53 protein-coding genes (2 of these 53 only partly in view) are annotated in these 57,671 nt (G+C 68.9%); 29 read left to right on the top strand and 24 right to left on the bottom strand.

Features of this window, described 5'->3' with window-relative positions:
- Nucleotides 1-708, top strand: the 3' portion of a protein-coding gene (locus tag IE260_RS07015; protein WP_189869593.1) for a hypothetical protein. 165 nt of this gene lie to the left of the window's left edge; only the last 708 of its 873 coding nucleotides appear in the window; its start codon lies off the left edge, out of view; its stop codon occupies nt 706-708.
- An 84-nt stretch (nt 709-792) separates the two neighbouring features.
- Here the strand turns inward: IE260_RS07015 and IE260_RS07010 are convergent, their stop codons facing one another.
- Both IE260_RS07010 and thiC read right to left on the bottom strand, forming a co-directional pair.
- Nucleotides 793-2,220, bottom strand: a complete 1,428-nt coding sequence (locus IE260_RS07010) for a VWA domain-containing protein (protein ID WP_189869592.1) — start codon at nt 2,218-2,220, stop codon at nt 793-795.
- 79 nt (nt 2,221-2,299) lie between these two features.
- Complete coding sequence (gene thiC, locus IE260_RS07005) at nt 2,300-4,096, bottom strand: phosphomethylpyrimidine synthase ThiC (protein ID WP_229880474.1); 1,797 nt, start codon at nt 4,094-4,096, stop codon at nt 2,300-2,302.
- Nucleotides 4,097-4,349: 253 nt separating this feature from the next.
- On the opposite strand from thiC, the gene IE260_RS07000 reads away from it, so the two are divergent.
- Nucleotides 4,350-5,879, top strand: a complete 1,530-nt coding sequence (locus IE260_RS07000; protein ID WP_189869591.1) for a YibE/F family protein — start codon at nt 4,350-4,352, stop codon at nt 5,877-5,879.
- 111 nt (nt 5,880-5,990) lie between these two features.
- Here the strand turns inward: IE260_RS07000 and IE260_RS06995 are convergent, their stop codons facing one another.
- The 4 genes from IE260_RS06995 to IE260_RS06980 form a co-directional block, all read right to left on the bottom strand.
- A complete protein-coding gene (locus IE260_RS06995; protein WP_189869590.1) occupies nt 5,991-6,428 on the bottom strand; it encodes an SsgA family sporulation/cell division regulator in 438 nt (145 codons plus the stop codon).
- A gap of 99 nt (nt 6,429-6,527) precedes the next feature.
- The gene (locus IE260_RS06990) at nt 6,528-7,253 is read right to left on the bottom strand and encodes an IclR family transcriptional regulator (protein ID WP_308434644.1); all 726 of its coding nucleotides are present in this window, start codon (nt 7,251-7,253) and stop codon (nt 6,528-6,530) included.
- Between the two features lie 301 nt (nt 7,254-7,554).
- Nucleotides 7,555-7,767, bottom strand: coding sequence for a DUF5326 family protein (locus IE260_RS06985; protein WP_020271174.1), 213 nt, complete (start codon nt 7,765-7,767; stop codon nt 7,555-7,557).
- Between the two features lie 164 nt (nt 7,768-7,931).
- A complete protein-coding gene (locus tag IE260_RS06980; RefSeq protein WP_189869589.1) occupies nt 7,932-8,249 on the bottom strand; it encodes a cupin domain-containing protein in 318 nt (105 codons plus the stop codon).
- Between the two features lie 59 nt (nt 8,250-8,308).
- Between IE260_RS06980 and IE260_RS06975 the strand changes: the two genes are divergently transcribed.
- The 7 genes from IE260_RS06975 to IE260_RS06945 all read left to right on the top strand — a co-directional run bounded on the left by IE260_RS06975 (nt 8,309) and on the right by IE260_RS06945 (nt 13,787).
- Nucleotides 8,309-8,686: a phage holin family protein gene (locus IE260_RS06975; protein ID WP_189869588.1), complete on the top strand. Its 378-nt coding sequence runs from the start codon at nt 8,309-8,311 to the stop codon at nt 8,684-8,686.
- 5 nt (nt 8,687-8,691) lie between these two features.
- Complete coding sequence (locus IE260_RS06970) at nt 8,692-9,186, top strand: low molecular weight protein-tyrosine-phosphatase (protein WP_189869587.1); 495 nt, start codon at nt 8,692-8,694, stop codon at nt 9,184-9,186.
- Complete coding sequence (locus IE260_RS06965; protein WP_189869586.1) at nt 9,183-10,361, top strand: cystathionine gamma-lyase; 1,179 nt, start codon at nt 9,183-9,185, stop codon at nt 10,359-10,361. The genes IE260_RS06970 and IE260_RS06965 overlap by 4 nt, the downstream gene beginning before the upstream one ends.
- A gap of 229 nt (nt 10,362-10,590) precedes the next feature.
- The gene (locus tag IE260_RS06960; protein ID WP_189869585.1) at nt 10,591-11,496 is read left to right on the top strand and encodes a LysR family transcriptional regulator; all 906 of its coding nucleotides are present in this window, start codon (nt 10,591-10,593) and stop codon (nt 11,494-11,496) included.
- A gap of 113 nt (nt 11,497-11,609) precedes the next feature.
- Complete coding sequence (locus IE260_RS06955; protein WP_189869584.1) at nt 11,610-12,092, top strand: NUDIX domain-containing protein; 483 nt, start codon at nt 11,610-11,612, stop codon at nt 12,090-12,092.
- A gap of 143 nt (nt 12,093-12,235) precedes the next feature.
- A complete protein-coding gene (locus IE260_RS06950) occupies nt 12,236-13,102 on the top strand; it encodes a GNAT family N-acetyltransferase (RefSeq protein ID WP_189869583.1) in 867 nt (288 codons plus the stop codon).
- A 232-nt stretch (nt 13,103-13,334) separates the two neighbouring features.
- A complete protein-coding gene (locus IE260_RS06945; protein ID WP_189869582.1) occupies nt 13,335-13,787 on the top strand; it encodes a GNAT family N-acetyltransferase in 453 nt (150 codons plus the stop codon).
- 69 nt (nt 13,788-13,856) lie between these two features.
- On the opposite strand, the gene IE260_RS06940 is transcribed toward IE260_RS06945, so the two are convergent.
- Nucleotides 13,857-15,242: a serine hydrolase domain-containing protein gene (locus IE260_RS06940; RefSeq protein WP_189869581.1), complete on the bottom strand. Its 1,386-nt coding sequence runs from the start codon at nt 15,240-15,242 to the stop codon at nt 13,857-13,859.
- 55 nt (nt 15,243-15,297) lie between these two features.
- Complete coding sequence (gene dnaB / locus IE260_RS06935; RefSeq protein ID WP_189869580.1) at nt 15,298-16,776, bottom strand: replicative DNA helicase; 1,479 nt, start codon at nt 16,774-16,776, stop codon at nt 15,298-15,300.
- A gap of 459 nt (nt 16,777-17,235) precedes the next feature.
- Between dnaB and IE260_RS06930 the strand changes: the two genes are divergently transcribed.
- On the top strand, nt 17,236-18,573 hold the full coding sequence (locus tag IE260_RS06930) for an MATE family efflux transporter (RefSeq protein ID WP_189869579.1): 1,338 nt from the start codon (nt 17,236-17,238) through the stop codon (nt 18,571-18,573).
- 107 nt (nt 18,574-18,680) lie between these two features.
- On the opposite strand, the gene rplI is transcribed toward IE260_RS06930, so the two are convergent.
- From rplI to rpsF, 4 genes are all read right to left on the bottom strand, one after another.
- Nucleotides 18,681-19,127, bottom strand: a complete 447-nt coding sequence (gene rplI, locus IE260_RS06925; RefSeq protein WP_043502361.1) for a 50S ribosomal protein L9 — start codon at nt 19,125-19,127, stop codon at nt 18,681-18,683.
- Between the two features lie 18 nt (nt 19,128-19,145).
- Nucleotides 19,146-19,382 carry a 30S ribosomal protein S18 gene (rpsR, locus tag IE260_RS06920; protein ID WP_003949403.1) on the bottom strand — a complete coding sequence of 79 codons (237 nt, stop codon included), beginning with the start codon at nt 19,380-19,382 and terminating at the stop codon, nt 19,146-19,148.
- A gap of 81 nt (nt 19,383-19,463) precedes the next feature.
- A complete protein-coding gene (locus IE260_RS06915; protein WP_189869578.1) occupies nt 19,464-20,036 on the bottom strand; it encodes a single-stranded DNA-binding protein in 573 nt (190 codons plus the stop codon).
- Between the two features lie 76 nt (nt 20,037-20,112).
- Complete coding sequence (gene rpsF / locus IE260_RS06910; RefSeq protein ID WP_004985983.1) at nt 20,113-20,403, bottom strand: 30S ribosomal protein S6; 291 nt, start codon at nt 20,401-20,403, stop codon at nt 20,113-20,115.
- Nucleotides 20,404-20,709: 306 nt separating this feature from the next.
- Here rpsF and IE260_RS06905 point away from each other — a divergent pair, with 306 nt between their 5' ends.
- The 3 genes from IE260_RS06905 to IE260_RS06895 all read left to right on the top strand — a co-directional run bounded on the left by IE260_RS06905 (nt 20,710) and on the right by IE260_RS06895 (nt 23,440).
- Nucleotides 20,710-21,024, top strand: coding sequence for a hypothetical protein (locus IE260_RS06905; RefSeq protein WP_189869577.1), 315 nt, complete (start codon nt 20,710-20,712; stop codon nt 21,022-21,024).
- Nucleotides 21,025-21,191: 167 nt separating this feature from the next.
- Complete coding sequence (gene femX, locus IE260_RS06900) at nt 21,192-22,313, top strand: peptidoglycan bridge formation glycyltransferase FemX (protein ID WP_189869576.1); 1,122 nt, start codon at nt 21,192-21,194, stop codon at nt 22,311-22,313.
- A gap of 95 nt (nt 22,314-22,408) precedes the next feature.
- The gene (locus tag IE260_RS06895; RefSeq protein WP_189869575.1) at nt 22,409-23,440 is read left to right on the top strand and encodes an alanine racemase; all 1,032 of its coding nucleotides are present in this window, start codon (nt 22,409-22,411) and stop codon (nt 23,438-23,440) included.
- Between the two features lie 126 nt (nt 23,441-23,566).
- Here IE260_RS06895 and IE260_RS06890 read toward each other — a convergent pair whose 3' ends face one another.
- Nucleotides 23,567-25,075, bottom strand: a complete 1,509-nt coding sequence (locus IE260_RS06890) for a glycosyltransferase family 87 protein (RefSeq protein ID WP_189869574.1) — start codon at nt 25,073-25,075, stop codon at nt 23,567-23,569.
- Nucleotides 25,076-25,196: 121 nt separating this feature from the next.
- Nucleotides 25,197-27,578, bottom strand: coding sequence for a transglycosylase domain-containing protein (locus IE260_RS06885; protein WP_229880472.1), 2,382 nt, complete (start codon nt 27,576-27,578; stop codon nt 25,197-25,199).
- Between the two features lie 723 nt (nt 27,579-28,301).
- Here IE260_RS06885 and IE260_RS06880 point away from each other — a divergent pair.
- The 4 genes from IE260_RS06880 (at nt 28,302) to IE260_RS06865 (ending at nt 32,094) form a co-directional block, all read left to right on the top strand.
- Nucleotides 28,302-28,979 (top strand): PadR family transcriptional regulator, encoded by a 678-nt coding sequence (locus IE260_RS06880; RefSeq protein ID WP_189869572.1) that lies wholly within the window; start codon nt 28,302-28,304, stop codon nt 28,977-28,979.
- Nucleotides 28,980-29,023: 44 nt separating this feature from the next.
- Nucleotides 29,024-30,106, top strand: coding sequence for an inositol-3-phosphate synthase (locus IE260_RS06875; protein WP_189869571.1), 1,083 nt, complete (start codon nt 29,024-29,026; stop codon nt 30,104-30,106).
- A gap of 78 nt (nt 30,107-30,184) precedes the next feature.
- Nucleotides 30,185-31,447, top strand: a complete 1,263-nt coding sequence (locus IE260_RS06870; RefSeq protein WP_189869570.1) for an MFS transporter — start codon at nt 30,185-30,187, stop codon at nt 31,445-31,447.
- Nucleotides 31,448-31,569: 122 nt separating this feature from the next.
- Entirely contained in the window at nt 31,570-32,094 is a 525-nt protein-coding gene (locus IE260_RS06865) for an LppU/SCO3897 family protein (RefSeq protein ID WP_189869569.1), read from the top strand.
- A gap of 106 nt (nt 32,095-32,200) precedes the next feature.
- Here the strand turns inward: IE260_RS06865 and IE260_RS06860 are convergent, their stop codons facing one another.
- Nucleotides 32,201-33,646 (bottom strand): CCA tRNA nucleotidyltransferase, encoded by a 1,446-nt coding sequence (locus IE260_RS06860; RefSeq protein WP_189869568.1) that lies wholly within the window; start codon nt 33,644-33,646, stop codon nt 32,201-32,203.
- Nucleotides 33,647-33,856: 210 nt separating this feature from the next.
- Here IE260_RS06860 and IE260_RS06855 point away from each other — a divergent pair, with 210 nt between their 5' ends.
- The 7 genes from IE260_RS06855 to trxA all read left to right on the top strand — a co-directional run bounded on the left by IE260_RS06855 (nt 33,857) and on the right by trxA (nt 43,680).
- Nucleotides 33,857-36,241: a DUF6049 family protein gene (locus tag IE260_RS06855; protein WP_189869567.1), complete on the top strand. Its 2,385-nt coding sequence runs from the start codon at nt 33,857-33,859 to the stop codon at nt 36,239-36,241.
- Nucleotides 36,242-36,284: 43 nt separating this feature from the next.
- Nucleotides 36,285-38,687 carry a murein biosynthesis integral membrane protein MurJ gene (murJ, locus tag IE260_RS06850; protein ID WP_189869566.1) on the top strand — a complete coding sequence of 801 codons (2,403 nt, stop codon included), beginning with the start codon at nt 36,285-36,287 and terminating at the stop codon, nt 38,685-38,687.
- Between the two features lie 137 nt (nt 38,688-38,824).
- Complete coding sequence (locus IE260_RS06845) at nt 38,825-40,546, top strand: protein kinase family protein (RefSeq protein WP_189869565.1); 1,722 nt, start codon at nt 38,825-38,827, stop codon at nt 40,544-40,546.
- A 30-nt stretch (nt 40,547-40,576) separates the two neighbouring features.
- Entirely contained in the window at nt 40,577-41,302 is a 726-nt protein-coding gene (sigM, locus tag IE260_RS06840) for an RNA polymerase sigma factor SigM (RefSeq protein WP_189869564.1), read from the top strand.
- On the top strand, nt 41,299-42,210 hold the full coding sequence (locus IE260_RS06835) for an anti-sigma factor family protein (RefSeq protein ID WP_506005112.1): 912 nt from the start codon (nt 41,299-41,301) through the stop codon (nt 42,208-42,210). The genes sigM and IE260_RS06835 overlap by 4 nt, the downstream gene beginning before the upstream one ends.
- A 127-nt stretch (nt 42,211-42,337) precedes the next feature.
- The gene (trxB, locus tag IE260_RS06830) at nt 42,338-43,306 is read left to right on the top strand and encodes a thioredoxin-disulfide reductase (RefSeq protein WP_189869563.1); all 969 of its coding nucleotides are present in this window, start codon (nt 42,338-42,340) and stop codon (nt 43,304-43,306) included.
- A 41-nt stretch (nt 43,307-43,347) separates the two neighbouring features.
- The gene (gene trxA, locus IE260_RS06825; protein WP_037936319.1) at nt 43,348-43,680 is read left to right on the top strand and encodes a thioredoxin; all 333 of its coding nucleotides are present in this window, start codon (nt 43,348-43,350) and stop codon (nt 43,678-43,680) included.
- Nucleotides 43,681-43,757: 77 nt separating this feature from the next.
- Here the strand turns inward: trxA and IE260_RS06820 are convergent, their stop codons facing one another.
- From IE260_RS06820 to rpmH, 9 genes are all read right to left on the bottom strand, one after another.
- Entirely contained in the window at nt 43,758-44,375 is a 618-nt protein-coding gene (locus tag IE260_RS06820; protein WP_189869562.1) for a GNAT family N-acetyltransferase, read from the bottom strand.
- Nucleotides 44,376-44,706: 331 nt separating this feature from the next.
- The gene (locus tag IE260_RS06815) at nt 44,707-45,810 is read right to left on the bottom strand and encodes a ParB/RepB/Spo0J family partition protein (RefSeq protein WP_189869561.1); all 1,104 of its coding nucleotides are present in this window, start codon (nt 45,808-45,810) and stop codon (nt 44,707-44,709) included.
- Entirely contained in the window at nt 45,807-46,880 is a 1,074-nt protein-coding gene (locus IE260_RS06810; protein WP_189869721.1) for a ParA family protein, read from the bottom strand. Before IE260_RS06810 ends, IE260_RS06815 begins: the two co-directional genes overlap by 4 nt.
- Before the next feature lie 288 nt (nt 46,881-47,168).
- Nucleotides 47,169-47,885, bottom strand: a complete 717-nt coding sequence (gene rsmG, locus IE260_RS06805; protein WP_189869560.1) for a 16S rRNA (guanine(527)-N(7))-methyltransferase RsmG — start codon at nt 47,883-47,885, stop codon at nt 47,169-47,171.
- Nucleotides 47,886-48,010: 125 nt separating this feature from the next.
- Complete coding sequence (locus tag IE260_RS06800; protein WP_189869559.1) at nt 48,011-48,523, bottom strand: Jag family protein; 513 nt, start codon at nt 48,521-48,523, stop codon at nt 48,011-48,013.
- Between the two features lie 15 nt (nt 48,524-48,538).
- Nucleotides 48,539-49,810 (bottom strand): membrane protein insertase YidC, encoded by a 1,272-nt coding sequence (gene yidC, locus IE260_RS06795; protein WP_189869558.1) that lies wholly within the window; start codon nt 49,808-49,810, stop codon nt 48,539-48,541.
- A gap of 3 nt (nt 49,811-49,813) precedes the next feature.
- Nucleotides 49,814-50,188: a membrane protein insertion efficiency factor YidD gene (gene yidD / locus IE260_RS06790; protein WP_189869557.1), complete on the bottom strand. Its 375-nt coding sequence runs from the start codon at nt 50,186-50,188 to the stop codon at nt 49,814-49,816.
- Nucleotides 50,185-50,556: a ribonuclease P protein component gene (gene rnpA, locus IE260_RS06785; RefSeq protein WP_189869556.1), complete on the bottom strand. Its 372-nt coding sequence runs from the start codon at nt 50,554-50,556 to the stop codon at nt 50,185-50,187. Before rnpA ends, yidD begins: the two co-directional genes overlap by 4 nt.
- A gap of 21 nt (nt 50,557-50,577) precedes the next feature.
- Nucleotides 50,578-50,715 carry a 50S ribosomal protein L34 gene (gene rpmH / locus IE260_RS06780; protein ID WP_003956500.1) on the bottom strand — a complete coding sequence of 46 codons (138 nt, stop codon included), beginning with the start codon at nt 50,713-50,715 and terminating at the stop codon, nt 50,578-50,580.
- Between the two features lie 376 nt (nt 50,716-51,091).
- Between rpmH and dnaA the strand changes: the two genes are divergently transcribed.
- The 5 genes from dnaA to IE260_RS06755 form a co-directional block, all read left to right on the top strand.
- Nucleotides 51,092-52,990, top strand: coding sequence for a chromosomal replication initiator protein DnaA (gene dnaA / locus IE260_RS06775; RefSeq protein ID WP_189869555.1), 1,899 nt, complete (start codon nt 51,092-51,094; stop codon nt 52,988-52,990).
- Nucleotides 52,991-53,895: 905 nt separating this feature from the next.
- The gene (dnaN, locus tag IE260_RS06770) at nt 53,896-55,026 is read left to right on the top strand and encodes a DNA polymerase III subunit beta (protein WP_189869554.1); all 1,131 of its coding nucleotides are present in this window, start codon (nt 53,896-53,898) and stop codon (nt 55,024-55,026) included.
- 150 nt (nt 55,027-55,176) lie between these two features.
- Entirely contained in the window at nt 55,177-56,052 is an 876-nt protein-coding gene (gene gnd, locus IE260_RS06765; RefSeq protein ID WP_189869553.1) for a phosphogluconate dehydrogenase (NAD(+)-dependent, decarboxylating), read from the top strand.
- A 40-nt stretch (nt 56,053-56,092) separates the two neighbouring features.
- Nucleotides 56,093-57,214 carry a DNA replication/repair protein RecF gene (gene recF / locus IE260_RS06760; RefSeq protein ID WP_189869552.1) on the top strand — a complete coding sequence of 374 codons (1,122 nt, stop codon included), beginning with the start codon at nt 56,093-56,095 and terminating at the stop codon, nt 57,212-57,214.
- Nucleotides 57,211-57,671 carry the 5' portion of a DciA family protein gene (locus IE260_RS06755; protein ID WP_189869551.1) on the top strand. 82 nt of this gene lie beyond the right edge of the window, so 461 of the gene's 543 nt are visible here — the first part of the coding sequence; its start codon is at nt 57,211-57,213; its stop codon lies off the right edge, out of view. Before recF ends, IE260_RS06755 begins: the two co-directional genes overlap by 4 nt.

Raw genomic sequence — 57,671 nt, 5'->3', positions numbered from 1 at the left:
GCGCTCATCACGGCGGCGGCGGCCACCGAGTACCAGCACTACGTGAAGGTCCGCGAGGAAATGCGCCGGCCGGCCGGTCCGTCGCCCTCCGCGCGCGAAACCGGCTCCGCCGAGTCGGACGCGAACGGGGTGGGGCTCGCCGCCACCATGGGTGAGGTCGCCACCGAGACGGCCGGCGCCGGCGCGATCGCCGTCGTCGCCGTCCTCGCACCCGTCCTGGCGGGTACGGCAGCGGCGATCTTCCTGCTCGTCGGCTACGTCCTGAAGATGCTCGATCCCGAGCAGACGTTCGCCCGGACCATGCTCACCACTGGTTGGGTGTTCGGCGCCGTGACGGCGGTCGCGATCCTCGTGGCCGCCGTGGGGCTGCTGCTCACCGCGCTGCGCAACCGCCCCTCGGCCAAGGCAGGGCCCCACGGCGAACTCGACGGGGAGCTGGCCCGGGCCAGGGAAGCCTGGCTCGAAGCCCTGCTGGAGCGCGGCATCATGCCGTTCCTGCGCGAGGCGCTCGCCGACCCGAACACGGCGACCTCCCTGCGCCCCACGGCACCGGCAGCCCCGACCACCAGCCGCATCCCGCACCTCGGCTACGACCGCCCGGGGTTCACCAGCCCCGACGACGGTCCCGCCGCGGGCCCGCGCCCGCGCTACTCGAGCCCGGACTACACCAGCCCGGACTTCGGTGGCCCGGAGCACCGTCCGAAGTAGCCACCGGCCTGCGCTCCCCTCTCGGGAGGCTGTGCCTCCGGGGAGCGCACGCCGGTGTGCCCCGCGATCCCGTCCGCGTGCCGTTCAGAGAATGCCCGCACCGCGGGCGGCGGTGATCCAGGACGGGAACTCGGACAGCAGACGGTCGTACAGTTCCGGGTCGGGGACGGTGCTGATGTCGTCCACGGCGAAGAATCCGACGTTATCGACGCGGCGTCCGGGCAGGGTGTCGAATCGCTCCAGCACCCCGTAGTCGGACCGGCCCAGCCCCACGAACTGCCAGAAGATCGGCTCCTCCACCGCCTCCCGCAGCTCCCGCTCGATCTCGGCGTTGCGATAGACGCCTCCGTCGGAGAAGAACAGCACCAAGGTCGGAACGGCGGCGGGGTTGCCCCGGACGAAGGCGCGGACCTCCGCGATCACCTTCTGCTCCTCGTTCTGGATGCCGACGTCGCGCATGTCCACCTGATCGGGGTGGAGCCCCTTCTTCCTGCCACGGCGGAAGAGGCCCATCTCCCCCACACGCACGTGCAGTCGCAGCCATTCGGGCAGCTCGCCCAGGCGCAGATCGGGCAGGCGCGCCGGGTTCGAGGCGAAGGTCCATGCCTGCATCTCGCCGTCGTCGTCCAACTGCGCGGCGACGGCGGCCATCCGCTCCACGACGTCCGTCACCACGCCCTTGGAGTAGAGGAAGGACATGGAGCCGGAGGCGTCGAGGACGAGGACGACGCGCGCCGTGACACCGGCGGCCCCGTGCTTGGTCAGGCTGACCGCCACCTGCTCCTTGCGCAGGGACAGCCGCTTACGCATGTCCACGGGCAGCCGCTCCTCGCCCTTGGTCAGACGCGGGCCGGTGGGTGCGGCGGACGGTGGCGCCGTGTGGGGCGCGGGCTGCACCGGGTGCGCGGGCGGTGACGGCGGTACGGACGGTGGCGGTACGGTCGGCGCCGACACGGCGGGGGCGGGCGGGGGAGCGTCGTCGACGGTGATGCCGAAGTCGGTGGCCAGCCCCGCGAGCCCGGAGGCGTACCCCTGGCCGACCGCGCGGAACTTCCACTTCCCCTGGCGCAGGTACAGCTCGCCGCCGATGAACGCCGTCTCGGTCTCGGCCGCCATGTCGAAGCGGGCCAGCTCGGCCCCGCTCCCGGCGTCCAGCAACCGCAGCGACAACCCGGGCACCTGCCCGAACGTCCCTCCGTCGGCCGACGCGCACAGGACGATGCGTTCGACGGCCGGCTCCAGTGAACGGAAGTCCACCTCGACGGAGTCGGTCGCGACACGGGCACCGGAGTCACTTCGCTTGCCCAGGTGCCGCACGGCCCCGGACGCATGGCGCGGCTGGTTGTAGAAGACGAAGTCGCCGTCGTCCCGTACCCGGCCGGCCGCGCCCACCAGCAGGGCCGAGGCGTCGACCTCGGGCACACCGGGCGCGGCGGACCAGGCGAGTTCGACACGGACCGCGGGGGAGTCGACGGCGAGGTTGGCGCCCTTGCTCAGCGATCTGGCTGTCATGGGGGCCAGTCTGCCGAGAACAGACCCCCGGGCGGGAGGGGGCAAGCCGGACCGTTCTGCCCCCTCCTCCCTCATCGCGTCAGTCCGCGATCGGCAGATACACGCGGTTGCCCGCGGCCGCGAACTCCTTCGACTTCTGGGCCATGCCCTCCTCGATCTCGGCCTTGGTACCGCCGTGCTCGCGCCGGATGTCCTGCGAGATCTTCATCGAGCAGAACTTCGGGCCGCACATCGAACAGAAGTGGGCCGTTTTGGCGGGCTCGGCCGGCAGCGTCTCGTCGTGGAACTCCCGTGCCGTGTCCGGGTCGAGGGCGAGATTGAACTGGTCCTCCCACCGGAACTCGAAGCGCGCGTCCGACAACGCGTCGTCCCACTCCTGTGCACCGGGGTGACCCTTGGCGAGGTCGGCGGCATGGGCAGCGATCTTGTAGGTGATGACGCCGGTCTTGACGTCGTCACGGTTGGGCAGGCCCAGGTGCTCCTTGGGTGTGACGTAGCAGAGCATGGCCGTACCCCACCAGGCGATCATCGCGGCACCGATGCCGGAGGTGATGTGGTCGTAAGCGGGCGCGACGTCCGTCGTCAGCGGGCCGAGCGTATAGAACGGAGCTTCATCGCAGATCTCCTGCTGAAGGTCGATGTTCTCCTTGATCTTGTGCATCGGGACGTGGCCCGGGCCCTCGATCATGGTCTGAACGTGGAAACGCTTCGCGATCCGGTTGAGTTCCCCGAGCGTCCTCAACTCCGCGAACTGCGCCTCGTCGTTGGCGTCCGCGATCGATCCCGGCCGGAGGCCGTCGCCGAGGGAGTAGGTGACGTCGTACGCGGCGAGGATCTCGCAGAGCTCCTCGAAGTTCTCGTACAGGAACGACTCCTTGTGGTGCGCCAGGCACCAGGCCGCCATGATCGAGCCGCCGCGCGAGACGATGCCGGTCTTGCGGTTCGCCGTCAGCGGTACGTACGCCAGGCGCACGCCCGCGTGGACCGTCATGTAGTCCACGCCTTGCTCGGCCTGCTCGATGACCGTGTCCTTGTAGATCTCCCAGGTCAGTTCCTCGGCCCTGCCGTCGACCTTTTCGAGGGCCTGGTAGAGGGGGACCGTGCCGATGGGCACGGGGGAGTTGCGCAGCACCCACTCGCGAGTGGTGTGGATGTTGCGGCCGGTGGACAGGTCCATGACCGTGTCGGCGCCCCAACGGGTCGCCCAGGTCATCTTCTCGACCTCCTCCTCGATGGAGGACGTCACCGCCGAGTTGCCGATGTTGGCGTTGACCTTCACCAGGAACCGCTTGCCGATGATCATCGGCTCGATCTCCGGGTGGTTGACGTTGGCGGGCAGCACCGCGCGGCCCGCGGCGATCTCCTCGCGCACGACCTCCGGCGACACGTTCTCCCGGATGGCCACGTACTCCATCTCGGGCGTGATCTCTCCTCGGCGCGCGTACGCGAGTTGGGTCACCGCGGTGCCCTCACGGCCCCGGCGCGGCTGGCGCGGCCGTCCGGGGAAGACCGCGTCGAGGTTGCGCAGTCCACCGCGTGGAGAGGTGTGCTTGATCCCGTCGTCCTCGGGACGGACGGGGCGCCCCGCGTACTCCTCGGTGTCGCCGCGGGCGATGATCCAGTTCTCCCGCAGCGGCGGCAGGCCCCGGCGGACATCGGTGTCGACGAGCGGATCGGTGTACGGGCCCGAGGTGTCGTAGAGCGTGACCGACTGTCCGTTGGTGAGGTGCACCTGACGGACCGGCACCCGCAGGTCGGGGCGTGAGCCCTCGACGTACGCCTTGTGCCAGCCGATGGACTTCCCGCTCTCCTCGTCCGTCGACGTCTCCGTCGTGTCGTGCGTGGAGGCAGGCGTGCGTGCGTCCTTGATGGTCATGAGACCTACTCCCTACGCCGGCATTACCCGGTAACAGGTTCGGCGGTCGACGCAGCGGTTTCCGTCTGCCGACGCTTCGTGGGGAACATCACTCTGCTTCGGTGATGTTTCCCGTGAAACATCGCTGGGACGGAGGTCAGCGCCCTCTCAGCCCGGTGCTCCGAGCTCCCGCGTGTACAAAGGTGCCTCCACGCTAGCGTCAAATCGGGCGCGGTGAACAGAGGGCCCCCCTCGTTCTTGCGATGATCGGTCGGTGACCACGACGCAGCATCCCCCCTACCCGCCGCACGAGCCCCACTACGGCCCGGACGCCGAGGACGGCAGCGGCCGTCACGACGGCCATGCCTCCGGCGGCACGCACGGAGGCGGAGGCGGTGGTGGCTGGGGTGGTGGCGGCCGTGGCTCGGGGGGAGGCCGAGGGCCGGGTGGAGGGCGCGGGTCCGGTGGCGGACACGGGCCCGGTGACGGACACGGGCCGGGTGAGGGTCACGGGCACTCCCACGGCCACAGCCACGGGCCGGCGGCGCCCGTCTCCCGGCACCTGCGGAAAATCATCGCGGCGGTCCTCATCCCGTTCGCCGCGGCGGTCGTGGTCGGTCTCGCGGTCCTCTGGCCGGGTGGCGCGCCGCCGCACGAGCGCACCGGCGTCGGCTTCGACCGGCAGACGCAACAGGCCACGGTCACCAAAGTGGTCGAGCTGAGCTGTGCCTCCGTCAACGCCTCGGGGAGCACCCCGACCGGCGACACCTCCACCGCGGAGGGCTCCTCCGCGGTGCAGCAGGCGAACGGCACCTGCAAGCGGGCCACGATCCGCGTGGACACCGGCAAGGACAAGGGCCGTACGTTCACCGAGATCGTGCAGCCGGACCAGTCACGGCAATTGCACGAGGGACAGGAGGTCGTGGTCGCCTACGAGCCCTCCGCGCCGAAGGACCTCCAGTACTCGGTGACCGACATCAACCGCCGGCTCCCCCTGGCCCTGCTGGCCGGCATCTTCGCGCTGGCCGTCGTGGTCGTCGGCCGGCTGCGGGGCGTCATGGCCCTGGTCTCGCTCGCCATCAGCTTCCTGGTGCTGAACTTCTTCATCCTTCCCGCGATCCTGCAGGGGTCGAACCCGCTGCTGGTGGCGGTGATCGGGTCGAGCGCCATCATGCTGATCGCCCTGTATCTCTGCCACGGCCTGTCGGCCCGTACGTCCGTGGCGGTGATCGGCACCCTGATCTCGCTGCTGCTGATCGGCGTCCTGGGCTCGTTGTTCATCGGCTGGGCGGCGCTCACCGGCAACACGGACGACAACACCGGTCTGATCCACGGCCTGTACCCGTCGATCGACATGAGCGGTCTGCTGCTCGCCGGCGTCATCATCGGTTCGCTCGGTGTCCTCGACGACGTGACGGTCACCCAGACCTCGGCGGTCTGGGAACTGCACGAGGCCAACCCGACGATGGGCTGGCGCGGGTTGTACCGCGCGGGCATCCGCATCGGCCGCGACCACATCGCCTCCGTCGTCAACACGCTGGTGCTCGCCTATGCGGGCGCCGCTCTTCCACTCCTGCTGCTGTTCTCGATCGCGCAGAGCGGCGTGGGGACGGTCGCCAACAGCGAGTTGGTCGCCGAGGAGATCGTCCGCACGCTGGTCGGCTCGATCGGGCTCGTGGCCTCGGTTCCGGTCACCACCGCCCTCGCCGCGCTGGTCGTCTCCGCCGACCGGCCGGCCGGCCCGGCGGCGGCCACGGGACCGGTTCCGGCGCGCGGTGGGCGGGGCCGCCGACGCAAGCGCTGAGGCCGGGACCGGTGCGGCCGGCCCTCCCGGGAACCACGGAAGAATCGTTTCTGCAAGTTACGGCAGCCCCGGCGAAGCGTTACGCCACCGCCGCACGGCCGCCGTAACGGTTCAGCCGGCGCTCTGTTCCTCCGCCAGGATGCGGTCCAGCGCCTCGTCGAGGTGCGCGTCGAAGTCGGCGAGGGCACCCTCCTGGCCCAGCGGCACCAGCTTGTCGGTGCGGTCCAGGAAGGCCACCAGCGGGGCCGCCGAGGAACGGAACAGCGCCTGGTCGCTGCCGACCTGAAGGCGGATCAGCACCTCCGCCAGCGGCTCCGGGTCCACGGGCGAGATACGCACATCACCGTCACCACACGGCCGGCCCACCCCGTCGACCAGCAACTCACGGCCGAAGGCCCAGGTCACCGGTGCATCCCCGGGCAGATGGAAGGTGAGCCGCACGGCATAGGGATCACAGGACTCGTAACGCAGCTCCACCGGGATGCGGAAGGAGAGCTCCTCGGAAACGAGAAAGCTCATCATGACCTCTGCCTGTACGGACTCGCCCATCGCCTACCCCGTCATTCGCCGTCGACTGGCCGGGAATCAAACCTCTTACACTGGTGGCATCTTGCTGAACGTACACACCAGATCACAAGGAGTGAGTTTTCAGATACTGATAGAGATCGCCAGCGACCCCAGAAGACGCCCCATTTCTTCCTGCAAACGCTGCACTGCCGGCACCAGCCGGTCGGCCTGATTCGAGGGCAGGGAGATGGCCATGGTCGCGGCCGTGGTGCCGAGCGTGATCGGGATCGCCGCACAGACCGTCCCCAGGGCGTACTCCTGGCTCTCGGTCACCGGTGCCATCCGCTGCATGCGCTCCAGCCGTTTCAGCAGGATGCTGCCGTCACGCACCGTGTACGGAGTGACTGGCTGCACGGGATAGCGGTCGAGGTGGTCACGGCGGGCTTCCTCGTCGAGCTGCGACAGCAGGCACTGCCCGATGGCGTGTGCGTGCCCGGTCTCCCGGAAATCGGCCCACTCCTCGACCGCCGGGTTGCCCGGGGTGTCGGAGACGCACATGATCTCGATCTCGCCGTCGCGGTACATGGCGTAGTACACGGGGACACCGATCGCGTCCCGCCAGCGCGCCAGCGCGTCGACGACCGTGCCGCGACGTTTCTGCGCGGCACCGCTGCCGGCCAGCCGCTCTGCGGCCTCTCCGAGGAAGAACAGGCCCTTCTCACGGCGTAGGTATTTCTCGTGCACGAGGGTGCGCAACAGGTGGTACGCCGTCGGCAGGGCCAGCCCGGTCTCACGGGCCAGCTGTTTGGCCGGCGCTCCGTACGCGTGCTCGGCGACGCACTCCAGCAGGCGCATCGCGCGCTGCACGGACCCGATGAGGGTCACGGTCGGCGGGTCCGCGGCGGGGGGTGTGGGGTGGGGCTGCACAGGGAGCGGGTGCAGCTGGGCAGGTGCGGTATCAGCCGTGGCCAAGGGTGACTCCCGAAGCGCGAGGGGGCTGCCCCGTGCGGGGAACACGGGTGGGGGTGTACGCCCGTTGCGGGGTGGCCCCCGCGTGGAGTTCCGGACTCTAACCGCCGGTCACCGCTCGTAGGCAGCTCGTCACGGAAACTTCCCTCGCGCGAGGGAACCGGCGATTCCTGTTACCGCCACCGGTGTCCCACGGCTCTCACCAGTCGCTGCGCGACGACGAACTCGACGTGAACTTGCGTACGACGTAGATCAGTCCGCCGACGAGTGCCACGAAGACCAGCACCTTGAAGAGCAGCCCGATCACGAAGCCGACGACGCTCGCGATCAGGCCGCCGAACACCACCAGGGCGATGACCGGCACCGCAATCCACTTCACCCACCACGGCAGTCCCGTGAAGATCTCTCGCATCGCCCTCGTCCTTGCCTCTCCACCCGTCCGAGCGCCGGGTTCTTCGAAGTCCGGTCATCTGCCTGATGTCCTGCCTCGATGCTAGGGCGGCAGAGGTCCGGACGGGGGCCTCGGATCCCTTGTCCTCCCCTGACCGAACCCTTAGGGAACCCCGACGCGGCGGCTCAGCTCTCGGGCGGAGAGAACACCACGAGCACCCGCAGGTCCTCGCTGATGTGATGGAACTTGTGGGCGACCCCCGCCGGTACGTACACCACGCTGCCCCGGGCCACCTGGGTGGTCTCCAGGCCGACGGTGATCGCGGCGCGGCCGCTCACCACGAAGTAGACCTCGTCCTGTTCATGCGGCTTCTGGGGATCGGACGTGCCCGCGTCGAGGGCGTACAGGCCGACCGACATGTTCCTCTCCCGCAGGAACTGCAGATAGGCACCGTCGTTGGCGGCACGCTCCGCCTCCAGTTCGTCCAGCCGGAATGCCTTCATCGCCTCGTCCGCCCCTGCCTCACCGTTCGATTCCGATCACGTCTGCCACGATCAGACACATGATGAATTTCCTAGTCAAGACGATCGCCAACGCGGGGGCCCTGGCAGTCGCCGTGTGGCTGCTCGACAAGATCACGCTGACCGGAGGCAGCACGGGCGAGAAGGCCGTCACGCTGATCCTCGTCGCCCTGGTCTTCGGCCTGGTGAACCTCCTGGTCAAGCCGATCGTGCGGGTGCTCACCTTCCCGCTGTTCGTCCTGACGCTCGGCCTGTTCACGCTGGTGGTCAACGCGCTCATGCTGCTGCTCACCTCGTGGGTGGCCGACAAGCTCGACCTGAGCTTCCACGTGGAGGGATTCTGGACCGCGGTACTGGGCGGTCTGATCGTCTCGATCGTCTCCTGGGCCCTGAACGCGTTCCTGCCCGACAAGGACTGAGCCCCATGACCTACCGCGTCTGTTTCGTGTGCACCGGCAACATCTGCCGCTCGCCGATGGCCGAGGCCGTCTTCCACGCGCGCGTGGAAGAGGCCGGGCTCGGGGACCTGGTCGAGGCCGACAGCGCCGGTACGGGTGGCTGGCACGAGGGCGAGGGCGCCGACCCGCGCACCGTGGCCGTACTGGAGGAGAACGGCTACGGCATCGACCACACGGCCCGGCAGTTCCAGCCCTCCTGGTTCTCCCGCCTGGACCTGGTCGTCGCCCTCGACGCCGGCCACGCCAGGGCCCTGCGCCGCCTCGCTCCCACGGAGCAGGACGCGGCCAAGGTGCGCCTGCTGCGGTCGTACGACCCGGCCGTCGACAGCGGCGACCTCGACGTTCCGGACCCGTACTACGGGGGCGTGGACGGCTTCGAGCAATGCCTTGAGATGGTGGAGGCGGCGAGCACCGGACTGCTCGCCGCGGTACGCGAGCACGTGGAAGGACGGGCGGCATGAGCGATTCCGCTACAGACAACGGGGGCTCTACGGGGGCGGAGGCGTTCGCCGCCGACACCGGCGACGGCACGCGCGCGGTGCGCGCCGGGCTCCCCGAGCCGGTCAAGCACGAGCCGACCCTGCCCGGTCCGGTGTTCGCCGCCCACTTCCATCTCCCGGGTGATCCCACCGGTCCGTACACCTACGGCCGGGACGAGAACCCGACCTGGGCCCATCTCGAGCAGGCCATCGGCGAGCTGGAGGCGCCCGGGCGCGAAGACGTCCAGACGCTCGTGTTCGCCTCCGGCATGGCCGCGATCTCGTCGGTGCTGTTCTCGCAGCTGCAGGCAGGGGACACGGTCGTCCTGCCCAGCGACGGCTACCAGGTGCTGCCACTGGTCCGCGCCCAGCTGGAGGCGTACGGCGTTCAGGTGCGCACCGCACCGACCGGCGGCGACGCCCAGCTCGACGTCCTGGACGGGGCGAAGCTGCTGTGGATCGAGACGCCGTCCAACCCGGGGCTCGACGTCTGCGACGTCAGGCGGCTCGTCGAGGCGGCACACGCACGTGGCGCCCTGGTCGCCGTCGACAACACGCTGGCCACACCGCTCGGCCAGCGCCCGCTGGAGCTCGGCGCCGACTTCTCCGTGGCCAGCGGCACCAAGCAGCTCACCGGCCACGGCGACATCCTCCTGGGATACGTCGCCGGACGTGACGCCGAGGCCATGGCCGCCGTACGGCGTTGGCGCAAGATCGTCGGGGCCATCGCGGGCCCCATGGAGGCGTGGCTCGCGCACCGCTCGATCTCCACCCTCCAGCTGCGCGTGGACCGGCAGAACGCCACCGCGCTGAAGGTCGCCGAGGTGCTGCGGGCGCGGCCCGAGGTCAACGGGCTGCGGTATCCGGGGCTGCCCGACGACCCCTCGCACAAGATCGCCTCGCAGCAGATGCGGCGCTACGGGTGCGTGGTCTCCTTCACGCTGCCCACGCGCGCGCGTGCCGATCGTTTTCTCGACGCCCTGCGGCTCGTGGACGACGCGACGAGCTTCGGCGGCGTGCGGTCCACGGCCGAGCGGCGGGGACGCTGGGGCGGCGACGCGGTGCCGGAAGGCTTCGTCCGCCTCTCGGTCGGCGCGGAAGACCCCGACGACCTGGTGGCCGACCTGCTGCGGGCTCTGGAGGAATCGGCCGGCTGACCGCCGCCGCGCGTCCTCGGCGGACGTCCGGCCGGGTACGGCGGACGGTCCGAGCCTCCCCCCTCATGGCTCGGACCGTCCTCGGTTCCGCGCGCGAAGAACCGCGCGACCAAGGCTAGTTGACTCAGTGTCAGTGTCCAATCACCGTAGCGACAGCGACCTATCGACATATTTATAGTTGGGCACGGTCGGAGGCCGGGAGAAGGGCAGAAGAGGGGAAGGGTTTTCCGTGGATCTGGCCTTGCTGCGCACCTTCGTGACCGTGCACCGGGCCGGTTCCTTCACCCGCGCGGCCGCGCTGCTCGGCCTGTCCCAGCCGGCCGTCACCTCCCAGATCCGCACGCTGGAACGGCAGCTCGGACGCCCCCTGTTCCTGCGGCAGGCCCGTGGTGTCACGCCGACGACCATCGGAGACGAACTCGCCCACAAGGCCGCGCCGCATCTCGACGCCCTGGTCGAGATCACCGAAACCGGCCTGGACGACGGCTCCTCCCTGCGGACACTGCATCTCGCCGGGCCACCGGAATTCACCGCCGAGCGGGCGCTGCCCGCGCTCGCCGAGCTGACCGGCGAAGACGGTCATGGCTTCACCCTGCGGGCCTCCTTCGGAAACGCCGAGGAGACCCTGGAGGGGCTCGCCGCCGGACATCATGATCTGGCCATCGGAACGGCCCGGCCGCGCGGCGCTCTGCTCACGGCGACTCCGCTCTGTGACGAGGAGCATGTCCTGGTCGCGTCGCCGCACTGGACGGAACGGATCGACACCGGAGCACTCCGGCACGACGCGGCCCTCGCGCTGAAACACGTCCCCGTGGTCGAAGTGCACGAGTCGCTGCCCCTCGTCTCCCGCTACTGGGCGTCCGTCTTCGACTCCTGCCCTGCCGCTCCGGGCACGGTCGTCGTCCCCGACCTACGCGCGGTGCTGGCCTGCGTGGTCACGGGCGCCGGGCTCGCAGTACTGCCGCGCTATCTGTGCGCGGCAGCTCTGGAACGTGGTGAGGTCGTCGCCCTGTACGAGCCGGCGGTGCCGCCGCTACGGACGTACTTCCTGGTGGTGCGTACCGGCACCCTGGCGATGCCGCACATCGGGCGGGCCCATGAATCGCTGCTGCGCGCGGCCGCCGACTGGAACTGAGGAAACGGAGCCGGGCCGGGCGTGACCGGCCGCGGGGATGCCGACGAGGAGTGCCCTGAGGGACGTTCCGTCCCCGATGTTTCACGTGGAACCAGCCGGGCCACATTTCTCCCATGACCGTCCGACCCGTGGTCAAGCGCACCGCCCGCGCCGTTCTCCTGGACGGTGACGACCTGATCCTGATCAAGCGCACCAAGCCCGGCGTCGATCCCTACTGGGTCACCCCCGGAGGCGGGGTCGAACCAAGGGACACGACCGTCGTCGACGCCCTGCACCGCGAGGTGTACGAGGAACTCGGCGCCAAGATCACTGATGTGGTCCCCTGCTTCGTGGACACGGTGGAGCACATCGGCGAAGACGGCGGCGCCACCGGAGTGAAGGTTCAGCACTTCTTCGTCTGCCGTCTGGAGTCCATGGACCCGTCCCTGCGGCACGGCCCGGAGGTCGAGGAGCCGGCGGGCGAGTACGAGATCGTCCGGGTACCGTTCACCCGCGTCGGCATCGCCTCCGTCCACCTGGTACCGCTGTCGCTGCGGCACTACCTGGACGGCAACATCGAAGGGGTGCGAGCCATGCACGCCCCCGACCTCGGCTGACACCGACGGCAGCGGCCGGCCGGCCCCCTGACGTCCGGCAGGTGTCGGGGCGCTGTGCATACGGCCACGACATGGCCAAAAGGTCGCATGACCCTCCGGAAAGAGGTGGACGCGGGCGGCCCCTGTCGGACAGCCTGACCTGCGTGCCGACTCCTTCCCTCGCCTCGCTGCCCATCCGCCGTCTGACGCTCCGCGATCTCACCGCCTGCGCCGACTTGTCCGAGGACCGGGGGTGGCCACGCGAAGAGCACAAGTGGGGCCTCCTCCTCACAGCCGGGAAGGGCTACGGGATCGACGACCCCGGCGGCGGCCTTGTCACCGCCTGCGCGGTCACGGAGTACGGGCCGCAGGAACGTCCCTCGCTCGCGGCCGTCGGCATGGTGCTGGTCGCCGAGCGGCATGCCCGCCAGGGCGTCGGACGCCGCCTGATGCGCCACGTCGTCTCGGCGATGGGCACCACCCCCCTGACCCTGCACGCCACCCCGTACGGCCGGCCGCTCTACGAGGAGCTCGGCTTCAAGACCACCGGCCGGGCGGAAATGGTGCGGGGACACCTCACACCGGGCGGGCCCGCGCCCCGGATCGCCACACGTGCTGCCACAGCCGAGGACATCGCCGCCATCCTCAGGCTCGACGAGGAGGTCTTCGGTGCCGACCGCACGCACGTCATCACGCGACTGCCCGCATTCGCCGACCATCTGTGCGTCGCCGAGGACGGCGGCCGGCTGATCGGTTACGCCGCCGCCTGGCCCAACATGGACACGCACGTCGTGGGCCCGCTGGTCGCCCGTGACACCGAGACAGCAAAGGCTCTGGTCATGTCCCTGGCCTCCCGAACCGACCGGCCACTGCGCACCGACATCGACGTGCGCCACGAGGAGCTCCTGACCTGGGTGAAGGAGCGAGGTCTCGTCTCTGTCGCCTTCAACGCGGTCATGACGTACGGCATCACCGAGCTGCCGGGGGACTGGAGCCGGCGGTTCGCCCCACTGACCGTGGCGGCGGGCTGACCATCTTCCGATACGACGACGCCGGTCCCCGAAGGCTTCTCGGGGACCGGCGTTCGTGTTCTCGCAAGACCCGCGTTCAGGCAGACGTGGGGCTGCCCCCGGGCGAGGGCCTGCACGGCGGCCGAGGCGAAGGCGTGGTCGTGCTCCGACACCCCGCCGCCGACCCCGACCGGTCGTGGAGACGCTGGAGGCTCCCGTGCCTTCCTCGGCGTTCCCTGCTTAGGGTGCGGCCATGGAAGATCTTGAGATACGGCCCGCCGTCAAAGAGGACGTCCCCGCGATCGTCGCCCTGCTCGCCGACGACCCCTTGGGCGCCCAGCGAGAGACACCGGACGACATGAGCCCCTACCTGACCGCGTTCGAACGGCTCGGCGCCGATCCGAACCAGCACCTGGTGGTCGCCGTCCGTGAGAGCCGTGTCGTCGGCACGCTCCAATTGACGATCATTCCCGGGCTGTCCCGGCGCGGCGCGACGCGGTCGATCATCGAAGGAGTGCGCATCGATGCCGACGAGCGCGGCAGCGGCCTGGGCACCCGACTGATCGAGTGGGCGATCGACGAATCCCGTCGGCAGGGGTGCCAACTGGTCCAGCTGACGTCCGACAACACCCGCACCGATGCGCACCGCTTCTACGAACGACTCGGCTTCTCGGCCTCACACAGGGGCTTCAAACTCCAGCTCTGACGGATGGCTCCTCCCGCGGCGGCGCCCTGTTTCACGTGAAACAGGGCGCATGACCAGGGCAGGGACTGCCTAACCGATCCCCCGCCATCCCTCCGGAGCCACGCCTCCCGGCACCGGAGCCCCCTCGTCGTACGGCTGACGCGTGAACACGAACGACCCGAGATCCAGATGACTCACGGTCCCGTCCGGACGTCGCACCGCCCGGAGCACCTCTCCGGCGTAGTACGCCTCCAGCCCGGTCCAGGTGCCGTCACCGTTCGCCCGGAAGCGCGAGCGCCGACCGTTGCCCGACAGTGGCTCCAGCGAGACTCCCCCGTCGGGGGTCAGCCGCAGGGCGAACGCATGCGTCCCCCAGTACCACTGCCCGGCCAACTCCAGTACGGAGGTGTCGACTTCCTGCAATGGGCGCCACGGCTCGGGCATCCGCGGCTCGGCCTCGGCGACGATACGGACCAGGTCGGCGCCCACCACGGACAGCATCGGGCCGGAGGTGCAGTTGGCCAGCACCACCGCCGCCACATCGTCCTCCACACCGATGGTGAGGTTCGCCAGGAAGCCCGGCAGCGAGCCGGAGTGCCCGACGAGCAACCGCCCGCCCCAGTACTGGATCTGCAGCCCGAGGCCGTACGTCATGCCGTCCATGACATCCGTGGTCTCGGCCGGCGCGGCGGGCTTCCGCATCTCCCGCACGGTCGCCGCGCTCAGTACCTTGTCGTCCCCCTTGGCCATAAAGGCGGCAAAACGCGCCAGGTCACCCGTCGTTGACCAGAGCTGACCGGCCGGGGCCATCCGTCCGAGGTCCTCGGCGGGCTCCGCCAGCATCACGTCGGCCCACGGATGCACCGCCCAGCCACCGGCATGGGGGGCCTGCGGCCGGCCGGTCGTACGGTTCAGGCCCAGTGGTTCGAGTACCTCTCGCCGCAGCACCTCCTCCCAGGGAGCACCGCGCAGCTTCTCGACCAGCGCGCCGAGCAGCGTGTAGCCGGGATTCGAGTAGTGGAACCGGCGGCCCGCCGGATGCAGGAACGGCTGCTCGCCCAGTACATCGGCGAGTTCCGGGCGCAGAGAGCCGGGAGTCCGCTCCCACCACGGCGCCGGCGACTCGGCGGCAAGGCCGCTCGTGTGCGCGAGCAGCTCGGCGATCGTGGCCTCCCCCGCCCCGGTGCCCGGCAGGTGCTTCTCCAGCGGATCCCCGAGGTCGAGCACACCCTCGTCTCGCAGGCGCAGGACGAGAACGGCGGTGAAGGTCTTGGTGATGGAGCCGATCCGGTACTGCGTGTTCTCGTCCGGACCGTGCCCGTCCACCGATGTCCGCGCACCGTGCCACACGGTCCGCCCGTCCCGTACGACCGCCGCGACGAGCGACGGCGCGCGTCCTTCCGCCTGGGCGACCGCGATCCGGTGCAGCAGGGATCGACGGGTGGCGGGAAGCAGTTCTTCCTGAGGTGTCGTCATGACCCCAGTCCACCCGGCTCGGCATCCGGCGTCGAGCCGATTTCCCCGAGGAGGCTCAGGTCTGCGCCATGTCCACGAACCGAGAGTAGTGGCCCTGGAAGGCGACGGTGATCGTCGCGGTCGGACCGTTACGGTGCTTGGCGACGATCAGGTCGGCCTCGCCCGCGCGCGGCGACTCCTTCTCGTAGGCGTCCTCACGGTGCAGCAGGATGACCATGTCGGCGTCCTGCTCGATGGAGCCGGACTCACGCAGGTCGGAGACCATCGGCTTCTTGTCCGTACGCTGCTCGGGACCACGGTTCAGCTGGGACAGCGCGATGACCGGGATCTCCAGCTCCTTCGCCAGCAGCTTGAGGTTACGGGACATGTCCGACACCTCCTGCTGACGGCTCTCGGCCCGCTTGGAACCGCCCGACTGCATCAGCTGGAGGTAGTCGATGACGACCAGCTTGAGGTCGTTGCGCTGCTTCAGACGGCGGCACTTGGCGCGGATCTCCATCATCGACAGGTTCGGGGAGTCGTCGATGTAGAGCGGGGCGGCGGAGACGTCCGGCATCCGGCGGGCCAGTCGCGTCCAGTCGTCGTCCGTCATCGTGCCGGACCGCATGTGGTGCAGCGCCACACGTGCCTCGGCGGACAGCAGACGCATCGCGATCTCGTTGCGTCCCATTTCCAGCGAGAAGATGACACTCGGCAGGTTGTTCTTGATGGAGGCGGCTCGCGCGAAGTCCAACGCGAGCGTCGACTTACCCATGGCCGGACGAGCCGCGATGACGATCATCTGACCGGGGTGCAGGCCGTTGGTCAGCGAATCGAAGTCCGTGAAGCCCGTGGGGACACCGGTCATCTCGCCACTGCGCGAACCGATCGCCTCGATCTCGTCGAGCGCACCCTCCATGATGTCGCCGAGCGGCAGATAGTCCTCGCTGGTCCGCTGCTCGGTGACGGCATAGATCTCGGCCTGGGCCCGGTTGACGATCTCGTCGACGTCGTCGTCGGCCGCGTATCCCATCTGCGTGATCCGCGTGCCCGCCTCGACCAGACGGCGCAGGACGGCACGTTCGTGCACGATCTCCGCGTAGTACGCCGCGTTGGCGGCCGTCGGCACGGTCTGGACGAGGGTGTGCAGGTACGAGGCCCCGCCGACCTTGTTGATCTCGCCGCGCTTGGTGAGTTCGGCGGCGATGGTGATGGGGTCGGCCGGCTCGCCCTTGGCGTAGACGTCCAGGATCGCCTGATAGACCGTCTCGTGTGCGGGCTTGTAGAAGTCGTGGCCCTTGAGGATCTCGACGACGTCGGCGATGGCGTCCTTGGACAGGAGCATGCCGCCGAGGACGGACTGCTCCGCGTCGAGGTCCTGCGGCGGCACCCTCTCGAACGAGGATCCCGCCCCGTCCCATGCTCCGTTGTCCCGGCCGCGCTCGTGCTGCTCTTCGCGGCTTCGGACGCTGTCCTCACGCCGGCGGGAGGCGGGCAGACGATCACTGGGACCGCTGTCGGCCCACGGGTCGTCCAAGGGCTCGGAAATGCTCACCGAGCCACCTCCTCCCGTCCGCCGAGCGGACCTCGCCATGCCCCTCATTTCTACGGCACGGCACTGACAAATAAGACGCCCAACTCCGGTTCTGACGCGCCGGTTTTGTGACGGTTCACAAGCCGACGGACGGAGCAAGCGCCGGACCACGGTAGGCCCCCGGGCACCGTCAGCCAATCTGGTTATCCACAGGCCCTGTGGACGACCGGCCAGATGCTGTGGAGAACTTCCCGAAACCTGTGCACGACCCGGTGGACAGCCCTGTGAACAAGCCCGCACAACACTCCAAGAAACCGTTCTGACCTGCAGCTATACCGTCCACCGGCTGTGCAGAAGAAAAACTTTCCCAGGCAGATCAAGATCACTTCGAATCGTACACACGAGTGCACGTGACGAGACGGACCGTAAGGGTCTCAAAACCTTTGCATCTCTTACCTGTGGACGATTAGATTGGTGCTCATGACACAGGCCCCCGCGCGCCCCCGGACCGCCCGGCGCCAGCACGACCGAGAGATCGTCATGCTGGCCGTCCCGGCCTTCGGCGCACTCGTCGCCGAGCCCCTTTTCGTCATGGCCGACAGTGCGATCGTCGGCCATCTCGGCACGGCACAACTCGCCGGGCTCGGCGTCGCCTCGGCCCTTCTGACGACCGCCGTCAGCGTCTTCGTCTTCCTCGCCTACGCCACCACGGCGGCGGTCGCCAGGCGCGTCGGCGCGGGTGACCTGCAAGCCGCGATCCGACAGGGAATGGACGGCATCTGGCTGGCTCTGCTGCTCGGCGCCGCCGTCATAGCCGTCGTCCTGCCCACCGCACCGTCCCTCGTGGAACTCTTCGGTGCGTCCGACACCGCCGCCCCCTACGCGACCACCTATCTGCGCATCTCGGCGCTGGGCATCCCCGCCATGCTCGTCGTCCTCGCTTCGACCGGTGTCCTGCGGGGACTCCAGGACACCAGGACCCCTCTCTACGTGGCCATCGCCGGCTTCGTCGCCAATGCCGTCCTCAACGTCGGGCTCGTCTACGGTGCCGACCTCGGCATCGCCGGCTCCGCCTGGGGCACCGTCATCGCCCAGTGCGGCATGGCCGCGGTGTATCTCCTGGTGGTGATTCGCGGCGCCCGCAGGCACGGCGCCTCCCTGCGACCTGACGCTGCCGGTATCAGGGCCTCCGCCCAGGCCGGAGTGCCGCTGCTGGTACGCACGCTCTCCCTGCGGGCGATCCTGATGATCGCCACCGCGGTCGCGGCCCGCCTGGGAGACGCCGACATCGCGGCCCACCAGATCATCCTGTCCCTGTGGAGCCTGCTCGCCTTCGCCCTCGATGCCATCGCCATCGCAGGCCAGGCGATCATCGGCCGCTACCTGGGAGCGGGTGATGCGCAGGGCGCACGCGCGGCATGCCGGCGGATGGTGGAGTGGGGCGTTGCGGTCGGGGTCGTACTCGGTCTGCTGGTGGTAGTCACTCGTCCCGCCTTCCTGCCCCTGTTCACAGGAGATTCCGCGGTCAAGGACACCGCTCTGCCCGCTCTGCTGATCGTGGCTGCCTCACAGCCGATCTGCGGTGTGGTGTTCGTCCTGGACGGTGTTCTGATGGGCGCTGGTGACGGTCCCTACCTCGCCTGGGCGATGCTGGCCACGCTCGCGGTCTTCACGCCCGTAGCGCTTCTCATCCCGACGTTCGGTGGCGGTCTGACCGCCGTGTGGGCGGCCATGACGCTGATGATGACGATGCGCATGCTGACACTGTGGCTGCGCGCGCGATCGGGTCGTTGGGTCGTCACGGGTGCGACGCGCTGACCGTTTCACGTGAAACGTGGCCCAGGCGACGCACGGTGCCATGAAGATGGGGCCGCACCCCCGGGCAGGGGGGCGGCCCCATCTCATCGCTTCAGCTAGAGCCAGGCTCAGGCAGCGACAACCTCGATGTTGACCTTCGCGGCAACCTCGGGGTGCAGACGCACGGACGTCTCGTGGGCGCCCAGGGTCTTGATCGGCGCGCCCAGCTCGATGCGGCGCTTGTCGACCTCGGGGCCACCGGCAGCCTTGATCGCCGAGGCGACGTCGGCCGGGGTGACGGAGCCGAAGAGACGACCGGCGTCGCCGGAGCGGACGGCCAGGCGGACCTTCACACCCTCGAGCTGGGCCTTCACCTGGTTGGCCTGCTCGATGGTCTGGATCTCGTGGATCTTGCGAGCACGACGGATCTGCTCGACGTCCTTCTCGCCACCCTTGGTCCAGCGGATCGCGAACTTCCGCGGGATCAGGTAGTTGCGAGCGTAACCGTCCTTGACGTCGACGACGTCGCCCGCGGCGCCGAGGCCGGAAACCTCGTGGGTGAGGATGATCTTCATGAGTCGGTCACCCTTCCCTTATCGCGCGGTGGAGGTGTAGGGCAGCAGCGCCATCTCACGGCTGTTCTTGACGGCCGTGGCGACGTCACGCTGGTGCTGCGTGCAGTTGCCGGTCACGCGGCGGGCACGGATCTTGCCGCGGTCGGAAATGAACTTCCGCAGCATGTTCGTGTCCTTGTAGTCCACGTACGTGACCTTGTCCTTGCAGAACGCGCAGACCTTCTTCTTAGGCTTGCGCACAGGCGGCTTCGCCATGGTGTTTCTCCTGTGTGATCAAGAAGTTTGGGTACGGCCCGTCCCCTGGCCCGGCCAAGCCTCACGGCCCGGCCCGCAGCACTAGAAGGGGGGCTCGTCCGAGTAGCCGCCACCGCCGCCGGAGCCGCCGCCCCAGCCGCCGCCGCCCTGGTTGCCACCGGCGGGAGCGCCGGTCGCCCACGGGTCGTCGGCAGGAGCGCCGCCGCCCTGCTGGCCGCCACCGGGGCCGCCGCCCCAGCCGCCGCCCTGCTGGCCGCCACCGCCGCCGTAACCGCCCTGACCACCGCGGCCCGAGGTCTTGGTGACCTTGGCCGTGGCGTTGCGCAGGCTGGCGCCGACCTCGTCGACGTCCAGCTCGTAGACCGTGCGCTTGACGCCCTCACGGTCCTCGTAGGACCGCTGCTTCAGCCGGCCCTGCACGATGACGCGCATGCCTCGCTGGAGCGACTCGGCGACGTTCTCCGCCGCCTGGCGCCAGACCGAGCACGTCAGGAACAGGCTCTCGCCGTCCTTCCACTCGTTCGTCTGGCGGTCGAAGGTGCGGGGAGTGGACGCGACACGGAACTTCGCGACGGCCGCACCGGACGGGGTGAAGCGCAGCTCGGGGTCGTCGACAAGATTGCCGATGACCGTGATGACGGTCTCGCCTGCCATGGGGGAACCTCTCGGCGGGTTTGCTGCTGGCTGCTTGTGCTGCTACTCGAATACCGAGATCGGCTGAGCGGAAGGCTCAGTGGGTCTCGGGACGGAGGACCTTGGTCCGGAGGACCGACTCGTTCAGGTTCATCTGGCGGTCGAGCTCCTTGACGACCGCAGGCTCGGCCTGCAGGTCGATGACCGAGTAGATGCCCTCGGGCTTCTTCTTGATCTCGTACGAGAGACGACGACGGCCCCAGGTGTCGACCTTCTCGACCTTTCCGCCGCCGTCACGGACGACAGAAAGGAAGTTCTCGATCAGCGGGGAGACAGCACGCTCCTCGAGATCGGGGTCGAGGATGACCATCACCTCGTAGTGACGCATGTGGAACCCACCTCCTTTGGACTCAGCGGCCACGGTCGTTCCGTGGCAGGAGGGTCGTGATGCGTGAGCAACAGTGCCTGTCAGTAAAACAGCCGCCACTGACAATCAGGGGACGGCCGATGGTCCTGCCAGGTCGGCCCGGGTGACCCGGGCCCTTCCTGGTTCTGTCCGGGCAGACACCGGTGCAGACCGTACAGACTACCCGCACACCGGCTTCCGGTTGAAATCCGGCCGCGAGGGCAGTCAGTCTGTACACATCGGGTGTGTAGAGCGCTACGATGCGCCGCCTTTCGCAGGAGGTGCCCTATGGCACAGGCATTGCGACCCAACACCGCCGGAGGCCTCTTCGCCACGGACGGCAAGCCCCACCCCCTCCAGGACACCCTGATGGTGGTGACCCTGGTCCTGGGCCTCACGTCCTTCATCACGGCGATGTTCTCCCACCTGCACCTGCTCAGTTCCTGGGCGGGCCTGGTGGGCATCCTCACCGGCGCCTACGGCCAGTGGGTCTCCGTCACGACCCGCGAACGCTTCGGGCTGATCATCGGTCTCGGTGCCGCGGGAGTCGGATTCCTCCTGGGTATGGCGAACGGTGGCCTCTTCGGCGGGGTCATCGACTGACGCCACGGACACCGTCTTCCGAACACCACTGACCGCTCCGGCCGGCCCTCCGGCCGGAGCGAAGGTGTCCGGCGCCCGATCGGGCCTCTTCCGGGCGCAGTAGGCTTCGGCGCGAGAGCCGGAGCCCCTGTACCCATGGGGACACACCAGCCCGAGGAGCGCCCCGAATGAGCCTGACCCTGAGGACCATCAGTCGCGAGCAGCATCTGGCGTACATCCAGAGCCTGCCGGCGGCGAGTCACATGCAGGTCCCGGCCTGGGCTGATGTAAAGGCGGAGTGGCGCTCGGAGAACCTCGGCTGGTTCGACGACCGGACCGGTGAGCTGGTCGGTGCGGGTCTCGTTCTCTACCGGCAACTGCCCAAGATCAAGCGCTACCTGGCCTACCTTCCCGAGGGCCCGGTCATCAACTGGTTCGCGCCGAATCTGCAGGACTGGATCGAGCCGATGCTGGCGCACCTCAAGCAGCAGGGTGCCTTCTCGGTGAAGATGGGCCCGCCGGTGATCATCAGGCGCTGGGACGCGGCGTCGATCAAGAAGGGCATCCAGGACCCCGACGTCAAGCGCCTGCGGGACATCGAGGCCGACCACATCGAGCCGCGTGCCTTCGAGGTGGCCGACAAGCTGCGCCGCATGGGCTGGCAGCAGGGCGAGGACGGCGGTGCCGGCTTCGGCGACGTCCAGCCCCGCTACGTCTTCCAGGTGCCGCTGGCCAACCGCTCCCTGGAAGAGGTCCACAAGAACTTCAACCAGCTGTGGCGCCGCAACATCAAGAAGGCCGAGAAGGCCGGCGTCGAGGTCGTCCAGGGCGGCTACCACGACCTCGAGGAGTGGCAGCGTCTGTACGAGATCACGGCTGTGCGCGACCATTTCCGGCCGCGTCCGTTGTCGTACTTCCAGCGCATGTGGGCCGCCCTCAACAGCGAGGACCCCAACCGCATGCGTCTGTACTTCGCCCGCCACAACGGCGTGAACCTGTCGGCCGCGACCATGCTGATCGTCGGCGGGCACGTCTGGTACTCCTACGGCGCCTCCGACAACATCGGCCGCGAGGTCCGGCCCTCGAACGCGATGCAGTGGGCGATGCTGCGCGACGCCTACGCCCTCGGAGCCACCGTCTACGACCTGCGCGGCATCTCCGACTCCCTGGACGAGACGGACCACCTCTTCGGCCTGATCCAGTTCAAGGTCGGAACGGGCGGGCAGGCGGCCGAGTACCTCGGCGAGTGGGACTTCCCCCTGAACAAGCTGCTCCACAAGGCGCTCGACATCTACATGTCGCGCCGCTGACCCCACGTTCTGCGCGCCTGCAGCGTCAGCAACGGCTTCAATAGCTTCCATACCTCTGATACACCGCAGCCACGAGAAAGGTTCCAGGTCCGGCCATGGCGCTCACGCTCTACGTCGACACCGCGCGCTGGCGGGCGCATCACAAGCACGTCCAGGAGCAGTTCCCCGGGCTCGTGCCGGTCTGCAAGGGCAACGGTTACGGCTTCGGGCACGAGCGGCTGGCGGAGGAGGCCACGCGCCTGGGCTCGGACGTCCTGGCCGTGGGCACGACGTACGAGGCGGCCCGGATCAAGGACTTCTTCAGCGGTGACCTGCTGGTGCTGACGCCGTACCGGCGCGGCGAGGAGCCCGTGCCGCTGCCCGACCGGGTCGTGCGCTCCGTGTCGTCCGTCGACGGCGTGTACGGGCTCGTGGGCGCCCGTGTGGTCATCGAGGTGATGTCCTCGATGAAGCGGCACGGCATCAGCGAGCAGGACCTGCCGCAGCTGCACGCCGCCATAGAGAACGTCCGGCTGGAGGGCTTCGCCATCCACCTGCCCCTGGACCGCACCGACGGCTCGGACGCCGTCGAGGAGGTCATCGGCTGGATGGACCGGCTGCGGGCGGCCCGCCTGCCGCTGCACACCATGTTCGTCAGCCACCTCAAGGCCGATGAACTCGCCCGCCTGCAGCAGCAGTTCCCGCAGACCCGGTTCCGTGCCCGCATCGGCACCCGGCTGTGGCTGGGTGACCACGAGGCCACCGAGTACCGCGGCGCGGTCCTGGACGTCACGCGTGTGGCCAAGGGCGAGCGTTTCGGTTACCGGCAGCAGAAGGCGGCCTCGGACGGCTTCCTGGTCGTCGTGGCGGGCGGTACGTCCCACGGGGTGGGCCTGGAGGCCCCGAAGGCGCTGCACGGCGTCATGCCGCGCGCCAAGGGTGTCGCCCGGGCCGGCCTCGCCACGGTCAACCGGAACCTTTCGCCGTTCGTCTGGGGCGGCAAGCAGCGCTGGTTCGCGGAGCCGCCGCACATGCAGGTCTCGATCCTGTTCGTGCCTTCGGACGCACCGGAGCCGACGGTCGGCGACGAACTCGTGGCCCATCTGCGGCACACCACCACGCAGTTCGACCGGATCGTCGACCGCTGAGGACGACAGAGCGGCACGGGCCGGCAGGACAGGTAAGGGCCGTGCACGGGAAACCGTGCACGGCCCTTACTCATGAGCCTGTGGTGGTGGCTGCCGCCCTGCGGCGGACCGGTCGCGCTCGTTCGCTCACAGCGAACTCCCGGTCTCCCGTCCGGTGCCCCATTCCACAGGGGGCCCGGCGAAGTGGGCCGTGTGCCGGGAGGGATGGGCGGCGGGGCCGAGGACGAACACGTCCTTCGCGCCGTCGAGCACACCACCTGAGGGGTCGTCGGCACCGTGACGCCGGACCGGATCCCGGTCGGGCATGAGGATGTCCCTCACGACCATGACGCACAGGTACAGCGTTCCCAGCAGGTGCAGGCCGATGACCCAGTGATAGCCGTCCGTCGGCAAGCCCTTGTGGGCGTCTCCGCTGGTCGTGTACGCCAGGTACATCCAGATGCCCAGGAAGTACGCGACCTCGCAGGCCTGCCAGATCAGGAGGTCCCGCCACTTCGGCCGGGCCAGCGCGGCAAGCGGCACCAGCCACAGGACGTACTGCGGCGAATAGACCTTGTTGGTGAGGATGAACGCGGCGACGATCAGGAAGGCGAGCTGGGCGAACCGCGGCCGCCGTGGAGCGGCCAGTGCGAGCGCCGCGACGGCGCCGCTGCAGAGCAGCATCAGAAGCAGGGCGAGCGTGTTCACGGTGTCGGTGCTGAGCGGGTTGTCCGAGTTCTGCGCCAGGACCAGCCAGAAGGAGCCGAAGTCCACGCCCCGCTCCTGGCTGAACGTGTAGAACTTCGACCAGCCGTCGAAGGCGAACACCATCACCGGCACGTTCACCACGAGCCAGGCGACCGCCGCCCCCGCGAGAGCCGTTCCGTACTCCCGCCACTTGCCCGCGCGCCAGCACAGCACGAGCAACGGGCCCAGCAACAGGAAGGGATAGAGCTTGGCGGCTGTGGCCAGTCCCAGCAGGACGCCGAAGGCGAGGGACCGCCCCCTGGACCACATCAGCATCGCGGCGGCCGTCAGAGCGACCGCCAGAAGGTCCCAGTTGATGGTCGCGGTCAGGGCGAACGCAGGTGCCAGGGCGACCAGCAGACCGTCCCAGGGGCGCCGGGCGTGCGTGCGGGTCACGCAGACGGCGATGACGGCCGCGCACACCATGAGCATTCCGGCGTTGACCATCCAGTACCACTGCTGCTGGTCCTGGACGCTGCCGCCGCCCGGCGTGAGCCAGGACGCCACCTCCATGAACACGCCGGTCAGCACCGGATACTCGAGGTACTGCATGTCGCCGGGGAGCTTGTCGAAGTACGGCACAAGCCCGTCGATGAACCCACGCCCCTGGTAGAGGTGCGGGATGTCCGAGTAGCAGGCGTGCGTGTACTGCGAGCTGGCGCCGAAGAACCAGGCGCCGTTGTAGCAGGGCGCCTTCTGGACCAGGCCGAGGGCGAACATACCGATCGCCACGAGCGCGATCACCCGCACAGGGGTCCACCAGGACGTCCCGAGCAAGGCGCGCCGCCCGATGGGGCCGCCGAACAGCTCACTGCCGGCCGCGGCGACCTCGTCCTCCTTGGTCGGCCGTACCGGATCCGGCTCGCGCACGCTCGCTTGCGTCGATTCTGCACTGGGCATGGGGCACATCCTGCCGTACGAGTCTGGGAAAACACCGGGGCCGCCGCACCCTCGTGGATGCGGCGGCCCCGGTTTCACGTGAAACATGCGGGTGTTTCACGTGAAACGCGCATGCCGGGCGAACTGACGGCTAGCCGCTCGCTCCCCAGATGGTGCCTCCTTGCCCATTCCCGTTGCCGTTGCCGCCGCCGCTGTCTTCCCCGGACTCACTGGCCGAGGGAGAAGGCGACTGGCCTCCGTTGGCACCTCCGACGTCGTTGCCGGACGTCTCGTTGCCGCCGTTCTCCCCTTCGCCGCAGTTCCACTCGAAGACGCCACACGTGTCGGTCGGTGTGGGCGAGGGACTGGTCGGGGTCTGGCTCGGCGTCGGGCTCGGCGACGGGGTCGTCTCCTGCGTCTGGGAGGGCGAGGGAGTCGGGCTCGGGGGCGGAGTGTCGTTGATGACCTCGCCGATGGGCTCCGGGGTGGGGAACTTCTTCGCCGGCTGGCCCTTCAGCGCGTTTTCCATGTAGTCGTGCCAGATCTCGGCCGGGAACGACGCGCCGTGGATCTTGTCCTGGTCACCCGTTCCGTACATCTCCAGGAACGTGCGGTTCTTGATGGACTCGTCGTCCGGGTAACGGAACATGCTGACCGCGGTCGACAGCTGCGGGGTGTAGCCGACGAACCAGGCGGACTTGTTGCCGTCCGTGGTACCGGTCTTGCCCGCCACGTCACGCCCGGGCAGCTGGGCGGCGGAGCCCGTACCTTCGTCGACGACGGTCTTCAGGACGTCCGTGACGTTGTCGGCGACCTTGGCGGTGAAGGCCTGCTTGGTCGTGGCCTTGTGCGTGTAGATCGTGCCGTCCTTGCTGGCCACCTTGGTGACGGAGAACGGCTCGCGCTGCTTGCCACTGGCCGCGAAGGTGGCGTACGAGCCCGCCATGCGGATCGCGCTGGGGTCGGAGATGCCGATGGAGAAGGAGGGGTAGGTGGTGCCCGTCAGACTGGAGTCCAGCAGACCGGAGTCGACGGCGGCCTCCTTCACCTTGTCCAGGCCGACGTCCATGCCGAGTTGCACGAAGGCGGAGTTCACCGACTCCCGCATGGCCTCACGGAGATCGATCTTGTAGTCCGGCGGATCGCCGAGCGAGGCCTTGCCGTCATTCTCCTGCAGCCACTCCTCACCCTTCTCGTTCTGCCAGACCGTCCCGTCGTAGTTCTTGATCTTGAGGTTGTTCTTGCCGCTGTAGAGGCTCTTGGGGGAGACGACGGTGCGCTCGTCCTGCGCCTGGACCTCACCGAGGTCCGGGTCGCGCACGCCCCACTTCATCGCCGCCGCGAGCACGTACGGCTTGAACGTCGAACCGACCTGGGCACCGGTGACATCGGCGTTGTTGGTGAAGTGCTTGGTCGCGTCCGCGCCGCCGTAGATGGCCTTGATGGCACCCGTCGCGGGGTCCACGGACGCCCCGCCGAACTGGACGTGCGTGTCGGTCTTCGGGCGTTCCTCGGGCTTGATGTTGGCCTTGTAGACCTTGGTGACCGCGCTCTCGAGCTCCTCCACCTTCTTCTTGTCGAAGGTCGTGTAGATCGAGTACCCGCCCTGCTCCAGCTGGTCCTGCGTGACGATGTCGTTCTTGATCAACGACGACTTGGCGAGGTCGACCATGTAGCCGATCTGCCCGCCCAGCTGGGTGTTCGACCGGGGGTTCTGCACCTTGGGGAGGTCCGGGTACTTGGCCCGCTCGGCCTGGCTGAGGTGGCCGTACTCGACCATCTTGTCCAGCGTGTCCTGCATCTGGTTCCGGGCGCGCTTCTTGTTGGCTTCCGGCGTGGCGGCCGTGTCGATGGAGGTCGCACCCGCCGGGTCGTAGTAGGTGGCGCCCTTGAGCACGGCCGCAAGGAAGGCACACTGGCCCGGGTTCAGGTCGACGGCGTCCTTGTTGAAGTACGCCCGCGCCGCCGCCTGGATGCCGTAGGCCCCGCGGCCGTAGTACGCGGAGTTGAGGTAGCCCTCGAGGATCTCGTCCTTGGGTTCCTCGGCGCCGACCTTGATCGACACGAGGATCTCCTTGACCTTGCGGGAGATCGTCTGGGACTGGTCGTCCAGCATCGCGTTCTTGACGTACTGCTGGGTGATGGTGGAGCCACCCTGCGTGTCGCCACCCCGGGCCATGTTGAACACGGCACGGGCGATGCCCTTGGGGTCGATGCCGCTGTCCTCGTAGAAGGTCTTGTTCTCCTGCGAGATGACGGCGTTCTGCATCGCCTTGGGGATCTGCGAGAGATTGATGATCTGGCGGTTGCGCTCACCGCCCGTGGCGACCATCTGGCTGCCGTCGGACCAGTAGTACACGTTGTTCTGTGCCTTGGCGGTCTCTGCGACCACGGGGACGCCGACCATGGCGTAGGCGATGCCCGCGGCGACCAGCAGACTGCCGAAGAACCCGACACACAGACCGGACACCAGCTTCCAGGACGGCACCCAGCGGCCCCATCCGTCCCGGTCCCGGCGCGGATAGTCGATCATCCGCTTCCTGCCGGACGCGGCCGCTCGGCCCCGTCCGGGTCCGTTCGGGCCGCCGGGAGCGGCACGCCGGCCCCCACGTCCGGGCTCGGCCGCTCTGCGGCGGCCGCCTCCGCTCCGCTGTGCCGCGCGCCGGGCTTCGGCGCGACCACCGTACGGCCGGTCCTCGTCTCCCGGACCGTACGCGCCCGACTCATAGGAGCCGGACGGAGACCCTGTGGCGCCTCGCGGTGCCGCACGGCGGCCGGAGGACGAGCCGGACTGGCCGCGTCGGGCCGCGGCACGTCCGCCTCCCTGCGGCTGCGGCGGTTTGCGACGGTGCTCGCTCATCGAACGACTACTCCTCGGGCAGGCGCACCTTTGCGCGCCTGGAAACGGCGGCTGGTTTCCGGTCCCCCCGAAGTACGGATGCGGTCCCTTCCGCATTCACCCCGTACTGCACCGGGGACAAGGACGCCCCCAGGCGTCTCTCGGTTCCCGGTGGTGTGCATGGCGCACAGACTACGCACCGCCAAAACCCCCGAGGTCCGAAGTTCACCTCAAATCAGGCAACTTGCTTCCGATGAATCGGTGATGTGATCCCGTTCACGAGCCCCCCTCTTGTCGCACACGGAAGGCCGATCTATCGTCGTGATGTATCGAGTCGATACATCAGTGCGGCATAAAGACCACGACGACACCGTCACGGCACCCGCCGCCACGGGCCGCGGCAGAGAGGAGGCGACGATGAGCCGGCGTTCCGGGATCCTCGAGTTCGCCGTACTCGGCCTGCTCCGCGAATCCCCGATGCACGGCTATGAGCTGCGCAAACGACTCAACACGTCACTGGGTGTGTTCCGGGCGTTCAGCTACGGGACGCTGTATCCCTGCCTCAAGACGCTGGTCGCCAACGGCTGGTTGATCGAGGAGCCGGGGAACACCGACGAGGCCGCCGCTCCCCTCACAGGCCGCCGCGCCAAGATCGTCTACCGGTTGACGGCAGAGGGTAAGGAGCACTTCGAGCAGCTCCTCTCGCAGACCGGGCCCGACGCGTACGAGGACGAGACCTTCGCCGCTCGCTTCGCGTTCTTCGGGCAGACGTCACGTGACGTACGCATGCGCGTACTGGAAGGGCGACGCAGCCGGCTGGAGGAGCGCCTGGAGAAGATGCGGGCCTCCCTGGCCCGCACCCGGGAGCGCCTCGACGACTACACGCTCGAGCTCCAGCGCCACGGAATGGAGTCCGTGGAGCGCGAAGTGCGCTGGCTGAACGAGCTCATCGAGAGCGAGCGGGCGGGGCGGGACCTCCGGGGTTCCGCCTCCGAGGGGACCGCTCAACAGGACACCACATCAGGAACGACGGGCGGCCTGCCCCGGCCGGGGGACGACTCCCGGCCGGATACGCCCGGCGACACCGCCACGTGAGCGCCCAGTCAGGGCCTCACTCGTACACACAGGGAGCAACCGGAATGGGTTCGGTTCGCGTAGCCATCGTCGGCGTGGGCAACTGCGCCGCATCGCTGGTGCAGGGCGTCGAGTACTACAAGGACGCCGACCCGGCGTCCAAGGTCCCGGGCCTGATGCACGTCCAGTTCGGCGACTACCACGTTCGTGACATCGAGTTCGTCGCCGCGTTCGACGTGGACGCCAAGAAGGTCGGCCTGGACCTCGCGGACGCCATCGGCGCCTCCGAGAACAACACCATCAAGATCTGCGACGTGCCGAACAGCGGCGTCCAGGTCCAGCGCGGCCACACCCTCGACGGTCTCGGCAAGTACTACCGCGAGACCATCGAGGAGTCCGCCGAGGAGCCGGTCGACATCGTCCAGGTCCTCAAGGACAAGCAGGTCGACGTTCTCGTCTGCTACCTGCCCGTCGGCTCCGAGGACGCGGCGAAGTACTACGCCCAGTGCGCCATCGACGCCAAGGTCGCCTTCGTCAACGCCCTCCCGGTCTTCATCGCCGGCACCAAGGAGTGGGCGGACAAGTTCACCGAGGCGGGCGTGCCGATCGTCGGTGACGACATCAAGTCGCAGGTCGGTGCCACGATCACGCACCGCGTCATGGCGAAGCTGTTCGAGGACCGGGGCGTCATCCTGGACCGCACGATGCAGCTGAACGTCGGCGGCAACATGGACTTCAAGAACATGCTCGAGCGCGAGCGCCTGGAGTCCAAGAAGATCTCCAAGACGCAGGCCGTCACCTCCCAGATCCCCGACCGGGACCTCGGCGAGAAGAACGTCCACATCGGCCCGTCCGACTACGTGGCCTGGCTGGACGACCGCAAGTGGGCCTACGTCCGCCTGGAGGGCCGCGCGTTCGGTGACGTCCCGCTGAACCTCGAGTACAAGCTCGAGGTCTGGGACTCCCCGAACTCCGCCGGCGTCATCATCGACGCCCTGCGCGCCGCGAAGATCGCCAAGGACCGGGGCATCGGCGGCCCGATCCTGTCGGCGTCGAGCTACTTCATGAAGTCCCCGCCGGTCCAGTACTTCGACGACGAGGCCCGCGAGAACGTCGAGAAGTTCATCAAGGGCGAGGTCGAGCGCTGAAAGCCTCGGACTGAAGTCCGCTGAGGGTCCCCGGGTCACGTGACCCGGGGACCTTTGCCGTATGTGAGGCTGTGCCCCATGGCCGTCGTCCGTGACCTGCGCGTCCTGCTGCGTCTGAAGGGCTTCCGGCGCCTGCTCGCCGTACGCCTTCTCTCCCAGGGCGCCGACGGCGTCTACCAGGTCGCACTCGCCACCTACGTGGTCTTCTCGCCGGAGAAGCAGACCTCGCCCGCCGCGATCGCCTCCGCCATGGCGGTCCTGCTGCTGCCGTACTCCCTGGTGGGCCCCTTCGCCGGCGTCCTCCTCGACCGCTGGCGCCGCCGCCAGGTCTTTCTGTACGGCAACCTGCTGCGCGCCCTGCTCGCCTCGGTCACGGCCGTCCTGATGGTCGCAGCGGTCCCGGACTGGCTCTTCTACGTCTCCGCCCTGTGCGTCACCGCCGTCAACCGCTTCGTCCTCGCGGGCCTGTCCGCCGCGCTGCCGCGCGTGGTCGACGCAGAGCGCCTGGTGATCGCCAACTCCCTCTCCCCGACCGCCGGAACCCTGGCCGCCACGGCGGGCGGCGGCCTCGCCTTCGTCGTGCGTCTGGTGATCGCCGACTCCGACGCCGCCGTGGTGCTGCTCGGTGCCCTCCTGTACCTGTGCGGTGCGCTGGCATCGCTGCGCATGGCGGTGGGGCTGCTGGGACCCGACCAGGCGTTGGTACGGCCGAAGGTCGCCGTGGCGCTCGCCGGCACCGCCCGGGACCTGGTGGCCGGTGTACGTCATCTCACCGCGCCCGCACGCAGGGGAGCGGCCTGGGCGCTCGCCGCCATGACGCTGATGCGGTTCTGCTACGGCGCCCTGCTGGTCATGCTGCTGATGCTGTGCCGCTACGCCCTGACCTCGGACACGGACGAGGGCCTTGCTCTGCTGGGGCTGGCCCTGGGCATCTCCGGTGCCGGCTTCTTCGCGGCGGCCGTGATCACGCCCTGGGCCGCGGGAAGACTCGGCCCCGGCCGCTGGATGGCCGTGTGCGCAGGGATCGCCGCCGTACTGGAACCGGCTCTCGGCCTGCCGTTCGCCACCGCGCCCCTGCTGGCCGCGGCGTTCATCCTCGGGTTGGCGACCCAGGGCTCGAAGATCGCGACCGACACCATCGTGCAGTCATCGGTCGACGACGCCTTTCGTGGCCGGATCTTCTCCGTTTACGACGTGCTGTTCAATGTCGCCTTCGTCGGCGCCGCCGGAGTAGCGGCGCTGATGCTGCCGCCGGACGGAAGGTCGGTCGCGCTGGTCGTCGCGGTAGCGCTGATCTACGGAGCGATTGCCGTCGCTATGACACGGTTTGCTCGTCAGTAAGTGTCACATCAATGCCACAGAGTCCCAGTGGGCTACAGAGATGTCAGCGGGGACCGATAGCTTACGTGCGTCTTACTCGCGCCATGTTCGCGTCACGCACCTATGTTTGAGGGGGACCCCCAGTGACCACTCCGCCGCCCCAAGGCAACCCGTTCGCCCAGGGCCAGCCGCAGGCTCCGCAGCAGCCCCACGGGCAGAACCCCTTCGCCCAGGGTCAGCCGGGCTTCCCGCAGCAGCCTGGTCAGCCCGGCTTCCCTCAGCAGGGCGCTCCCTACGCTCCGGTTCCGCCGCAGCCGGCCCGTCGCAAGCTCAGCTTCAAGACGATCAAGAACATCGTCATCGCCGTGATCGTCGTCAGCGTGGCCGTGGGCGGCTACATCGCCAGCCGGGACGACGCCAACACCGCCGCGGTCGGCGACTGCATGCACCGCGGCAGCAGCGACGACAGCAACCCGGACCTCGAGGTCGTCGACTGCAGCGACGCGAAGGCACAGTACGAGGTGCTGGCCAAGATCGAGAGCTCCTTCACCACCGACGCCATAGCTTCGAGCCAGTGCGAGAAGGAAGCCAAGGACTTCCAGTACGTGTACAGCGAGAGCGGTGACGGCAAGGACTTCCTGCTCTGCCTGAAGGACTACAAGAAGTAGGGCAGAAGCCTCGGATGCCCGAAGGGGCGGTGTTTCACGTGAAACACCGCCCCTCGGCACGTTCGGCGGGGTCATGTTTCACGTGAAACATGACCCGTTTCACGACTCATCCCTCCTGCTCGGCCCACCAGGACTTGAGGGCGGCCACCGCCTCGTCGTGCTCCATCGGTCCGTTCTCGAGGCGCAGCTCCAGCATGTGCTTGTACGCCTGGCCGACGGCCGGGCCGGGACGGATGCCGAGGATCTCCATGATCTGGTTGCCGTCGAGGTCCGGGCGGATCGCGTCCAGCTCCTCCTGCTCCTGGAGCGTTGCGATCCGCTCCTCGAGCCCGTCGTACGCGCGGGAGAGCGCCGCAGCCTTGCGCTTGTTACGGGTCGTGCAGTCCGAGCGGGTCAGCTTGTGGAGACGGTCGAGCAGGGGCCCGGCGTCCCGGACGTACCGGCGGACCGCGGAGTCCGTCCACTCACCCGTGCCGTAACCGTGGAAGCGCAGATGGAGCTCGACCAGGCGCGAGACGTCCTTCACCAGGTCGTTGGAGTACTTGAGCGCGGTCATGCGCTTCTTCGTCATCTTCGCGCCCACCACCTCGTGATGGTGGAACGACACCCGCCCGTCCGACTCGAAGCGGCGGGTGCGCGGCTTGCCGATGTCATGCAGCAGCGCGGCCAGGCGGAGGGTCAGGTCGGGACCGTCACTCTCCAGAGCCATGGCCTGCTCCAGGACGATGAGCGTGTGGTCGTAGACGTCCTTGTGCCGGTGGTGCTCGTCACGCTCCAGGCGCAGGGCCGGCAGCTCGGGCAGGACATGCCGGCCGATGCCGCTGTCCACCAGCAGGGTCAGGCCCTTGCGCGGGTGAGCAGAAAGGATCAGCTTGTTCAGCTCGTCCCGGACTCGTTCGGCCGAGACGATCTCGATGCGCCCGGCCATGTTCTTCATGGCCTCCACGACCTCCGGAGCCACCTCGAAATCGAGCTGGGCGGCGAAACGCGCGGCCCGCATCATCCGAAGCGGATCGTCCGAGAACGACTCCTCAGGAGTGTCCGGGGTACGCAGCACCCGCTTCGCGAGGTCCTCCCGCCCGCCGTGCGGGTCGATGAACTCCTTCTCCGGGAGTGCGACGGCCATGGCATTCACGGTGAAGTCCCGGCGAACGAGGTCCTCCTCGATGGAGTCGCCGTAGGAGACCTCGGGCTTGCGTGAGGTGCGGTCGTACGCCTCCGACCGGTAGGTGGTGACCTCGATCTGGTAGCCGTCCTTCTGCGCCCCGACCGTGCCGAAGGCGATCCCGACCTCCCAGACGGCGTCCGCCCACGGGCGGACGATCTTCAGGACGTCCTGCGGACGGGCATCGGTCGTGAAGTCCAGGTCGTTGCCGAGGCGGCCGAGCAGCGCGTCCCGAACCGACCCACCGACCAGGGCAAGAGAGAACCCGGCCTCCTGGAATCGACGGGCAAGGTCGTCGGCAACAGGGGCGACCCGCAGCAGTTCACTCACCGCGCGGTGCTGCGCCTGACTCGGGGCACTGGGGTTGACTTCGTTGGCGTTCGGCACAACAGAACAGGGTACGTGGCCCGAGCAACCTCGGGCTCCCCCATTGATGGCACACCCCGCGCTCCCTTTTATAGGGGCATATACGGGACAGCACCGTGGGAGTCCCGGATCTTGTGGAGCACTCCGCGGCACTTCCCCTCGGCGCGCATCGTTACCATGCGTGGACGCACATTCCGAGACCACTGACGACGACGAGGGACGGGCGAGCGCGTGGCCGAGGCGGCAGACTTCCAGGTGACCAGTCCCTCACCTGCCCGCCGGTGGCTACGGCGCACCACGGCGCTGGTCGCCGGTGCGCCCCTGCTGGCCGGCCTGCTCCAGCTGCCCGCGGCCGGATCCGCACACGCCGACGGCCAGGCCTCCGCCAAGGCGGACTCGGACTCGGGCGCGGTGGCCGTCGCCATCGACTCGCTTAGCCCCGCCGCCCCCACGGACGGGGACACGGTGACCGTGTCGGGCACGGTGACGAACCAGGGCAAGCAGACGGTCACCGACGCCCACGTGGGCCTGCGGGTGGGCCCGCCTCTGACCACCCGCTCGGCGATCGACACGGTCGCCAAGAACAGCGACGACCTCCAGGGATCCATCGGCTCGCAGATCGACGACAAGTACGTCGAGAAGTTCTCCGAGCTCACTCCCGGCGTCGCCGAGCACTTCAACATCTCCGTCCCGGTCGACGAGCTGGACCTCGGCCAGGACGGCGTGTACCAGCTGAGCGTCGCGCTCTCCGGAGAGACGTCCGCCCAACCGTGGGAGCAGCTCCTCGGCATCCAGCGGACCTTCCTGCCCTGGCAGCCCGACGCGGCCGGCTCGAAGACCAGGACGACGTACCTGTGGCCGCTCGTCTCGACGACGCACATGGCGGCCGAGACGGGGCCGAACGAACAGCAGACGCCCGTCTTCCTCAACGACGACCTGGCCAAGGAGATCTCTCCCGGAGGCCGCCTCAACCAGATGGTGATGCTGGGCAAGGACCTCGACGTCACCTGGGTGATCGATCCCGACCTGCTCGCCTCCGTGGACGCGATGACGCGCAGCTATCAGGTCCGGGACGGCGACAGGACCACCAACGGCACCCACCAGGCGGTCGCCAAGCAGTGGCTCGCCGACCTGCAGGACGCGGTGGCCGACAAGGAGGTCGTCGCCCTGCCCTTCGCCGACCCTGATCTTGCGTCCCTGGCCCACAACGGCACGGACGTCACCGGCTCGCTCAGCCAGCTCAAGGACGCCACCGACGTCGTCGCCAACACGGTGGAGCCGATCCTCCACGTGAAGCCGAGCACCGACTTCGCGTGGCCCGTGGACGGTGCCGTGGACCGGTCGATCGTCAAGGTCGCCACCTCCGCCGGCGCCGACAAGGTGATCGCCCGCAGCGACAGCCTCCGGGAGACCAGCGGCCTGCCGTACACGCCCTCCGCGGCCCGCCCCATCGGCGGCGGCACCACGGCGGTCGTCGCGGACGCCCGGCTGTCCACGGCGTTCGAGGGCGATCTGACGAAGGCGTCCGCGTCCACGCTCTCGGTACAGCGGTTCCTGGCCCAGAGCCTGACGCTCGGCCTGCAGACCGGCAAGGAGCGCAGCGTCGTCGTCGCCCCCCAGCGCATGCCCTCCGGCAGCCAGGCCCGGGCGATGGCAGAGGCACTGACCGCTCTGCAGGGCGGCACCTGGTCCGAGTCCCAGAAGCTGACGGCGGCCGCCGCGGCCAAGCCGGACCCGGACGCCACCACGAAGGTCCCGGGAACGTCCTCCTACCCCTCCTCCCTGCGCAAGCAGGAGCTTCCGCGTTCCGCGTTCCAGCAGGTCGCCGAGACCCAGTACAAGCTCGACAACTTCAAGGTCGTCCTGTCGGACCCGTCCCGGGTGGTGACCCCCTTCGGGCGGGCCCTGAACCGGGGGATGTCCACGTCCTGGCGCGGCCGGGCGACGGAAGCGGGTTCCTTCCGCGACGGCGTGGAGTCGTACCTCGACGGGCTGACCAGCCGGGTCAGGCTGATCGACAAGTCGGAGACGAAGCTCTCCGGCCGCAGCGCCACGATCCCCGTGACGGTGCAGAACAACCTGGTGCAGGACGTCGGTCCCCTGGTGCTGCGGCTCACCTCGACGAACCCCACCCGCCTGGAGATCGGCGGCGCCGCCTACCAGGAGCAGCCGGTCTCGGTCTCCGGCGGCCACAGCCAGTCGGTGAAGTTCACCACGTCGGCGAACGCCAACGGCCGGGCGACGGTGATCGCCCAGCTGTACACGATGGACGGCCGGAAGTACGGCGCCCCCGTGACCTTCGACGTGAAGGTCACCGAGATCACGGCCACCGTGATGCTGGTCATCGGCGGTGGTGTCCTGCTGCTCGTCCTCGCCGGCTTCCGGATGTACACCCAGCGCAAGCGGGCCGCGGCCCGCGAGGCCGAGCAGGGCGATCCGGCGGCGGACGAGGCCGCGGACGGCCCGGAGAACCGGGAAGACCACGGCGAACGTCTTGGGCAGGAGTCCGAGGAACACGCCCGGGCAGACGGCCCGGAGCAGCCGAGTGACCCGACACCGGACACCGCAGCGGAAGACACCGACCCGTCCGGCACGGGTGAGAGAGTGGACCGTTGAGGATGTCGTGGCCGTGGGCCCGGGACGATGAGGTGGGGTAACCATGAACGCGCCGTACGACGGTGACCGCGGTCAGGCCGCGGGCGCCTCGGGGAACCCCGAGGGCCCGCCGCCCGAGCACGGCCAGGCGCCACAGCAGCCGCCCGCGGACACGTACCTCCAGGACGCCTACGACCAGGACCCCTACCGGGCGCAGGACCTGTCCGCCCAGGACCCGGTCTCCGAGGCCCTCTACGACCGGGCCTCGCATCCCCCGCCGCCCCCGGGCACCTACCCGCCGCAGCCGCCCCTGTACGGTCGGCCTTCCCAGTCGCCGTACGCTCCCGATCCCCGCGTCTGGGCCCAGCCTCCTGCACCCGAGCCGGAGGGGCCGACGCAGTACCTGCCGTACGGCGACGACCCGCGGACGACCCAGTTCGTCGGCGTGGACGACCTGGTCACCCAGGCCGGTGAGCAACGTCATGAGCCGGACGCCTTCGCGCACCTCTTCCGGGACCAGCAGCAGGGCGGCGGCCACCCCGCGTACGACGACCCCCTGTCGGTCCCCGGCCCCTCCCCGGCGCCCGGGCAGTACGGCGGAGCACCGGGCCCGGGCCAGTACGGAGACGCACCCTCGCCGGGCCAGTACGGAGGCGCCCAGGCCCCCGGCCCCTACGGTGACGTCCAGGCCCACGGCGGGTACGGTGCCGCTCCGGCGCCGGACCGGCATGCGGCACCCGCCCCGGGCCAGTACGCGACGGCGCCGACGCCGGAGGCCGCCGAGGCTCCGCTCCAGGAGCCGGAGGCCGCACCGGCCGCTGCCGCGCCCAGGAAGGGCGGACGGGCGGGCGGTCTGCTGAAGTCCAGTGCCGTGATGGCGGCGGGCACGATGGTCTCCCGCCTGACCGGGTTCATCCGCTCCGCGATGATCGTCTCGGCTCTGGGTCTCGCCCTGTTGGGCGAGTCCTTCCAGATCGCTTACCAGCTGCCGACGATGATCTACATCCTGACCGTCGGTGGCGGCCTCAACTCGGTGTTCGTCCCGCAGCTCGTCCGCGCCATGAAGGAGGACGACGACGGCGGCGAGGCATACGCCAACCGGCTGCTGACCCTGGTGATGGTCGCCCTCGGCGTCCTGACGGCACTCGCCATGCTCGCGGCGCCGCTGCTGGTCCGCGCGCTGTCCAACCCGGTGGCCTCGAACCCGGAGGCCAATGACGTCGCCGTCACCTTCACCCGGTACTTCCTGCCGTCCATCTTCTTCATGGGCATCCATGTGGTGATGGGGCAGATCCTCAACGCCCGCGGCCGCTTCGGCGCGATGATGTGGACACCGGTCCTGAACAACATCGTCATCATCGTCACGCTCGGTGCGTTCATCTGGGTGTACGGCACGGCCGAACACTCCGGCATGACGGTCGCCAGCATCCCTCCGGAGGGCGAACGGCTGCTCGGCGTCGGCGTCCTCCTCGGGCTCGTGGTCCAGGCGCTGGCGATGGTTCCCTACCTGCGTGAGACGGGCTTCAGGCTGCGGCTGCGGTTCGACTGGAAGGGCCACGGCCTCGGCAAGGCGGCGATGCTCGCCAAGTGGACGATCCTCTTCGTCCTCGCCAACCAGGCAGGCGCCCTCGTCGTCACCCAGCTCGCCACCGCGTCCGTCACGGACACCAACATCCCGGGCACCGGTTTCAGCGCGTACGCCAACGCACAGCTGATCTGGGGCCTGCCGCAAGCCATCATCACCGTCTCCCTGATGGCCGCCCTGCTGCCCCGCATCTCACGGTCGGCAGCCGAGAACGATGCCGGCGCGGTCCGCGACGACATCTCGCAGGGCCTGCGCACGACGGCCGTCGCGATCGTGCCGGTCTCCTTCGGGTTCGTCGCCCTGGGCATCCCGATGTGCACGCTGATCTTCGGCTCCTCGGGCACCGGCGCGGCCACCAACATGGGCTACATGCTGATGGCGTTCGGCCTCGGCCTGATCCCGTACTCGGTGCAGTACGTCGTCCTACGCGCCTTTTACGCCTACGAGGACACCCGGACGCCGTTCTACAACACCGTCATCGTGGCCGTCGTCAACGCGAGTGCCTCGGCCCTGTGCTTCTTGCTGATCCCGCCGCGCTGGGCCGTGGTCGGCATGGCCGCCGCCTACGGTCTGGCCTACGCGATCGGCGTCGGCGTCGCCTGGCGCCGGCTGCGCAAGCGGCTCGGCGGAGACCTGGACGGCGCCCGCGTACTGCGCACCTACGCCCGCCTGTGCATCGCGTCGGTGCCGGCCGCGCTGCTCAGCGGTGCGGCCTGCTACGGGATCAGCCAGACACTCGGCCAGGGCGTGGTCGGTTCGTTCGCCGCGCTGCTGGCGGGCGGAGCGGTCCTGCTCGGCGTCTTCTACATCGGCGCCCGCCGCATGCGTATCGAGGAGGTCAACTCGCTGGTCGGCATGGTTCGCGGACGCCTGGGACGTTGAGACCGGGGGTAGGCGCACAACCATCGTCCGCCTCTGTGTGTCGTGCATAGCGGCGGACTGTGGGCACAATTGGTTTCGGCGTCGGACGGCGCGCAACGGGTGTCCGGCGCGCATCGAATGGGGAGGCAGGAACGACGGTGGCCGAACGGAGCACAGCTGCCGTCGACGTGGCAGACAACAGCGGCGAGCAGTCGCTGACCGCACAGGCGGACCAGTCCACGGCCGACGGGGTGGCCAACAACCGGGAGCGGGACACGGACAGCGACGAGGGACAGGGAAGCGCCACGAGCGAGGAATCCGGCAAGGCCTCGCCTCCCGAACTGCACAGCGGGCACAAGCTCGCCAGACGCTACCGCCTCGAGGAGTGCGTCACCCGTCTGGACGGATTCAGCAGCTGGCGGGCCGTCGACGAGAAACTCCGCCGAGCCGTCGGGGTCCACGTCCTCCCCGCCGACCACGCCCGGGCCCGCTCGGTGCTGGCCGCGGCACGCTCCTCCGCCCTCCTCGGCGACCCCCGCTTCGTGCAGGTGCTGGACGCCGTGGAGGACAACGACCTCGTCTACGTCGTCCACGAGTGGCTTCCGGACGCCACCGAACTGACCGCGCTCCTCGCCTCCGGCCCGCTGGAGGTGTACGAGGCGTACCAGATGGTCAGTCAGGTCGCGTCCGCCATGGCCGCCGCCCACCGCGAGGGCCTCGCCCATCTGCGCCTGAGTCCCAACGCCGTGCTGCGCACGTCGACCGGCCAGTGGAGGATCCGCGGGCTCGCCGTGAACGCCGCGCTGCGGGGTATCAGTTCGGACACCCCTCAGCGCACCGACACTGAGGCCATCGGCGCGCTGCTGTACGCCGCGCTCACCCAGCGCTGGCCCTACGAGAGCGACGCCTACGGTCTGGCCGGCCTGCCCAAGGACATCGGGCTCATTCCGCCCGACCAGGTGCGCGCCGGTGTCCACCGCGGTCTGTCCGAGCTCGCGATGCGGGCGCTCGCCAACGACGGCGCCACCGCATCCCGCCACGAATCTGCGTGCACCACGCCGGAGGAGCTGGTGAAGGCGATCGGCGAGATGCCCCGCATCCGCCCGCCGGAGCCCGCCTTCACCGCCCCGCCCGAGTACCAGCGCACGACGTACCAGCAGGGCACGTACGGCCGGCCGGCACCGCGCCCCGGCGCCGCCCAGCCGGTGCCGGCCCCGCCGCCCCCGCTGCAGAGCCGCACCGGCAAGGCACTCAAGTGGGGCGTCTCCGCCCTGCTGATCGCCGCTCTCGGTCTGGGCAGTTGGCAGCTGGCGGACGCTCTCATGGAACGGGGCGGCAAGGCCGACGACCAGAACCAGACGCAGACGACGGACGGCAACGACAAGAACGACAAGCAGACCAGGCCGACCAAGCCGATCGCCGTCCAGGGCGCACAGGAGTACGTCGCCAAGGGCGACGCCCAAGCCGCCGGGGACGTGGCCAAGACCTACGACGGAGACAGCTCGACGTACTGGCGTACCAAGAGCTTCGTCGACGGTCCGGAGATGAAGCCGTCCTTCAAGCCCGGTGTCGGCATCGTCTACGACCTGGGCTCGGCCCAGACGGTCTCCTCCGCCTCGATAGGGCTGCGGTTCAGCGGGGACCACACGACGGTCACTCTGTACGCCACGGATTCGCTGAGCCCTGCCGGGCCCGTCGACTCGATGCAGAAGCTCGGCACCACCACCACGAGCGGCAGCTCCGCCACGGTGAAGGTCAACAAGCCGGCGAAGACCCAGTACGTTCTGGTCTGGTTCACGGCCCTGCCGTACGCGTCCGGTGACGAGTACAGCAACGCCGGATACAAGCAGGCGGTCACCGACGTGACGTTCAAGGGCTGAGAGCCGCCGAACACAGGGGGAGGGGGTCCGATGGCAGATGACACCGCATACGGCGACACCAGCGATCAGGACCTCCTGGCCCGCCACGTGGAAGGCGACCCGGACGCCTTCGGCGAACTGGTACGCCGCCACCGGGACCGCCTCTGGGCCGTGGCCCTGCGCACCCTGGGCGACCGCGAGGAAGCCGCTGACGCGGTCCAGGACGCCCTCGTCTCCGCCTACCGGGCCGCCCACACCTTCCGCGGCCAGTCGGCCGTCACGACCTGGCTGCACCGGATCACGGTGAACGCCTGCCTGGACCGCGCCCGTAAGGCGGACACGCGGAAAACGTCTCCCGTCGACGACACCGAACGACTGGAGCAGCTCCTCGAACCCCACGAGTCGGCATCCGCACCGGCCGAGCGCAATGATCTGCACCGCCAGTTGCTGGAGGCGCTGGAGACCCTGCCGCCCGACCAGCGGGCGGCTCTCGTCCTGGTGGACATGCAGGGCTACCCCGTCGCCGAGGCCGCTCGGATCCTCGAGGTGCCGACCGGCACGATCAAGAGCCGGTGTGCCCGTGGCAGAGCCAGACTCCTGCCGCTGCTCACTCATCTGCGCCCGGAAGGCAGCGGCGACGGCAGGAACCGGGGCGCGGAACGGAACCGGACGCAGGGGACATCCGTCCCACCCGCAGCGGGTCCGCGCCGGGCGGGTCCGCCGGACGCGGGGCCGAGCGATTCAGCCGCAGTGAAGGGCGGAGGTGGACGAGCGTGACGTCGTCGACGACAGACATGGCCGGGCACCCGGACGTCGCGGAGATCTCCGACCTCGCCGAGGGCCTGCTGCCACGGTCGCGAACCACCGACGTACGGCGCCATCTGGACTCCTGCGAGCTGTGCGCGGACGTCTACGCGTCGCTGGAGGAGATCCGCGGACTGCTCGGCACGCTGCCGGCGCCGGCACGGATGCCGGACGACGTAGCGGGCCGTATCGATGCCGCACTCGCAGCGGAGGCGCTGCTCAGTGCGACGCCCCCCGAGTCCGCGGCTCCCGCGTCTGCCGACGCATCCCCCGTCCCCTCCGGCGGGGACAGCAGCGCCGATGTTTCACGTGAAACATCGGCACCGGCAGACCGTCCTGCCGGCCACGCTCGCTCCTCCACCACCGGCCCGGGCCGCAAGAACCGCAGGAGGAGCGGACGCCGCAAGATCGCCGCTCTCGGGGCCGTCGTCGCTGCAGCCGCGCTGGGGCTCGGCTCCGTGATCGTGGCCTCCGTCACCGGCGGCAACACGCCCGACGACACCGCGCAGGGACAGCAGACGCTTGCCGACACCTTCTCCGAGGGCGAGCTGCGGGAACAGGTGACCACTCTCCTCTCCGAGGAGCAGGGCACGCCCCGAACGCCGCACAGCTTCGGCGTGGAGTCCGAGGGGGGCGCCGAGAACCGGGTCTTCACGCAGCCCACGGTGCCCGAGTGCATCCAGAAGGGCATCGGCCGCAACGATGCGGCGCTCGCCACGGAGGAGGGCGTCTACAAGGGCAGGGAAGCGCTGCTCGTGGTGCTGCCCGATCCTTCCGACGACAGCAGGATCACTGCCTACATCGTCGAGGCGAGCTGTGTGTCCCACGCCTCGTCCACCGCTGCCGAGGTCCTCCTGAAGGACACCTACGCCCGGTCCTGACCTGGGCGACACCGGCGCTTGTTCTTCGCGGGAATGCGTGCCCCTTAGGATCCGTTGGGTGGGGTGAGAGCTCCGAGAAAGCTCCCACCGGTCCTGAAGACGCAGTCCAGAGACGAGGAATGAAGCCGTGAGCGACGTCCGAAACGTGATCATCATCGGCTCCGGGCCCGCCGGGTACACGGCGGCGCTCTATACCGCACGCGCGTCGCTGAAGCCGCTGGTGTTCGAGGGCGCCGTCACCGCGGGCGGTGCGCTGATGAACACCACCGAGGTCGAGAACTTCCCGGGCTTCCAGGACGGCATCATGGGCCCCGAGCTCATGGACAACATGCGCGCCCAGGCCGAGCGCTTCGGTGCCGAGCTCGTCCCGGACGATGTCGTCGCCGTCGACCTGGCCGGTGACATCAAGACCGTCACGGACACCGCGGGGACCGTCCACCGGGCGAAGGCCGTCATCGTCGCCACCGGTTCGCAGCACCGCAAGCTCGGCCTGCCGAACGAGGACCTCCTCTCCGGCCGCGGTGTCTCCTGGTGCGCGACCTGCGACGGCTTCTTCTTCAAGGACCAGGACATCGCCGTGATCGGCGGCGGTGACACCGCCATGGAGGAGGCGACGTTCCTGTCGCGCTTCGCGAAGTCGGTGACCATCGTCCACCGCCGCGACACCCTGCGCGCCTCCAAGGCGATGCAGGAGCGTGCCTTCGCCGACCCGAAGATCACGTTCGTCTGGGACAGCGAGGTCGCCGAGGTCCAGGGCGACCAGAAGCTCTCGGGCCTGAAGCTGCGCAACGTCAAGACGGGTGAGCTCTCGGATCTCGCGGTGACCGGTCTGTTCATCGCCATCGGCCACGACCCGCGCACGGAGCTCTTCAAGGGTCAGCTCGACCTGGACGCGGAGGGCTACCTGAAGGTCGACGCGCCCTCGACCCGCACCAACCTGACCGGCGTCTTCGCCGCCGGTGACGTGGTCGACCACACCTACCGCCAGGCGATCACCGCGGCCGGCACCGGCTGCTCCGCCGCTCTCGACGCCGAGCGCTTCCTCGCGGCGCTCAGCGACGAGGACAAGGCCGAGCCCGAGAAGACCACCGTCTGACCCCCATCCGCCCCACGCACCAACCAGTTAAGGAGCCCGCCGTGGCCGGCACCCTGAAGAATGTGACCGACGACTCCTTCGAGCAGGACGTCCTCAAGAGCGACAAGCCCGTCCTGGTGGACTTCTGGGCCGCCTGGTGCGGTCCGTGCCGCCAGATCGCCCCGTCCCTCGAAGCGATCGCCTCCGAGTACGGCGACAAGATCGAGGTCGTCAAGCTGAACATCGACGAGAACCCGGGTACGGCCGCCAAGTACGGCGTCATGTCGATCCCGACCCTGAACGTCTACCAGGGCGGCGAGGTCGCCAAGACGATCGTCGGCGCGAAGCCGAAGGCCGCGATCGTTCGCGACCTCGAGGACTTCATCGCCGACTGACGTTTCACGTGAAACACGAATGGGCCAGCCCGGACGGGCTGGCCCATTCGCATGACAGCAACCTCAGCACGCACCCTTCACAGCGGCCTGAGCGCCGGTTCCTTCTGCACGGCCCCCAGGAGCCGGTCGAGCGCCATCTCCACGTCTTCCTTCCAGGAGAGCGTGGAACGCAGCTCCAGCCGCAGCCGCGGATGGCTGGGATGCGGCCTGACCGTCTTGAAGCCCACAGCCAGCAGATGATCCGCCGGCAGCACGCAGGCGGGTTCCTTCCACCGGGCGTCCCCGAACGCCTCGATCGCCTTGAAGCCCCGCCGCAGCAGATCCTTGGCGACCGTCTGAACCATCACTCGGCCCAACCCCTGGCCCTGGTAGCCCGGCATGATGAACGCGGTCATCAGCTGCACCGCATCGGGTGAGACAGGGCTGGTGGGAAACGCCGTAGAGCGCGGAACGTAGGCGGGAGGCGCGTAGAGCACGAATCCCACCGGAACGTCGTCGACGTAGACCACCCGTCCACACGATCCCCAGTCCAGCAGGACGGCCGAGATCCAGGATTCCTTCTCCAGTGCGGCCGTGCCCGCGCTTACCGCTGCTTCACCGCTGACGGGGTCCAGCTCCCAGAAGACACACGAGCGACAGCGCTGGGGAAGGTCCTGAAGATTGTCCAGCGTGAGCGGTACGAGCCGACGCCCCATGAAAGCTGTTCCTCGCTTCCTTCGCCCGCCGCACCGCGTGCGGCGGTCAGAGCACTCCGTTCCCTGAGCAGACTGCCGATGAACCCACCGACCGCACCCAGCCCCAAACCTGCGCTCACCAGCCCGGTGCGGCTCATGGTTCGCATGGCCCCTGCCTTCCTCTCAGAGGTACTGCCAGGTGATGGCGCCATCCCGATCGCATCGTATCCACAATGCGATCGACCCCGATACCGACAGAAAGCAAAGGGCGGGCCGTGTTCCGGTACGCACCGGTCACGACCCGCCCCCCGCCGGCAGCTGGAGCAGCATCGAACGCTGCCCTGCCCGGGGCTCAGGAGTCGGATTCCTCTTCCGCGTCACCCTCCAACAGGCTCTTCTGCATCACGGGCCCCTCGCCGGGAGCAAGGGTGCCGAGGATGCGTTCGAGGTCCTCCATGGAGGCGAACTCGACGGTGATCTTGCCCTTCTTCTGCCCCAGGTCGACCTTCACCCGCGTCTCGAAACGGTCCGAGAGCCGGGTGGCAAGGTCGGACAGAGCCGGGGACACCCGCGCCCCGGCCCGCGGACCCTTGGCACGCCCCGCCTTCTGCGGACGGGAACCCATCAGGGTCACGATCTCCTCGACGGCCCGCACCGACAGCCCCTCGGCCACGATCCGATGCGCCAGCCGGTCCTGCTCCTCCGAGTCCTCCACGGAGAGCAGTACACGAGCATGGCCTGCGGAGAGCACCCCGGCGGCGACGCGCTTCTTGACCGCCGAGGACAGCTTCAGCAGGCGCAGGGTGTTGGACACCTGCGGCCGGGAACGCCCGATGCGGTCCGCCAGCTGGTCGTGCGTGCAGTTGAAGTCCTTCAGCAGCTGGTCGTAGGCGGCGGCCTCTTCCAGAGGGTTCAGCTGAGCACGGTGCAGGTTCTCCAGAAGGGCGTCCAGGAGGAGCTTTTCGTCCTCCGTGGCCCGCACGATCGCCGGGATGACCTCCAGACCCGCCTCTTGGCAGGCCCTCCAACGTCGCTCGCCCATGATGAGCTCGTAGCGAGACGGGCCCGTCTGCCGAACGACGACCGGCTGCAGGAGACCGACCTCCTTGATGGAGGTGATGAGCTCGGCGAGGGCGTCCTCGTCGAAGACCTCACGCGGCTGCCGCGGGTTCGGCTTGATGTCGCCGAGGGGGATCTCCGCGAAGTACGCCCCCATGGGAGCCGCAGGGGCTCCCGCAGCACCCGGTGCGATCGCGCTCTCTGTTTCACGTGAAACAGACGGCAGCGTGGCCACCTTCGCCGCGGCCACCCCGCGGTCGCCCGCCGGGACGGGCACGGTCGCAGGGGAAGGGGTGCCCGCATTCCCCAGCGCCGCCGAGGCCACCGTCTTCTCCGTCGGGGCTGCTGGGATCAATGCCCCAAGACCGCGACCCAACCCCCTCCGTCGCTCGCTCACTGGATCCCCTCCACCATGCTCGGGTCGTTCTGGGCGCCGATGTGGGCATGCGTCGCGTCGTAGGTGACGCCGACGCCCTTCAGCGCGATCTCTCGTGCCGCCTCCAGATAGGAGAGGGCTCCGCTTGATCCTGGATCGTAGGTCAGCACCGTCTGCCCATAGCTAGGCGCCTCGGAGATCCGGACGGAACGGGGAATGCTCGTCCGCAGCACCTCGTCGCCGAAGTGGCTGCGCACCTCGTCCGCGACCTGGGACGCGAGCCGCGTCCGGCCGTCGTACATGGTGAGCAGGATCGTCGACACATGGAGCGTCGGGTTGAGGTGCCCACGCACCAGGTCGACGTTCCGTAGTAGCTGACCCAGACCCTCCAGCGCGTAGTACTCGCACTGGATCGGGATGAGCACCTCCTGGCCCGCGACGAGTGCGTTGACCGTCAGCAGACCGAGGGAGGGCGGGCAGTCGATGAGGATGTAGTCCAGCGGCTGCTCGTACGCCTGGATGGCGCGCTGCAGTCGGCTCTCCCGCGCCACCAGGGAGACCAGCTCGATCTCCGCACCGGCGAGATCGATCGTGGCAGGTGCGCAGAAGAGTCCCTCGACATCGGGGACGGGCTGGACGACATCCGAGAGCGGCCGACTCTCCACCAACACGTCGTAGATGGATGGCACCTCGGCGTGGTGATCGATGCCCAGGGCAGTGGACGCGTTGCCCTGCGGATCGAGGTCGACCACCAGAACACGGCCGCCATGCAGAGCCAGCGACGCGGCGAGATTGACGGTCGTCGTCGTCTTGCCCACGCCACCCTTCTGGTTGGCGACCACGATGACTCGGGTCTGCTCGGGCCGCGGCAGGCCCTCGCCGGCGCGGCCCAGAGCCTCCACCGCCAATTGGGCCGCACGACCGATCGGAGTGTCGTCCATCGGAGGCGGTGTTTCACGTGAAACATCCACCCCCATCGACTCGGTACGGGGACCGGGGACCGGATCGGTCATCGGTCCCGCGATGTTGGCGTCGGACCGCAAGGATTCACTCTCCTCGACTTCAGGCTCGCAATGAACAGAGCCTCCCATGTCTTCGGGGTCATGAACCAGTGAGGCCTGACGTTCTGTGGAGAAATCCACCTCTGTGGACAACTCCGCTCCCCTCACGGGGGCCGTGTCCTGAGCCGCGGAATCCTCTCCGAGGGAGCCGAGAGGCTTCCGGTCGCGAGGTTCGGCCGCAGCGCGGCCGCGACTGATGATGCCGTGCAGCAGTGAGCGACGTTTCACGTGAAACACGATGCACAGCGGCGCATGCCGAACTGTCGCGACACTCCGGCATGCGCAGGTTTGGGGCCTTGGGTGGAGTACGTCTCGTCGTCAGCGACGCCGACGCGCCCGCCCCGTGCGCGCGGCCTTCGCCCGCTTGGCGGCAAAGCGCACACCACCGGGGCTCTCCCCGACCTCGACCCGCACGACGGTGGACATGGGGTCCACGATCCCCTCGCCGACGTGCAGGATGGACGTCTCGACCGCTCCCAGCTTGCTCAGGGCCGTGGCCGCGCTCTTGAGCTCCTCCTCAGCGGTGTCACCCTTCAGCGCGAGCATCTCCCCGTACGGACGCAGCAGCGGAATCCCCCAGGTGGCCAGACGGTCCAGCGGGGCGACGGCACGGGCCGTCACCACATGCACCGGCGGGAGCTTGCCCATGACCTCCTCGGCCCGGCCGCGCACGACGGTCACGTGGTCCAGCCCCAGCAGCTCGACGACCTCGGTCAGGAAGTTCGTGCGCCGCAGCAACGGTTCCAGGAGCGTGATCTTCAGATCGTCCCGGACGAGTGCCAGCGGGATCCCGGGCAGGCCGGCGCCCGAGCCGACATCGCACACCATGACTCCCTCAGGCACGACCTCCGAGAGCACCGCACAGTTCAGCAGGTGCCGCTCCCACAGGCGGGGAACCTCACGCGGGCCGATCAGGCCACGCTGCACTCCCGCCTCGGCGAGCAGCTCCGCATAGCGGACCGCATCCGCATAGCGATCACCGAACACCTTGCGTGCCTGCTCAGGCGCAGGGGGAAGCTCCGCTGCCTCCGTCACGGGGGACCGTCCTTCCGTACCGCATCGGTGCCCCGGGCGCCGATGCCAGAACCACCAGAACTATCAGGCTGACAAAATTCGGCCCCGCCTGCGCAACAGACGGGGCCGGAGAACGCGGAGACCGATCAGGCGGGAAGCACGACGACGAAGCGCTGCGGCTCCTCGCCCTCGGACTCGCTGCGCAGTCCCGCGGCCTTGACCGCGTCGTGCACGACCTTGCGCTCGAAGGGAGTCATCGGCTTCAGCCGCACGGACTCGCCGGTGCTCTTGACGTCGGCCGCGGCCTTGGCCCCGAGCTCGGAGAGCTCGGCGCGCTTCCTGGCGCGGTAGCCCGCGATGTCGAGCATCAGCCGACTGCGGTCCCCGGTCTCCCGGTGCACGGCCAGACGCGTGAGCTCCTGCAGGGCTTCCAGCACCTCGCCGTCCCGGCCGACCAGCTTCTGCAGATCGCGGCTGCCCGTGTCGCTGATGATCGAGACGGAGGCACGGTCGGCCTCGACGTCCATGTCGATGTCGCCGTCGAGATCGGCGATGTCGAGCAGACCCTCCAGGTAGTCCGCCGCGATCTCACCCTCCTGCTCCAGGCGGGTCAGGGTGTCTGCGCCCTCGGCAGCGGCGGAGGTGGTGCCTTCCGTCACGGGATGGACTCCTTCTTACTTCTTCGACGGGGACTTGGGCCGCTGCGGACCCTTGCGCTGTCCGGACTGGGCCTTGCTACGGGCACCCGCACCGGGCTTCTGGGCCGACTTCTTCGCGCCGCCGGCGGGCTTGGCATCCTCCGGCTCGTCGGCCTTGCTGAGCGACGTCTTCGGCTCGGCCTCGCCGCCCGGCTTCGCGGACTGCCGCTGAGCCTTGCTCTGCCGCTTGGGCTGCTGGCGCTTGGGCGCGCCGGTCGCGGCGGGCGCTCCGTCCTCGGTCTGAGCGGCGACAGCGGCCTCGCTCTTCACCACGGTGCCGTCGGGCTGGGCCGCCAGGCCCGCCTTGTTGAGGCCGTTGATGAACTTGCGCTCGAACTCGTTGCGGTCACGGCCCTTGGCGACGATGGCCTTCACGATGGACTTCTCCCCACGGCCACGGGTCTTGCCGTGGTGGGTGACGCGCTTGTGCAGGCGCTCCAGGTAGGCGGCCTGGGCCTTGGAACCCGGGGTCGGGTTGTTGTGGATGACGTACATCTGCTGGCCCATGGTCCACACGTTGGTGGTCAGCCAGTAGACGAGGACACCGACCGGGAAGTTCACACCGAAGACGGCGAACATGACGGGGAAGACGTACATCAGCATCTTCTGCTGCTGCATGAACGGCGTCTTCACCGTGGTGTCGACGTTCTTCGTCATCAGCTGGCGCTGCGTGAAGAACTGCGAGGCCGACATCAGGACGATCATGATCGCGGTGACGACCCGGACGTCGGTCAGCGAGGCGTTGAGCGCCGCGACCTCGCTCTCACTGCTGAAGAACTTCGAGGCCAGCGGAGCCCCGAAGATGTGCGCCTTCTGCGCGCTCTCCAGCAGGCTCTGGTTGATCACGCCGATGGTGTCGTTCGACGCGATGCTGTTGAGCACGTGGTAGAGGGCGAAGAAGAACGGCGACTGCGCCAGGATGGGAAGGCACGAGGAGAGCGGGTTGGTGCCCGTCTCCTTGTACAGCTTCATCATCTCTTCGGACTGGCGCTGCCGGTCGTTCTTGTAGCGCTCCTGGATCTTCTTCATCTCCGGCTGGAGCGTCTGCATCCCGCGCGTCGCCTTGATCTGCTTCACGAAGAGCGGGATCAGGCAGATACGGATCAGAATCACCAGGGACACGATGGACAGGCCCCAGGCCCATCCGGTGTCAGGGCCGAAAATGGCGCCGTACACGCTGTGGAACTGGACGATGACCCAGGAGACAGGTGTCGTGATGAAGCTGAAGAGGCTGGCAATCGTGTCCACTAATCATGCTCCTTGGGCATGGGACTGGGTCTCTGCGGCCGGGCTCGAAGGACTGGACGGACTCGTGGGAGAAGTCTGTCCCTCGGTGGCCGGTTCGGCGGCGGAGGTCCCGCCCCTGCGTGCACGCCAGGCGCCACGCAACATTTCGTGCCACCGCGGACGCTTGCGCGGCGGAACATGGTCCACCCCGCCCAGCGACCACGGATTGCACCGCAGGATGCGCCAAGCGGTGAGCGCCGTGCCCTTGACCGCACCGTGCCGGTCGATGGCCGTGTAGCCGTAGTGGGAACACGACGGGTAGTACTTGCAGACCGGCCCGAGCAGCGGACTGATCGTCCACTGGTACAGCTTGATCAGAGCCAGCAGCGGGTACTTCATCGCGCGCCCCCTCCCAGCAGCCGCTCCAGGGCGGCATCCAGGTCTCGGGCCAGCTGTGCATGGTCGGCGTCACCCGCGCCGGGCAGCGCTCGTACGACTACCAGGCTACCGGGGGGAAACAGGTCGACCCGGTCGCGCAGCAGATGGCGAAGCCTGCGCTTCACCTTGTTGCGCACGACCGCACCACCGACGGCTTTGCTCACGACGAAACCCGCACGCGTCGGGGGAGCGCTCTCCCCAGGCGCGTGCGGGTCCGTGGCACCGCTACGAAGATGGACGACGAGGTTCGGGCGACCTGCCCGACGACCTCGGCGAACCGCGGTCGCGAAGTCCTCGCGCCGCCTCAGCCGGTTCTCGGTGGGCAGCACGACGTCATGACCTGATCTGAATCAGGCGGACAGACGGGCGCGACCCTTGCTACGGCGGGACGCGAGAATCGCGCGGCCGGCACGGGTGCGCATACGCAGCCGGAAGCCGTGGGTCTTCGCGCGACGACGGTTGTTCGGCTGGAAGGTGCGCTTGCTCACTCGGGGGCTCCAGAAAGAAATCGGGGTTGGCGGGGTGCCGTCCTGGCTGTCACCGTGCGCCCACGAGTAGCTCGCGTTACGCCCGAGTGCACCGCTGTCCGATCACCTTGACGCGATCTGTGCCCATCGGAGGCAGGCGGCAGCAGCCATCGACAACTCGACCTGGTCACGGTACGCGGCACTGCGCCATTCGGTCAAACCAACGGTCAGTGGGGGACACTTGTCCACAGGCTGGGGACAACGACTTGAACCCTACCCGCCGCGCTGACTACCGTGGCTGAACTCCGATTCGTTCCCTTATCCCTGACCGCCCCGATATTCATCCCGACCCGTCCCCGAATCACACCTTCGAGGGACACATGAGAGAGCGTGCCCTGTGGCTGACGTACCTGCCGATCTTGCCGCAGTGTGGCCACGCGTACTGGAGCAGCTGCTCGGGGAGGGACGCGGCCAGGGCGTCGAATCGAAGGACGAACACTGGATCCGGCGCTGCCAGCCACTAGCCCTGGTGGCGGACACCGCCCTGCTCGCCGTACCGAACGAATTCGCCAAGGGCGTACTGGAGGGCCGCCTCGCCCCGGTCGTCAGCGAGACCCTGAGCCGCGAATGCGGCCGGCCGATCCGCATCGCCATCACGGTCGACGACTCCGCCGGCGAGCCCCCTGCCCCGCCGGCACCCCCCGCCCGCCCCCAGCCGCGCTACGAGGAGCCCGAGCTCCCGCCCCCCGGCCAGGGCGGCCGCGACGACTACGAGGGCTACGGCCGCCATCGCGGCGACCAGCTCCCCACGGCCCGCCCCGCCTACCCCTCCGAGTACCAGCGCCCCGAACCCGGCTCCTGGCCCCGCCCGGGACAGGACGACTACGGCTGGCAGCAGCAGCGCCTCGGCTTCCCCGAGCGGGACCCCTACGCCTCACCGCCGGACACCTACGGCTCGTCGCCCCAGGAGTCATACGGCTCGCCCCAGGACTCCTACAAGCAGGAGACCTACCCGCAGGACGCATACCCGCAGGACTACCGAGCGCAGCCGCAGGAACGCCCGCCGTACGACGGCCAGCGCACCGACTACGAGCAGCCACGCGGCGACTACGACCAGCGCGGCCCCCGGCGCGACCTGACCGAACCGCCGTCCGGCTCCGGCCAGGTCCACCGCGGCAGCCCGCCCGGCCCCGGCCTGCCCACCACCGGCGCCCCCGGCCCGCTGGCCGCGCAGCCCGCGCCGGCGACCGGCCCCGGCGAGCCGACGGCGCGACTGAACCCGAAGTACCTCTTCGACACCTTCGTGATCGGCGCCTCCAACCGCTTCGCGCACGCGGCGGCGGTCGCCGTCGCCGAGGCACCCGCGAAGGCGTACAACCCCCTGTTCATCTACGGGGAGTCAGGGCTCGGCAAGACCCACCTGCTGCACGCGATCGGGCACTACGCGCGCAGCCTCTACCCGGGCACGCGCGTGCGGTACGTCAGCTCGGAGGAGTTCACCAACGAGTTCATCAACTCCATCCGCGACGGCAAGGGCGACAGCTTCCGCAAGCGCTACCGCGAGATGGACATCCTGCTCGTCGACGACATCCAGTTCCTCGCGGACAAGGAGTCGACGCAGGAGGAGTTCTTCCACACCTTCAACACACTGCACAACGCCAACAAGCAGATCGTCCTCAGCAGCGACCGGCCGCCCAAGCAGCTGGTCACACTCGAGGACCGGCTGCGGAACCGCTTCGAGTGGGGACTGATCACCGACGTCCAGCCGCCGGAGCTGGAGACGCGCATCGCGATCCTGCGCAAGAAAGCGGTGCAGGAGCAGCTCAACGCCCCGCCGGAGGTGCTGGAGTTCATCGCCTCCCGCATCTCGCGCAACATCCGCGAACTGGAGGGCGCGCTGATCCGGGTGACGGCGTTCGCCTCCCTCAACCGGCAGCCGGTGGACCTGGGCCTGACGGAGATCGTCCTGAAGGACCTGATCCCCGGCGGTGAGGACTCGACGCCGGAGATCACCTCGACGGCCATCATGAGCGCGACCGCCGACTACTTCGGCCTCACGGTCGAGGACCTGTGCGGCAGTTCGCGCGGCCGCCAGCTCGTGACGGCCCGCCAGATCGCCATGTACCTCTGCCGCGAGCTGACGGACCTCTCGCTGCCGAAGATCGGGGCGCTGTTCGGCGGCCGGGACCACACCACGGTGATGCACGCCGACCGCAAGATCCGCAATCTGATGGCCGAACGCCGCTCCATCTACAACCAGGTGACCGAGCTGACCAACCGCATCAAGAACGGCTGACGGCAGCCGGCCCGCGTCGCCGAGGCGCCCCCGGGAGACAGCCCGGGGGCGCCTTTTCCATGCCCTGGGGCACGTCTCCGGTCCCGTGGCGACGCACCCCGCGGTCGTACCCCCGCAACCCGCTGTTCGAATACCTGCCGGGTTACGGTCGCCCTCCACAGATTCGGCGACTTTTTTCCGTCCACACCTTGGGGACCGGGAAGTTGTCCCGATCCTGTCCACAGCCCAAGGGGCTGAGTAGCGATCATGCCAGGTCAGCGCCTTGTGGATTCGTGGACGAACGATCTCCACAGACTGTGGACGACGAAGTGATCCACAGCCTGTGCATCGAGTTGTCCACGGGCAACCCACAGGCGGAGGCCGGTTGTCCCCAGCGGATCCTGGCTTCTCCACATGTCTGTCCACTGTTCGGCAACCCGGCGCGGGTCCTCACCGCCTCGAGTGAAAGCCGTCACACCAAGCTGCCGGGTTGGGCTGTGGGAAAGCTGGGTAAACCTGGGGACGGCTCTGGGGAGAAGTCGCCGCCGCCTGTGCATGGGGTGTGCAGAACTTTCCGTTCTCCACAGAGACGCCTGGTTGTCCACGGGCTCCGCCCACAGGCACCGTGGACAAAATTCCTGCGCTGAGCTGGGCAAACGTGGTTATCCACGGTATCCACAGGCCCTACTACTACTCCCGACCATAGAGAGCCGGGAAATCGTTTCGAAGCGGGGCCTGTGCACAACTCGCCCTCTCGAGCCCGACCGCCCCTCGTCGCGACTTGACCCCGAAGGGCACCTACTGTCAGTGCGGTGCGTCAGACTGGTCCCCGGTGTCCTTCCCGTCACAGGGACCGGCGACACCGAGTCAGACGACGAAGGCGAAGCAGGGCGAGAAGCGCCGGCAACAGCAGGAGGCGGCTTACGGTGAAGATCCGGGTGGAACGCGACGTACTCGCGGAGGCAGTGGCCTGGGCGGCACGCAGCCTCCCGGCCCGTCCGCCGGCGCCGGTCCTCGCGGGCCTGCTGCTGAAGGCCGAGGACGGGCAGCTGAGCCTGTCGAGCTTCGACTACGAGGTCTCCGCGCGGGTGTCCGTGGAGGCGGAGGTCGAGGAAGAGGGCACGGTGCTGGTCTCCGGCCGTCTGCTCGCCGACATCTCCCGCGCCCTGCCCAACCGCCCGGTGGAGATTTCCACAGACGGTGTACGGGCGACGGTGGTCTGCGGCTCCTCGCGGTTCACACTCCACACCCTGCCTGTGGAGGAGTACCCGGCCCTGCCGCAGATGCCGAACGCCACGGGCACGGTCCCGGGCGAGGTCTTCTCGTCCGCGGTCCAGCAGGTCGCCATCGCGGCCGGCCGCGACGACACGCTGCCCGTCCTCACCGGTGTGCGCATCGAGATCGAGGGCGACACGGTGACGCTGGCGTCCACCGACCGCTACCGCTTCGCGGTCCGCGAGTTCCTGTGGAAGCCCGAGAACCCGGACGCCTCGGCGGTCGCCCTGGTGCCCGCCAAGACGCTCCTGGACACCGCCAAGGCCCTGACCAGCGGCGACCAGGTGATCCTGGCGCTGTCCGGCTCGGGCGCGGGCGAGGGCCTGATCGGCTTCGAGGGGGCTGGGCGCCGGACGACCACCCGTCTGCTGGAGGGCGACCTCCCGAAGTACAAGACGCTGTTCCCGACGGAGTTCAACAGCATCGCCGTGATCGAGACCGCCCCCTTCGTGGAGGCCGTCAAGCGCGTCGCCCTGGTCGCCGAGCGGAACACTCCGGTGCGGCTCAGCTTCGAGCAGGGCGTGCTGATCCTGGAGGCCGGCTCCAGCGATGATGCACAGGCTGTGGAAAGGGTCGACGCCCAGCTGGAGGGCGACGACATCTCGATCGCCTTCAACCCGACGTTCCTGCTGGACGGTCTGAGCGCCATCGACTCCCCGGTGGCCCAGCTGTCCTTCACGACGTCCACGAAGCCGGCGCTGCTCAGCGGCAAGCCGGCGCTGGACGCCGAGGCGGACGAGGCGTACAAGTACCTGATCATGCCGGTGCGGCTGAGCGGCTGAGCGCCGCTGGTGGTCCACGGGGCGAAGCCGCAGGTGGGGGCGTACGGATGAGCGCGTATGCCCACAGCTGTGCGTGACCGTCCGGGTTTAGGCTCGGACGTCGGTGCGAAAGTGCCACTCACGCCACAGCGACCCTAAGGAACGCAACTGATGGAGCTCGGTCTCGTCGGCCTCGGCAAGATGGGCGGCAACATGCGCGAGCGGATTCGCCGCGCGGGCCACACCGTCGTCGGATACGACCGCAACCCGGACCTCGCCGATGTCCACAGCCTGGAAGAGCTTGTGGGCAAGCTCAAGGGCCCGCGCGTGGTCTGGGTGATGGTCCCGGCCGGCGAACCCACCCAGGCCACCATCGACCGGCTCGCCGAGCTGCTGGAGCCCGGCGACGTCGTCGTGGACGGCGGCAACTCCCGGTGGACGGACGACGAGAAGCACGCGGAGGAGCTGGCCGCCAAGGGCATAGGCTTCGTCGACTGCGGCGTCTCGGGCGGTGTCTGGGGCCTGGAGAACGGCTATGCGCTGATGTACGGCGGTGACGCGGAGAACGTCGCCAAGGTGCAGCCGGTCTTCGACGCCCTGAAGCCGGAGGGTGACTTCGGCGCGGTGCACGCGGGCAAGGTCGGTGCGGGCCACTTCGCGAAGATGGTCCACAACGGCATCGAGTACGCGATGATGCAGGCCTACGCCGAGGGCTGGGAGCTGCTGGAGAAGGTCGACTCCGTGGAGAACGTCCGCGAGGTCTTCCGTTCCTGGCAGGAGGGCACGGTGATCCGTTCCTGGCTGCTGGACTTGGCGGTGAACGCCCTCGACGAGGACGAGCACCTGGACGGGCTCCGGGGTTATGCACAGGACTCGGGTGAGGGACGCTGGACTGTGGAGGCCGCGATCGACAACGCGGTGCCGCTGCCGGCGATCACCGCGTCGCTGTTCGCGCGGTTCGCCTCGCGCCAGGACGACTCGCCGCAGATGAAGATGATCGCCGCGCTGCGGAACCAGTTCGGCGGTCACGCGGTCGAGAAGAAGTAATCAGTACGCGAAGGACATGGGTGGAGGTCGGCGAACGACCATGCACGTCACGCATTTGTCGCTGGCCGACTTCCGCTCGTACGCCCGGGTCGAGGTCCCCCTCGATCCGGGCGTGACCGCGTTCGTCGGTCCCAACGGGCAGGGCAAGACGAATCTCGTCGAGGCGGTCGGCTATCTCGCCACGCTCGGCAGTCACCGTGTCTCCTCGGACGCGCCGCTGGTGCGCATGGGGGCCGACCGGGCGGTCATCCGTGCTCAGGTGCGCCAGGGCGAGCGGCAGCAGCTGGTCGAGCTGGAGCTGAACCCCGGTCGCGCCAACCGTGCCCGTATCAACAGGTCCTCGCAGGTCAGGCCCCGTGACGTGCTCGGCATCGTGCGGACCGTGCTGTTCGCGCCGGAGGACCTGGCCCTGGTCAAGGGCGACCCTGGGGAGCGGCGCCGCTTCCTCGACGAGCTGATCACTGCCCGTTCCCCGCGCATGGCCGGGGTGCGATCCGACTACGAGCGGGTCCTCAAGCAGCGGAACACGCTGCTGAAGTCGGCCGCGCTCGCCCGTCGGCACGGTGGCCGGACGATGGACCTGTCCACGCTCGACGTCTGGGACCAGCACCTGTCGCGTGCGGGTGCCGAGCTCCTCGCGCAGCGTCTGGACCTGATCGCGGCGATTCAGCCGCTGGCCGACAAGGCGTATGAGCAGCTGGCCCCCGGCGGCGGTCCGGTCGCGTTGGAGTACAAGCCGTCGGCGCCGGGTGAGGCGCACACGCGGGACGATCTGTTCGAGCAGCTGATGGCGGCGCTCGCCGAGGTGCGCAAGCAGGAGATCGAGCGGGGCGTCACGCTGGTCGGCCCGCACCGGGACGATCTGCTTCTCAAGCTCGGTCAGCTGCCGGCCAAGGGGTACGCCTCTCACGGTGAGTCGTGGTCGTATGCGCTGGCGCTGCGTCTCGCGTCGTACGACCTGTTGCGGGCGGAGGGCAACGAGCCAGTGCTCGTTCTCGACGACGTCTTCGCCGAGCTGGACGCCCGGCGTCGCGAGCGGCTGGCCGAGCTGGTGGCGCCCGGTGAGCAGGTTCTGGTGACCGCCGCGGTCGACGACGACGTGCCGCATGTGCTGGCGGGGGCGCGGTTCGCGGTGGCCGAGGGGACGGTGGAGCGCGTATGAGCACGGACGAGCCGGCTCCGAGGAAGTCACCCGAGCCGTCCGGTGTCGATCTCGCGCGTGTGGCGTTGCGGGCGGCGCGGGAGGCGGCACGCGCGCGTGGCGATGCGGCGCAGCAGAAGCGGCAGGCCCGGCGCGGGGGCCTGCGCTCCGGCGCGCGTGCGGACGGCCGTGACCCGATGGCGCTCGGTTCGGCGATCAACCGGCTGATCACGGAGCGGGGCTGGGAGACCCCGGCGGCGGTGGGCGGTGTGATGGGCCGTTGGCCGCAGATCGTGGGTGCGGACGTGGCCAAGCACTGTGTGCCGGAGCGGTACGACGAGGACGAGCGCGTGCTGGTCGTGCGCTGTGACTCGACGGCGTGGGCGACGAACCTGCGGCTGCTGGCTCCGACGTTGGTCGCCCGGTTGAACGAGGACCTCGGTCACGGCTCGGTGCGGGTGATCAAGGTGCAGGGTCC

This window comes from Streptomyces viridiviolaceus (assembly GCF_014650995.1).
GTDB classification, from domain to species: Bacteria; Actinomycetota; Actinomycetes; order Streptomycetales; family Streptomycetaceae; genus Streptomyces; species Streptomyces viridiviolaceus.
This window is presented reverse-complemented; position numbering and strand designations above follow the sequence as displayed.

Excerpts from the sequence above, each read along its gene's own strand:
- IE260_RS06995 (WP_189869590.1), bottom strand. The coding sequence starts at position 6,428 with ATGGGCGAGTCCGTACAGGCAGAGGTCATGATGAGCTTTCTCGTTTCC.
- IE260_RS06895 (WP_189869575.1), top strand. The coding sequence starts at position 22,409 with ATGGCGCTCACGCTCTACGTCGACACCGCGCGCTGGCGGGCGCATCAC.
- rplI (WP_043502361.1), bottom strand. The coding sequence starts at position 19,127 with ATGAAGATCATCCTCACCCACGAGGTTTCCGGCCTCGGCGCCGCGGGC.
- IE260_RS06955 (WP_189869584.1), top strand. The coding sequence starts at position 11,610 with ATGACCGTCCGACCCGTGGTCAAGCGCACCGCCCGCGCCGTTCTCCTG.
- IE260_RS07010 (WP_189869592.1), bottom strand. The coding sequence starts at position 2,220 with ATGACAGCCAGATCGCTGAGCAAGGGCGCCAACCTCGCCGTCGACTCC.
- IE260_RS06975 (WP_189869588.1), top strand. The coding sequence starts at position 8,309 with ATGATGAATTTCCTAGTCAAGACGATCGCCAACGCGGGGGCCCTGGCA.
- yidD (WP_189869557.1), bottom strand. The coding sequence starts at position 50,188 with ATGAAGTACCCGCTGCTGGCTCTGATCAAGCTGTACCAGTGGACGATC.
- IE260_RS06980 (WP_189869589.1), bottom strand. The coding sequence starts at position 8,249 with ATGAAGGCATTCCGGCTGGACGAACTGGAGGCGGAGCGTGCCGCCAAC.
- gnd (WP_189869553.1), top strand. The coding sequence starts at position 55,177 with ATGGAGCTCGGTCTCGTCGGCCTCGGCAAGATGGGCGGCAACATGCGC.
- IE260_RS06965 (WP_189869586.1), top strand. The coding sequence starts at position 9,183 with ATGAGCGATTCCGCTACAGACAACGGGGGCTCTACGGGGGCGGAGGCG.
- IE260_RS06985 (WP_020271174.1), bottom strand. The coding sequence starts at position 7,767 with ATGCGAGAGATCTTCACGGGACTGCCGTGGTGGGTGAAGTGGATTGCG.
- IE260_RS06885 (WP_229880472.1), bottom strand. The coding sequence starts at position 27,578 with ATGATCGACTATCCGCGCCGGGACCGGGACGGATGGGGCCGCTGGGTG.
- IE260_RS06875 (WP_189869571.1), top strand. The coding sequence starts at position 29,024 with ATGGGTTCGGTTCGCGTAGCCATCGTCGGCGTGGGCAACTGCGCCGCA.
- IE260_RS06915 (WP_189869578.1), bottom strand. The coding sequence starts at position 20,036 with ATGGCAGGCGAGACCGTCATCACGGTCATCGGCAATCTTGTCGACGAC.
- rpsF (WP_004985983.1), bottom strand. The coding sequence starts at position 20,403 with ATGCGTCACTACGAGGTGATGGTCATCCTCGACCCCGATCTCGAGGAG.
- murJ (WP_189869566.1), top strand. The coding sequence starts at position 36,285 with ATGAACGCGCCGTACGACGGTGACCGCGGTCAGGCCGCGGGCGCCTCG.
- IE260_RS06870 (WP_189869570.1), top strand. The coding sequence starts at position 30,185 with ATGGCCGTCGTCCGTGACCTGCGCGTCCTGCTGCGTCTGAAGGGCTTC.
- rpsR (WP_003949403.1), bottom strand. The coding sequence starts at position 19,382 with ATGGCGAAGCCGCCTGTGCGCAAGCCTAAGAAGAAGGTCTGCGCGTTC.
- IE260_RS06930 (WP_189869579.1), top strand. The coding sequence starts at position 17,236 with ATGACACAGGCCCCCGCGCGCCCCCGGACCGCCCGGCGCCAGCACGAC.
- thiC (WP_229880474.1), bottom strand. The coding sequence starts at position 4,096 with ATGACCATCAAGGACGCACGCACGCCTGCCTCCACGCACGACACGACG.
- IE260_RS06890 (WP_189869574.1), bottom strand. The coding sequence starts at position 25,075 with ATGTGCCCCATGCCCAGTGCAGAATCGACGCAAGCGAGCGTGCGCGAG.
- femX (WP_189869576.1), top strand. The coding sequence starts at position 21,192 with ATGAGCCTGACCCTGAGGACCATCAGTCGCGAGCAGCATCTGGCGTAC.
- IE260_RS06905 (WP_189869577.1), top strand. The coding sequence starts at position 20,710 with ATGGCACAGGCATTGCGACCCAACACCGCCGGAGGCCTCTTCGCCACG.
- IE260_RS06880 (WP_189869572.1), top strand. The coding sequence starts at position 28,302 with ATGAGCCGGCGTTCCGGGATCCTCGAGTTCGCCGTACTCGGCCTGCTC.
- IE260_RS06810 (WP_189869721.1), bottom strand. The coding sequence starts at position 46,880 with ATGGGAGGCTCTGTTCATTGCGAGCCTGAAGTCGAGGAGAGTGAATCC.
- recF (WP_189869552.1), top strand. The coding sequence starts at position 56,093 with ATGCACGTCACGCATTTGTCGCTGGCCGACTTCCGCTCGTACGCCCGG.
- IE260_RS06940 (WP_189869581.1), bottom strand. The coding sequence starts at position 15,242 with ATGACGACACCTCAGGAAGAACTGCTTCCCGCCACCCGTCGATCCCTG.
- IE260_RS06945 (WP_189869582.1), top strand. The coding sequence starts at position 13,335 with ATGGAAGATCTTGAGATACGGCCCGCCGTCAAAGAGGACGTCCCCGCG.
- IE260_RS06820 (WP_189869562.1), bottom strand. The coding sequence starts at position 44,375 with ATGGGGCGTCGGCTCGTACCGCTCACGCTGGACAATCTTCAGGACCTT.
- sigM (WP_189869564.1), top strand. The coding sequence starts at position 40,577 with ATGGCAGATGACACCGCATACGGCGACACCAGCGATCAGGACCTCCTG.
- IE260_RS06970 (WP_189869587.1), top strand. The coding sequence starts at position 8,692 with ATGACCTACCGCGTCTGTTTCGTGTGCACCGGCAACATCTGCCGCTCG.